We start from the raw sequence: 56,517 nt of genomic DNA on the forward strand, positions 1-56,517 counted from the left end.
TCAATGAAGCTTTGTGATAAGGTTTTTAAGATTACAAAAGAGTTTCCAAAAGAAGAAGTATATTCTTTAACATCTCAGATAAATAGATCAGTAATTTCTATCCCGTCGAATATTGCAGAAGGGTCAAGTAGAAGTTCAAATAAAGAGTTTAAAAGATTTTTAGAAATTGCACTTGGCTCGCTTTTTGAATTGCAAACACAAATAGTTCTTTCTTATTATAAAGAATATATCAATAAAGTAACGTTAATAGGTTTAGAAGACGAAATAGAAGAGCTTCAAAAAATGATTTCGGGATTTAAGAATTCATTAAACTAGTCTTTTTTCTTTTGGTCTTAGATCTAAAAGTCTAAAATATGAGTAAAATATTAATAATAGAAGATGAAGCTGCAATTCGCAGAGTATTAAAAAAAATTATTTCTGAAGAAAACGATTCCTATGAAGTAGAAGAAGCTGAAGATGGTTTACAAGGAATTGAAATGATAAAGAAAACGGATTACGATTTAGTTTTATGCGATATTAAGATGCCTAAAATGGATGGTGTTGAGGTGTTAGAAAAAGCCAGAAAGTTGAAACCAGAAACACCAATGGTAATGATTTCTGGTCATGGAGACCTAGATACTGCAGTAAATACAATGCGTTTAGGAGCTTTTGATTATATTTCTAAACCGCCAGATTTAAATCGTTTACTTAATACCGTAAGAAATGCTTTAGATAAAAAGGAGTTGGTAGTAGAAAACAAGCGTTTGAAAAAGAAGGTGAGTAAGAATTATGAAATGATTGGAGAAAGTGATGCCATTACTCATATAAAAGAAATTATAGAAAAAGTATCAGCAACCGATGCTAGAGTATTAATTACAGGTCCTAATGGAACAGGAAAAGAATTAGTAGCACATTGGTTGCATGAAAAGTCTGATCGTTCTAAAGCTTCAATGGTTGAGGTGAATTGTGCAGCTATTCCTTCTGAGTTAATAGAAAGTGAGCTTTTTGGACATGTAAAAGGAAGTTTTACAGGGGCTAATAAAGATAGAGCAGGGAAGTTTGAAGCAGCAAATGGAGGAACTATTTTCTTAGATGAAATAGGAGATATGAGTTTGTCGGCACAAGCAAAAGTATTACGAGCATTACAAGAAAACCGTATTCAAAGAGTAGGGTCTGATAAAGATATAAAAGTAAATGTACGTGTAGTTGCTGCAACAAATAAAGATTTAAAGAAGGAGATTGAAGAAGGACGCTTCCGTGAAGATTTATATCACCGTTTAGCAGTGATTTTAATTAAAGTTCCTGCTTTAAACGATAGAAGAGAAGATATCCCGTTATTAGTAGATTTCTTCGCAAATAAAATTTCTGAAGAACAAGGAATGTCAAAGAAAGGCTTCTCAGAAGATGCTATTAAGTTATTACAAGAATATGATTGGACAGGGAATATTCGTGAGTTACGAAATGTAGTTGAGCGATTACTTATTTTAGGAGAAAAAGAAGTTTCTAAAAATGACGTGAAACTATTTGCGAGTAAATAACATTACTAGGTAATAAATAAAAAAGAAGAGCATTTTGCTCTTCTTTTTTTATGATTTAGTTTTTAAATTATGCTAAATCATATCTGTCAGCATTCATTACTTTAGTCCAAGCAGCTACAAAATCTTTTACAAATTTTTCTTTATTATCATCTTGTGCATATACTTCTGCATACGAACGTAAAATTGAATTTGAACCAAATATTAAATCAGCTCTTGTAGCCGTCCATTTAGTACTTCCAGTTTTACGGTCAACAATATTGTATAAGTTTTCCCCAGCAGGCTTCCATGAGTATTTCATATCAGTAAGGTTAACAAAGAAGTCATTACTCAATACACCTTCATTATCTGTAAATACACCATGTTTGGTGCCTCCATGGTTGGTTCCTAGTACACGCATTCCTCCAACTAAAACAGTCATTTCAGGAGCGGTTAAGCCCATAAGCTGTGTTCTATCTAATAATAACTCTTCAGGTTTTACTACATAATCTTTCTTTTGCCAGTTTCTGTATCCGTCATGTAAAGGCTCTAAAACATCAAAAGATTCAGCATCTGTCATTTCAGTGGTTGCATCACCTCTTCCAGGAGTAAAAGGAACTTTAATGTTGACACCACCTTCTTGAGCAGCTTTTTCAACAGCAGCACTACCTCCTAACACAATTAAGTCAGCAATACTTACTTTTTTACTTAGTCCTGATTGAATCTCAGTAAGCTTATTTAGTACCTTCTTTAATCTTGTTGGTTCGTTTCCTTCCCAGTCTTTTTGAGGAGCTAAACGAATACGAGCTCCATTAGCACCACCTCTAAAGTCAGATCCTCTATAAGTTCTAGCACTATCCCAAGCAGTATTTATAAGTTCAGTACGAGAAAGTCCACTATTTAATAGTTTTTCTTTCAATTCTTCAATTTCACTGTCATTTAAAGTATAGTCAACAGTAGGAACAGGATCTTGCCAGATAAGTGTTTCTGCTGGAGCATCAGCACCTAAATAACGTGTATTAGGTCCTAAATCACGATGTGTTAATTTAAACCAAGCACGAGCAAATGTATCAGCAAAATACTCAGGGTCTTTATAGAATTTTTCAGATATTTTTCTGTATTCAGGATCCATTTTCATCGCCATATCCGCATCAGTCATGATAGGGTTTCTTTTGATGTTCGGGTTGTGAGCATCTACAGGCTTGTCAGCTTCATCCATACTAACAGGCTCCCATTGCCATGCTCCTGCAGGACTCTTTTTTGATTCCCATTCATGATTCAGTAATAAATGGAAGTATGTGTTATTCCATCTATCAGGTGTTGTTGTCCATGCACCTTCTAAACCACTAGTTACTGTATGTTCAGCATTTCCACTTCCTTTAGGATTCATCCAACCAAAACCTTGGTTGTGAATTTCTGCCCCTTCAGGACTTTGACCTAAAGCATCAGCATCACCGTTACCGTGAGCCTTTCCTACGGTATGTCCACCAGCAGTTAAAGCAACAGTTTCTTCGTCGTTCATTGCCATTCGCTTAAAAGTCTCTCTAACATCTTGTGCAGTTCTTAACGGATCAGGTTTTCCGTCTACACCTTCAGGGTTTACATAAATTAATCCCATTTGAACGGCAGCAAGAGGGTTCTCAAGTGATTCACGGTCATTGTCACTTCCGTATCTATTTTTGGTAGGAGCCAACCATTCTTTTTCAGTACCCCAATAAATATCTTTTTCTGGGTGCCAAATATCTTCGCGTCCTCCTGCAAAACCAAATGTTTTGAATCCCATAGACTCATAAGCCATGTTACCTGCTAAAATAATAAGGTCTGCCCAAGATAGTTTATTTCCGTATTTTTTCTTGATAGGCCATAATAGTCGTCTAGCTTTGTCTAAGTTACCATTATCTGGCCAGCTATTTAATGGAGCGAAACGTTGGTTTCCTGTATTACTACCACCTCTACCGTCTGCAACTCTATAAGTACCTGCAGCATGCCATGCCATACGAATCATTAAACCACCATAATGTCCCCAGTCGGCAGGCCACCAATCTTGGCTATCAGTCATTAAGTCTTTTAGGTCGTTTTTAACAGCTTCTAAATCTAATTTTTTAAATTCTTCAGCATAATTAAAACTTTCTCCTAAAGGGTTGGTTTTAGTGTCATGTTGATGTAGGATGTCTAAATTCAATGATTTAGGCCACCACTCCATAACGTTGTCATGTATTTCAGTATTAGCGCCTTGAGAAAAAGGACACTTTCCATTTTTACTAGAAGAGTGTGAGTGTAAATCTTTCATATTTATATTTTTTTTCAGGTTAGAATACGTTCAAATTTACAATAAAAGAGTGAATAATTTTTATCTATATTTTTTATTTTGGTATAATATTTTCTTATTATTTGTTTTTTTTACCCTGTAAGTTATTGGTTTTTAAAAAGGTATTTGTTTTATTGATTTTGTTGGTTTTGTAGTATTGATAATTCTTATAATGTAATAAAAAAATATTTTTAGATTCACTCTTTTAATGATAAGAAACGAAATACATTTGTGCTTGTAAAAAATTATTAATCAATAAAAAATTATAAAATGGCTACAGCAGTAGGAAAAAAATTCCCAAGTTTAAACGTGGATGCAATGAATGAAATGGGTGATACGTTTAAATTAAATGTATTAGAAGAAGCAGTTAAAAACAAGAAAAAAGTGTTGTTATTTTGGTATCCGAAAGACTTTACTTTCGTTTGTCCAACTGAGTTACACGCTTTTCAAGCTGCATTACCAGAATTTGAAAAAAGAAATACTATTGTAATTGGAGCTTCTTGTGATACTCCTGAAGTACACTTTGCTTGGTTAAGCCAATCAAAAGATAATGGAGGAATTGAAGGTATTACTTATCCATTATTAGCTGATAGTAACCGTAATTTGTCATCTATTTTAGGTATCTTAGACATCTCTAACGAAACTTACGATGAAGCTACAGGAACTGTACAAGTTGAAGGTGATAACGTAACGTATAGAGCTACATATTTAATTGATGAAGAAGGAACTGTATTCCATGAAGGAATCAACCACATGCCAGTTGGTCGTAACGTAAACGAATATTTACGTTTAGTTGATGCTTACACTCACGTACAAGAAAAAGGTGAGGTTTGTCCAGCAAACTGGGAAGAAGGTAAAGAAGCAATGCAAGCAAATGCTAAAGCTACTGCAGAGTACTTAGCAGCAATCTAAAATATAATTTAAGAAAGGAAACAAGTTCGTGTGAGATAAGTGAAGGGGTCGAGCACGAGCTCCTTTCGAAATTGATAATATAAGAAACTATGGTACAAGAATTGAGTCAAGACAATTTATCAGAGGTTGTTGCAGGTAATAAAAAAGTAGTAGTACAGTTTTCAGCTACTTGGTGTGGTAACTGTCGTATTATGAAACCTAAATTTAAAAAATTATCTTCTGAAAATGAAGATATGGTTTTTGTAATAGCTGACGCAGAGAAGTTTCCAGAAAGTAGAAAACTTGCAGATGTAAGTAACTTACCTACTTTTGCTACTTTTATTGATGGTAAATTTGTAAATCAAACTCAAACTAACAAGTTTGATGTGTTGAAGGATTTAGTAAACGAAGTAGCTTAATTATGAAATTACCAGTAATTAAACACTTAACTTCATTTATTGAAGATAATGATCAAGACTACGTACTAGAAACTATTGAAACTCTTGAAGCTTTAACGGAAGTTCCATCGTTAAAAGACGAAGAATTAGACGTAATAGGAGAGTTAATCTCTAATATGTACGGAGCAATTGAAGTTGATAAAATGATAAAAGACGGAACACCTAAAAAAGAAGCGTTAAATAACTTTATGAAACGCGTTTTAGGTTCAATTGACCAATAGTTTTTAGAAAGACATTTTATAGAATCCCAGTTAACTGTTAACTGGGATTTTTTATTTTTAAGAGTGATTAAATTTTGTTGGAAAATTTGAGGCTAAAATACTTTTTAGTTTTTCTGAAGTTAAAGGTTTTGATTGAAACTCATTTATTTGATTAATAGATTTAGCTTTTTCTCTATCATTAGGATCTAAAGATGTAGTAAGCATAATAACAATCTTTTTAGCTTGTCGATTTTTATCAAACTTTTTATACTCTTCTAAGAAATCCCATCCATTCATTTTAGGCATATTAATATCTAAAAAAATAAGCTCAGGATGAGGAGATTTGTCATCAACTTTAGATTTTAAATAAACAAGAGCATCTTCAGCACTTTGTTTACATACAACATGTTCAGTACAGTTTTCTTTTTCTATAATTAACTTATGAAGAAAATTAGTTGCAGGATCGTCATCGATTAATAAAATAGTGTGTAGTTTTTTCATAATTATTGGTTTGGTATTGTAAAGAAAAAGGTACTACCTTTTCCTGGTTTTGACTTAACTCCGATTTCTCCTCCATGCATTCCTACTATCTTGTGACAATGTGCAAGACCAATTCCGGTACCTTCATATTCATTTTCTGAATGTAGGCGTTGAAAGATTGAAAAAATCTTTTTTTGAAATTGCTCAGGTATTCCAATACCATTGTCTTTTACATAGAATTTCCATGCATGATTTTTCTTTTTTGCTTTAATTGAAACTTGAGGAGGAACATCTTTTTTAGAAAATTTTATGGCATTACTAATAAGGTTCTGAAATAATAACCTAAGCTCTGTAGGATAGGCGTCAATAATAGGTAAATCATTATATTCTACAGTTGCTTTATTTTGTTTAATACTACTGTTTAAGTCTTCTATAATATCACTTACTAGAAGATTACAGTTTACTTTTGATATTTCTCTTTGACGACCTAACCTAGAGTAATCTAATAGGTTTTTAATTAAACTACTCATTCTACTAGTAGCTTTCTTTATAAAAAGAAAAAGTTGTTTAGCATTGTCGTCTAATTGATCGTTATATTCTTCATAAAGTATGTCAGAGAAAGCAGCAATAGTTCTTAAAGGTTCCTGTAAATCGTGAGAAGTAATATAACTAAACTGTTCTAGTTCTTGATTTTTTTGTTCTAAGGTTTTTACATATTTAGATGCAAGTAATTCTTCAGCTTCTTTACGCTTTGTAATATCTAATTGAATAGCCATGTATTCTCTAATATAGTCGGTTCTTTTCTTTAGAGGAACAATTGCAGTTTCTGTCCAATATAAAGAGCCGTCTTTAGCTCTATTTTTTACTTCACCAAACCATGGTTTTCCTGAAGATACTGTTAGCCAAGCTTCTGTGAAAAATGAATCAGGATGGTAATCTGAACGAACAATTTCGTTTGTGTGTCCTAGAATTTCTTCTCTAGAATATTTTGAAATTTCACAAAACTTATCGTTTACATATTTAATAAATGTATTTTCATCAGTAATGGCAACAATAGCTATTTTATCTAAAGCTTCTTTAAACTGTAGTAGCTCTGAATTTTTATTAATTAGGTTTTTTTCTAATACTCTTCTCAGAAAATCAGATTTATTTAACCCTATAGAGATAATGTATGTGTATAAAAAACCAGAGAGAATCAGTACTAGGGTATATACAATAATACCAGATTGAGCTCCAATAATATTTTCATTTATTAAGGTTAACATGAAAAAGCTCAAGAAAAAAGGAATTAGGATAATAAAAGGTAATAGTCTTTGAAGAGACCTGCTACCATCACTATTACCTAAAATTGTTTCTTTAAAGCCTATGTTGTATGATTTAAACACCAATAAAAAAGAAATAAAAATAAAAGATACTGCCGTTTGAATAGACATGGTTTTAAAGAAACCAATTTTTGATTCCATTGGAATTCCTAAAATAAAATAAAGGATACTAATTAATGAAATAACTGAAGTTACAAGAGCAACATGTTGGGTAGTGGCTATATAAGCTCTGTTGGTTGATTTTAGACCTGTAAGCCCAATAGAAAAGAAAATAAAACATACGGCTGTAGCTTCTGACATTCTACCAGGATTAACTGCTGAAAAGGTGTCCTTTACAAATAGATTGTCTATATGTAAGTTAACCCTAAAAATATATTCTACAAGAGTTAGTGTGCTGATAAGTAGTATGGTATATGTTAGAATAAAGAAAGGTTTCCTGTATTCTCTTTGTTTTATTCTACAAATAATTAAACTTATTATAGATAATAAAAATAATAAGGCAGTATTGAATTTAGTTGTAGCCCCATCTTTGTTAGTTGTAAATATGAGTTGTTTATGAAAAGCCCATTCAAACATAGTTAAAAGGCTAAAGAGCAAAACTAAATATGTGAACAAGTAACTTATGTATTTAAGTTTTTGTGATTTCATGTAGCGAGGGACTCTGTAAGTAGGTTAATTATTGTTTTTTGAAAAGCAAGAGAGCATTCTCTCGTATTCAATAATGCTTTCGTGATAATTATCTATAACTAAATTTATAAGCAATTTTATTCTTTTAATATCTTTTGATTGGGAACTCAGTTCTTCAATTTCAATAAGTAAATCTTTAGATTTTAGCCCCATAATGGTAAAGGAAGACTTTAAAAAATGAGCTACTTCTTTAATTAAAGTAAAATCTTCTTCATCACTAGCTTTTTTTAGAGTAGCAATTTTCTTTTTACTTTCTGTTAAGAAGACAGAAATCATCTCAACATATAAATCAATATCATCAGAAAGATTCCTGTTTAGAAAATCTAAATCAACAATTTCACTATGAAAACAATTGTTTTTTAACATGGGGGGACAGTTTTTTAAACACGGTTTTAATACAGATAATTAAGTAGTTAAACTAGCATATTTTTGTTATATTTGAGTATTAAGTGTAATTTTTCTATAAAATTAGTAAAAAAAGTATGTAAATAATAATTTAATGGGTAAGGAAAAGAAAATTGTTATAGCTGAGGATAACTCAGTGTTTTTATTATTAATTAAATTGAAATTAGAAAAGGAAGGTTATGAGTTGTTTGTTGCTGAAGATGGAAAAAAGGCAATTGAACTCATAGAAGCTCATCAACCTGATTTGATTTTAACAGATATAATGATGGATTACCTTTCTGGTTTGGAAGTTATAAGTCATGTTAGAAATGTATTAAAAATGGATGTCCCTATTCTTGTTTTTTCGGCTTCAGGTCAAGAAGAAATGGTAACACAAGCGTTTAATTTAGGTGCTAATGATTTTATGGTAAAACCATTAATGCCTAATGAGTTGGTGATAAGGGTAAAACGAATGCTTATGTAAAATAAATTTATCCCTCAACTTTATGGTCCCCCCTCAATTTATCGATTCTTTTTTAAAAGATCTTCCGTCTATTGCCAAAATAATCTGGATACTTGCTACAGTCTTCTTTTTTGTTTTACTAAGTCTTGTCCTTTTTTTAAAAGTGGTGAGGTTTCGTTTAAGAAAAAAAGAAGAATTTATTAAAAACCAGAGTGAGCAATATGAAATTTACATTGTAGACTACCTCTATGCATGCGAAGACTGTATAGAATTAAATACTACTCAAGAGAAACTCATCTCACAAATAAAACTTAGTTTAACAACTAGTATAAACAGAAAAACATTTGTTAATACACTTTTAAAATTAAAAGGAGAGGTTTCTGGTAATATGATTGATGTTATTAATCAATTGTATAAGAAACTAGAATTAGACACACGAGCTCTATCTAAATTAAAAAGTAGTAAATGGCATATAATTGCAATAGGAATTAGAGATTTAAGAAGGTTTAAAGTATTAGAAGCTCAAAGTGAAGTAGAAAAGTATATCAATCATTCTAAAATGGAAGTTCGTAGACAAGCCTACTTATACTTTATAAACTTGTTTGGTTTTAAAGGACTTGACTTTTTAGATAATTTAAAGTCATCAATTTCCGTTTGGGATCGAATAGGAATTCTAGGTGCTTTGCAAGGAGTAAAATCCCAAGAAACCCTTGATACTAGAAAATGGTTAAGTTCTAAAAATGATTATGTTGTGTTGTTAGTCCTTGAATTAGTAAGAGTTTATAATTTAAGAGGAACAAAAGAAGAGTTATTACAACTAATACAGCATAAAAATAGTGAGATTCGTCTTAAAGCAATTAATGTTTTAAACTACCTATATATAACAGAAGCAAAAGAATTGCTAATTAATGCTTATGAAACTTTAACGGTAAAAGAACAAATAGCAGTATTTAAGTTGTTGGAAAATATGGGAGCAAAAGAAGAGGAATCTTTTGTTTTAAAACATGTTGCTAGTAAGGTTTTTGAAATAAAAGTTTTAGCCTTAAAAATTTTAAAACAAATAGACTCTCCTAAATTAATAGGTATTAAAAAAGAAATAAGTAGGCTAGGAAATTTTAAGGTTATTGATTTTTTAGAAAATACCCAGTAATTAAAAAAGAAAACTATGGATACTTCAAGTGTTGCATATTACATATTGTTAATCATTCACTTTTTATTTTTAGGATACTCATTTTTGGTTTTAATATCTTATGGAATACTGGCTGTTTATTCTAGAAAAGAAACAATTTCATATCTGCGAAAAAATAGCTTTGTTAATTATAAAGATATCTTATCATCAAGGTTAGCACCAGGCATTTCAATAATAGCTCCAGCCTATAATGAAAGTTTAAACATCGTAGAAAATGTAAGGTCATTACTTTCTACACACTATGCAGATTATGATGTGATCATAATTAATGATGGAAGTACAGACGATAGTTTAGAAAAGTTAATTAAAGCTTACAATTTAGAGAAAGTAGAATACTTAATTAATGAGCGTATTAAAACAAAACCAATAAGAGCAGGAGTTTTTAAATCAAAAAACCCAGCCTTTGAAAGGCTTATTGTAGTTGATAAAGAAAACGGAGGAAAAGCAGACGCACTTAATGTAGGGTTAAACATCAGTAAGAATGATTATGTGGCTTGTATTGATGTAGATTGTTTGCTGATGGAAGACTCACTACAAAAAATGATTAAACCCTTTTTAGAATATACAGATAGAAAAGTAATTGCTTCTGGAGGAGTCATAAGAATAGCTAACTCATGTATTATAAAAAACGGGAAATTAATAGATATAAACTACCCAAAAGCAACCTTAGTTAGATTACAAATACTAGAATACTTACGATCTTTTTTATTGGGTAGAATGGCATGGAGTAAATTAAATGGATTGTTGGTGATTTCAGGAGCGTTTGGAATGTTTGATAAAAACATAGCCATTAAAGTAGGCGGATATAGTACAGAAACAGTTGGAGAAGATATGGAAATTGTTGTTCGAATGCGTAGGTATATGGAAGAGCAAAACAAAAAATATAAAGTAGCATATATTCCAGACCCTTTATGTTGGACGGAAGCTCCAGAAAGTTATAGAACATTTATATCACAACGAAATAGATGGACAAGAGGAACAATTGAAACATTAAAAACACACAGAGTAATAGGATTCAATCCTAAATATAGAGTTTTAGGAATGTTAAGTTTTCCTTATTGGTTTCTTTTTGAGCGACTAGCGCCTATAATTGAAGTATTAGGAATTATATACTTTACAGTATTACTTTTTATAGGAAGTGTTCATTGGAATTATGTACTTGGATTTTTCTTAGCAGCCTATTTTTCTTCAGTAATTTACACCTTATTAGCAATTTTTTCAGAAGAATTTAGCTTTCATCAATATAAAAAAAAGGGAGTAGGCTTTCAGTTAATAAAGTCAGCATTTATAGAACCATTTTTATTACATCCGGTAGTCTTGTATGCAGCGTTAAAAGGAAATAAAGACTACTATTTTAATAAAAAGCTTAAGTGGGGAAAAATGACTAGAAAAGGATTGAGTAACAAGTAATGAATTATGAAAAAAAGCCTATCAATATATTTAAAAGTACTTGCAGCATTATTAGTAATGTTTTGGTTGTTGGGTGTAGTAGAGGTTTTTGCTAGTTTTAAAGAAACACATACAATTTTTTACGTTACAAAACTTGTTACGTATAAGCTATTACACGCTTTTATAACAGTTGTAATAATAGGAGTGTTATTTTTGCCGATATATTATTTAGTAGGGCTAGGAAATAAAAAAATAGCGGAAATAACAGCCATAGCCCTAGGAGTACTTCTTGTTATAGGAGAGTTTTCTTTGGTAAAATATAGTACAACTACTCTGTTAAATTTAGGAGCAGATCTTTTAGGGTATTCGTATGACGATATTTATAAAACTATTGAATCTTCAGAATCGTTTTCTGTTGTCAACTATCTACTTTTCCTAGTAATTCCGTTATTATTTTTAGTAGTTGTATACCTATTCAAAAAGAAAATACCAGAAAAGCTTTTTCTAAAAACAGCTCTAGGATTGCTAATAGTGGCAGCACTATTAAGGCTCTTTAGTTTAGAATTTAATGAAGCTAAATATCAAAATAAAATAAGTTTTTTAGCAACAGATATTTTAAAATTTAAATTAGACGAAGCACAAACATACAGCTATCAACCAGGAGAAATAAAAGAGTATCCCTTTTTAAAACTATCAGAAGAAACAAAAGATGTGTTAGGAGCTTTTTTTAATAAAAAGTTGCAAAAACCTAATATAGTTATAATTATAATGGAAGGATTAGGGAGTGAGTTTGTAGATGGCAATTCATATAGCGGATTTACTCCATATTTAGACAACCTAATAACACAATCGTTATATTGGGAGAATTTTGTTAGTAACACCGGTCGAACCTTTGGGGTACTACCTTCACTACTTGGATCGTTACCTTTTGGAGATACAGGTTTTTTAGAAATACCCAAAACACCATCACATCTATCGCTATTTAATATATTAAAAGCAAACGGATATACAACATCGTATTATACAGGAACCCAATCTAGCTTTGATAAAATCATTAACTTTTTAGAATATAATAACGTTGATTTTATAGTCGATGAAAATAAATATGGACCATCATATGTAAAAACAGGTGGAGTAGATGGTTTTTCTTGGGGCTACTCAGATGCAGAAATGTTTAAAAAAGTACTAAGCACTATAAAAAATAAAAAGCAACCTAGATTAGATGTAATAGCAACACTTAGTAATCACGAACCTTTTGTGTTTCCAGAGAAAGAGACCTATAAAAAGAAAGTAGACAGTATATTAAATACATCACGAGTTTTTGGGGTGTCTAAAAGAGAAATAGAAAATAAAAAAGATATTTATGCAACACTACTTTACAGTGACAACTCTCTAAAAAACTTTATGGAGAGTTATAAAGAAAGAGCAGATTTTGATAATACAATTTTTGTGATTACGGGTGACCACAGATTAATTCCGGTAGAACAAAAAGATAAACTGTGTAGATTTCATGTACCGTTGCTAATATATAGTTCCATGTTAAAAAAAGCGGAACGCTTTAAATCTGTTTCTTCTCATTTAGATGTAGTTCCGAGTCTCTATTCCTTTTTAACGAATAACTATATGCTAGAACCATTAAAAGAAACTGCATGGGTAGGAATAGGTTTAGATACTACAAAAAGGTTTAGAAATATTCATCAAATAGGCTTAATGCGTTACAAAGGAGGTTTGAAAGATTTTATTGATGGAGAATATTTACTTTCTGATGGAGATTTGTATAAAATAGATGAAGCTTTCGATACCCATAAAATTAATGATGGAAAAATACTTACCGAGGTAAAAAAGTCTTTTGAAGAGTTTAAAGCAATCAATAAATATGTAACTCAGCAAGATAAAATTTATCCAGATGTTATTTATGAAAAGAAGCAAACCAAAATTCAATTTACACAAGAAGAACAAAAAAGTATAAGAGAAATAACCGAAGGAAAAACGTTTGATGAGGTGTTTTTAATAGCAAGATCAAAGGCTTTTGATGGAGATAGGGCGGGAGCGAGACTATTATGCGATTTCATCTTAAATAATATGCCAAATCATGCAGATGCAAGAATTTTAAAGGCTAGAACTTTGTCTTGGGATGGAGAATATAAAGAAGCAGAAAAACTCTTGTTAAATGCCGTTGAAAGGCATCCGTTTTATGATGATACGTATGTTGCTTTGTTAGATTTATACTGGTGGTCTGGTCAAGAAAGTAAAAGTATAGCTGTAGCTAAAGAAGCTTATGTAAATGAAGTCAAAAATCCAGACATAAGTTTTAAGCTAGCAAAAGCACACCAACGATTGAAACAAAAAAATCAGGCATTAAAAATTATGGATAGTCTCTTAACAATATATCCAGACAATAAAGAGTATGTAGAATTAGAAAAAGCATTAAAAGAATGATCCTAAAAAGTATAAAGTATCACCTTTGTATACTGTTAACTTTGTTTGTATGCTCTGTTTTTTCACAACAGAAAGTATTTCAAGGTGATCCTGATGTAGCTTTTGAAAAAGCGAGAAAAATGGCTTTTAATAAACAACGAAAGGAAGCTCAAGATACCTTACGATTTATTTTAACAAAATATCCAAATTATTTAGATGTGCGTTCCTTTTTGGCAAGTACTTATTCTTGGGATGGAAACTATAAAGAGGCTAGAAAAGAGTTTGAATATGTGTTGAAAAAAGATCCAAAAAGGAAAAATGATTGGATAGCAACAATTAAAAACGAGTTGTACGCTTTACTGCCATATAAAGCAAATGACTTGGTGAAAAAAGCATTATCATATTTTCCAGACGATACAGATTTATTATACCTAAAAGCAAAGTCAGAAGAAAAACTGCAAAACCCAGAAGAAGCTTTAATAACTCTAGATAAAATAATTAGTATTGATGCTAACAATTCTAATGCAATTTCTTACAAAGAAAGCTTAATCAATACATTGCGTTTTAATAGCGTTGGATTGAGTTATTCAACAGTTTTATATAATAAAAATGAAAGAGATGCATCTCACTACAGCACACTTAATTATACAAGACAAACAAAATATGGTAGTATTATAGCTAAAATAAACTACTCAAGACGTTTTGATACAGATAATTTACAATATGAAGTAGACTTATACCCAAGAATAACAGATGGTTTATATGCGTACGTGAGTGCAGGTTTTTCAAATTCTAGTTTATTTCCTAAAGTGCGTTATGGAGTAGAATTATATAAGTCGTTACCACTTGGCTTAGAAGTTTCTTTAGGTTTTAGAGGATTAAAATTTTCTGAAACAACAACTATTTATACAGGATCTGTAGGTTGGTATACAGGAAATAGTTACTGGTCATTAAGACCTTATTTTACACCTAATGATAATGGTACAAGTAAATCCGTTACACTAACCTATCGTAGATATTATAGTGACGCTGATAACTATTTTGGCGTTGCAGTAGGGGCAGGATTCTCTCCAGAAATTGACAGATTTCCTGTAAATACAGAGCAAACGGTTGTTTTTGATTTAAAAACACAAAAAATTAGTGGTGAATATGCATTTACATCTAAAAGTAAAAAGCATGCTTGGAAAGTATCAGTAAATATTTTACGAGAAGAAAAAAGTTTTGATCGCGGCGAATATTTTTTACTATACACCTTAGGAATATCTTATGATTTAAGATTTAGATAGAGTTTTGGTTAAAACTCTTATTGGATATAACTTCTGTGTTAAAAATAAAGGCCTCGAATTATAATTCGAGGCCTTTATTTTATGAGAATTTTATTAGTCCATAATAAACTTAAACCCTGCCGTAATTAAACTTGAGTTAAAAGTTGTATTTCTGTCGTATTTATAAAACTTCACATCAATGCTTTTTAGTCCAAACTTCCATATATGTGCTTTTGAAAATATATCAGTATAAGAAACACCAAAACCAAATTGATTAGAAGAATATTTTGAAAGATCATAGTCTGAGGTATAAAAATTGTTTGTAGACAAATGTTTTTCGTAAGCTGCAAAATAATCTGCCGCAGTTTGGTTATAAAATCGGTATGAAGGGTATAATGTAAACTTATCTGTAATCTTTACAGGAATTTCAATACTTGCTGTATGAGAGTTAATTCCCCAATCGTCAAAATAGTAACGATAAAAAGTTCGAATTGTAAGTAACTCGTTCAAGTACCAATTTAGTCTACCACCTAAGGCAATTTTAAGCCTATTGTTTGGTAGTTTTTCGTTAGCATCTGCTAATTGAAAGTTGTCAATAAACGAATCGTCTATATCACTAAAATACACTCTTTGGAAAGGAGTAGAAAGTAAGCCACTTTGCTTAGTAAGATCAAAAGCTAATGAACCCTGTACGTTTTTATGTAAAATTTGAGAAAAACCTAGCCCAAAGGAATAAGAGTTCCTGCCTTTATCAGAAAAATCATTAAAAATAGGATTGTAATTAGGGTTTCCTGTAACTGTATTTTGGATAAATAACGCATCATTTATACCATCACCTCCATCAAAAAAAGGTCTTAATTCATAAGGGTAAATAGTTTTCCAAGTATCTAAGTATATGTTAGCACTAATACTAAGTTCAGTGTTTTTTTCATTAAAAAGTCTCGTGTAACTTCCACCGAAACCTATTGAGGAGTAATCAAACTCTGAAGAAACCGAGGCTTTTGCTGCCCAAATTTGGTTTCTGTCATCAGAACTATGGCTATAATTTCCTGTAAAATTAAACCATAAATCTGAACTTGAGGCTCCTGTAGATGCTTGAAAAGGGTCAGCAGTACCTTTATCAAAAGGATTTACATTACTTGAAGAAGCTGAGGTATAGGCAGAAATACCTGTGTCTAAAGTTAGTACATCATCATCATTTAAAGGAATAGAAACAATAATGTTAGCAGTTATGTCGGTTAATTCCTCCGTACCAACACCTCCACTTACTGCAGCATTATCACCATCTTGGCTATAATAGCTTGTTAAAAAATCTACTTCGGTAGTTTCTAAAACACGTTTTTTGTACACCTTAACTGAGTCTTTAGCTTGTTGAGAGAAGCTAAAGAATGATGTAAACAAAAAAGTTATTGATAAAAAATATTTCAAATTATAATTATTAAAAAATTTAACAAATTAATTGCAGCCGCAACCGCCTCCTGTTTTACCTCCATTAGCTCCAGAAGCTGCTTCTCTATATGAATGCATAGTGGTTACATAGCGATCACATTTTTTTTCCGTAAGTGCCATGTCAGGATCGTTGATATTTATTTTTTCGTATTCTTTTACAGCCACACAGCTTGTGCAGAAGAAAATACTTATACTAGCAACTATTAATTTTTTCATATTTTGTCTATCGTTATATTTTTTGAGGTTGAAATTTCACCTTTATCATCAATAATAATGCATTCAACTTTTGGTAATTGATTAACTCTGTTTATACCAACATTTTTCCCCATTACAAAGATTGATGTAGCTAAGGCGTCTGCTAGTTCTGCTTTAGGAGCAAAAACAGTAACACTAATAATTCCGCTAGAAGGATACCCTGTTCTGGGATCAATAATATGGGTATATCTTTTTCCGTTTAAATTTACGAATTTCTCATAATTTCCAGAAGTAACTACAGCACTATTAATTAAAGGGAAAAGAGCAAATACTTTGTTCTTGTTTAAAGGGTTGGTAATAGCAACTTTCCAAGGTTTACCATCAGGTTTACTTCCCCAAGTATTCATATCGCCTGAAGCATTGATAATACCAGCAGAAACACCTTTAGAAATAAGCAATGTTTTGGCTTTATCTGCAGCGTATCCTTTTCCAATAGCACCAAAGCCAATTTTCATTCCCTTTTCTTTTAAAAAGACAGTATTTTTACTTTTGTCTAGTATAATATTTTGGAACCCAACTTTAGCTACAGAAGCACTTATCTTATTAAGAGGAGGCATTTTTGTCATACTACCATCAAACTTCCATATTCGGTCCATTGAAGCATAACTAATATCAAAAGCACCATCGGTTAATTTTGAGATAGAGATTGCTCTTTTAATAAGTTTAAATAGTTCTGAATCAACGACAACAGGTTTAATACCTGCATTCTTGTTAATTTTTGATGTTTGTGAGTTAATATCCCAAGAAGAAATTAGTTTTTCAATTCTTGTAATTTCAGATACGGCAATATCAATATTTTTGTTTGCTAATGCCGAATCATTTGCAACTACTGTAATGTCAAAACGACTACCCATTAGTTTGAGAGTACGTTGATATGTTTGTTGACCGTAATTATAACTAGTAATTACTAAAAACAGTAGAAGAAAAGAGACTGTTTTATTTAATGAAAGCATTTAATTCGTCAATATATGATACTGGAGTTGTTTTTTTATATCCTGTTTCACCCAATACTTTTCCATCTTTATCTAATACTACAACTAAAGGGAAGAAACCTTTCTTGTTATAAGTTTCAAACAGTTTTGCATTGGTGTTCTGTTGTTCTTTAGATAATTTATTTTTCTTTTTTCTAGGAAAATCTGCTTGTAACATTACATAATGTTCTTTTGCATACTCTTTAAAAGTGTTTGTGTTCCAAACTTCTTTATTCAGCTTCATACATGGAATGCACCAATCTGACCCTTGAAAAACAAGGATGATAGGTTTATTTTCTTGCGAAGCTATTTCTTTTGCTTTTAAAAAATCTGTTTGCCAATCTTGGGCATAAGTAGTGCTTAAGCCTATTAGAAAAAAGATGACAATTGTTATTTTATTCATCGGATTGTTATTTTATTGTATTAATAACGAATTATATTTCCCTTTCTTACAATTTATATTAAAAAAAGTTATTTAAAAATAAACACTCAATATAAATGTGGTTTAACAATTTTAAGTTGGTTGATTCTATATGAATTTCTGGTTATAGTTTTTACCTAGTTTTACCGAATAGTCAATAACGTTTTTAATAATCTTTCTATTGTCATTTTTACGCCAATTAATGTATAGTTCGGTACTTTCTGGTAGTGTGATAAAACGAAGATTGGTATTTAAAGAAAACTGATACGAGTAAGGTAAAATAGAAATACCCAAACCTCTACCAATTAAATTTAAAATCATGCTACCAAAATCAGATTCAATATGAGTTTGGGGTTCAAAACCGTAAGTATTAAAAATATTGCGTAACAACGAAGAAAAATAAGTTGTATGATGTAAACCTGAAAGAATAAACTTTTCATCTTTTACATCTCTTAAATCTATAAAAGAATCTTCCGTTATCCAATGATCTTTTGGAACTACAAGACAAACAGGTTCAGCATATAGTCTTTCAGATAAAATAGAAGCATTTAAAACTTCATTTCTGCTAAAAGCAAAATCTATTTGATAACTAGAAAGTAGTTTTTCAAGAGTAATATCAGTAGGCTCCATAAGTTCTACTTTTAAATCAGGTTTCTCTTCTGAAAATATTTTGAGTAACTCAGGTAAATAGTTATAAGAGATAGAACCGGGGTAGGCAATACTAACAAGCCCAGAAGAACCTTCGTCAATTTTTTTAGCATGCTGATGTGTACGATCAAACTCGTCTAATAAAACGTCCCATTTTTTCTTAAGGAATACACCAGCTTCTGTAAGTTTTACATTTCTTTTATCTCGCTCAAATAAAGTAACACCTAATTCTTCTTCTAAAGACTGAATTTGCCTACTCAATGACGATTGAGAGGTGTAAACTTTCTCTGCTGTTTTCCAAAAATGTAACTCTTCTGCTAACGTTAAAAAATATCGAATCTGTTGAAATGTCATTTTAATGCGTTTTTTGCATTAATCAGTCAAAAATAAGTATTTTTTAATAAAGAGAACCGCAGTTGCTTTGCATAAAAAAACTTTGTAATCATTTTTAAAAAGTAAAGAAATGGGAATTGAGAATTTTATCGCATTTTTAGTAGCAACTGTTCTTTTTGTGTTAACACCAGGAATAGAAACTGTTTTTTTAATTAATAAGTCAATTAGCCAAGGACGAAGGTCTGGTGTATATACTAGTTTTGGTCTAAATACTGGGGCTTTAGTGCATACTTTGTTTGGAGCATTAGGCTTGTCTATTATGGTAGCGAAGTCAGCGATATTTTTTGCATTGATTAAGTATTTAGGAGCTGCTTATTTAATTTATTTAGGAGTAGCAAAAGTGATGTCTAAAAAAGGATTGATAGCTGATACAAATGAAGAACAAAAGAAAGATTCAGCAAAAAGTAGTTTTACATCAGGATTTGTTACAAATATATTAAACCCGAAAGTTGCATTATTCTTTATAGCTTTTTTTCCGCAGTTTATAAGTCCAACAGAAATAGAAAATCCAGTTCCTTTTATTGTTTTGGGAGTAATTTATGCAACGATGACTACTGTTTGGTATTTAGTTTTAACATCATTTGCAGGATCATTTTCAACTAAAATTAAAGAGAACGAAAAAATAGGAGTTAGACTAAACAAAGTATCAGGTGCAATATTTGTATTGATGGGCTTACAGATAGCGTTTATGTAAGTATCAGAAAGGTTATAAATATCTAACAACATAAAACCTGAGTCAAAAACTCAGGTTTTATGTTAAATAATTTTAGAAGCGTACAGTTCTATTAGTTATGTTTTCATCGTATTTTTTTGCAAACTTTTTTAAGTTCTTAGAATTAATGTTGCCTTCATTGTCTAAGACATTATTTTCAAGCAAAAGCTTTACCATGTATTTCCAGCCTCTAGCTCTTACTCTACTTGATTCAACCCATATTTCATCTTTGGCGAAAAACATTTTTTTATAATCATCGTCAAGATAGTTATGAGTACCGTTGTCTTCTTGAAACATATTAGCTACTTCATCATTATTATCAAGAGAGTAAAAAGTTATTTCGGTACCAAAACCTCTTTTTTCATATTTTAAAATTTCTTTTCCGTCTACTAATATTTTTCCTTTTTTTAATTTTATTTTTTGGGAAAAGATTAAAGAAGATGTTAGAATAGTAAAAGCAATTGATAATAAAAATTTCTTATTCATAATAGTAATTTGATTTGTTAAATAAAGGAGATAAAAATAGTTTTTCTTTTAGAAAGTAAGTATTAAAAGTGAGTTAATTTTATTATGGTTTCTTTATGTTGTGGAAACAATTGTATGAGTTCTTCTCTTCTAGGTAATACAAAATCCTTAAAGTCAAACCCAGGAGCAACGGTACAACCTGTAAAAGCGTATGAGTTTTCTTTACTAACTTCAGCAGCAAACCAATAACCAGCAGGGACCACAAACTGTGGTTGTTCATCATTTTCTATATTATTTCCAATCAAAACAAAAGAGTAGCTTCCTTCAGGAGAAATCATATGTAGTTTTAAGGTACTTCCTTTATAAAAATGCCAAATTTCATCTTGATTGATTTTATGAAAAGCAGAGAATTTTTCAGAAGTCAATAAAAAATAAATGCAAGTACTGTAATTTCTATCACCGATAAAATTAGAACTTAATTGCTCATTTTTAATTATTCCGTTGCTTCTGTATGTTTCTTTGTAAAAACCACCTTCGGGATGCTCTGTTAAATTGAATTTTTTAACTATCTGTTGTGCTGTCATTTTCTTTTTGTTCGTTAACTTTTTTAATAATGGCTTTTAAACGTTCTTTAGTACGTTGTTTTTCCAAACGAAGTTTGTTTTCTTTTTGTTTCATTAAGCGAGTATGTTTCGCTTTGTTTACCGTGTTTTTTGCTTTTCCTTTTTTAGGCATTATGCTTGCTTTTAAATCTAGAGATAATAATACTAAGCCAAGTAAATCCTAAAATTAGGAATAGTATAGCTCTCCAGTCTTCAAATCCATTTAATATAGCTCTTAGAAAACCAAGAAGAGACATAATTATAGGGAGAATAGCTGATTTACTTTGTTTATTATTACTTATCAAAAGTAATCCCAAGAAAGTTAAGAACCCGTTTAATATCAATACAAAGAATCCAAAATCAAACCCAAACTTTTCCTTGCTGTAAAAACTAATAACATAAGTTAAAACTGGAGCAATCAAACAAATTATAGGAACTAACTTATCTTTTATATTTAGCTTGGTAAATAATCCGAAGGCGTACAAACCTAATAAAGGCCCGTAAGTATAACCAGCAAACTGAAATATTTTAGCAATTACACTCTCGTTAGCAATAAAATACTTAAAAATTAAGATGGTAGCGACTAAAATAAAAGAGAATAGTACATGGATTTTCTTTCGTGTCTTTTCCCTTTCTTCTTCATTATCTTTTTTGTCAATTTCTAAAATATCAATACTAAAGGACGTAGTTAACGAAGTTAAAGCACTATCTGCACTAGAATAAGCAGCTGCAATTAAACCAAGTAAAAAGAATAGAGAAGTAGCCAGTCCTAAATCACCACTCATTGCTATAGTAGGGAATAAGTTGTCTTTATGAGCGTTTAGTTCATTTGCTGTAGCGTAATCAGTTAACAAGATTCCTAAAGCTAAGAAGAAGAAGTTAACAATGACTAGCACAATGGTAAACCAAAACATGTTTTTTTGAGCATCTTTTAAATTGCGGCAAGTCAAGTTTTTTTGCATCATGTCTTGATCTAAACCTGTCATTACAATTGAAATAAAAGCACCTGAAAAGAATTGTTTCCAGAAATAATTACCAGCTTTTACATCGTCAAAAAAGAAAGTTTTAGATAAGCTATTGTCTGTTACATACGAAAACAAATTGTCAATTTGCATTTCATCTTTTATCATTACAATACAAACTCCAACAGCAATTAACATGAATAACGTTTGTAAAGTGTCTGTCCATACAATAGTTTTTATACCTCCTTTAAAAGTATATAGCCATATAAGTAAAATGGTAATTGTTACCGTTACCCAAAACGGAATTCCATAAGCATCAAACAAAATTAACTGTAATACATTTGCCACTAAAAATAAGCGAAAGGCAGCACCAATAGTTCTTGAAAGTAAGAAAAAAGAAGCCCCAGTTTTATACGAATACCTACCAAAGCGTCCTTCTAAATAGGTGTAAATTGAAGTTAAATTTAATCGATAATAGAGTGGAAGTAGTACCAATCCAATAACGGCATAACCTAATACATACCCTAGAACCATTTGCATGTAACTCATTTTGTCACCTTCAACCCAGCCAGGAACCGAAATAAAGGTAACTCCAGATAGTGATGCTCCAATCATGCCAAAGGCAACTAAATACCAAGGTGATGAGTTGTTTGCTTTAAAAAATGTTTGATTATTTGCCGATTTACCTGTGATGTATGAGATAAGAATTAATACACCAAAATAGGCTAAAATAAGGAGTAGTATATGTAATGGTTGCATATAGTTAAATTATGAATTACGAATGTACTAAAATTATCATTCGTAATTCATAATTAGCATTGTCTAAGAAAGCTCAATAACTACTTCTTCGGTTTTTCTACGAACTTTTTTTAAGTCTTTCATGTAGTCATCTTCTGCTCTAAAACCAACAGGTAATACTAAAACTGATTGTAAGTTGTATTTATCTAACTCTAAAATTTCATCATATTTTTCAGGAACAAAACCTTCCATAGGGCAACTGTCAATTTTTTCATTAGCAGCAACTGTCATTAGATTTCCTAAAGCAATATATGCTTGGTTTTTCATCCAATGGAATAATACTTCAGGAGATTTACTTTCTATATCGTTAGTTAAAAACTCTTTGAACGGATTTAAAATTTCATCGGGTGTGTTTCTAATGTCTTTTACTAATTTAAAATAGCTCTCAACATCTTTAGTAGTAAGTTCTTTAGGGGTACATAATACCAATAAATGAGAAGCCTGTGCAACTTGGTGTTGATTCCAAGAATGTGCTACCAATTGTTGTTGTAAATCTTTGTTTTTAACCACAACCATTTTTACAGGTTGTAATCCATAAGAAGTAGCAGTTAAATTAAAAGCTTCTTTTAAAATATTGATTTGTTCTTCAGAAAGAAATTTATGTTCGTCAAATTTTTTAACAGCGTATCGCCATTGTAAATTTTCTATACTATTCATGTGGTTTTAATTTTTGTTCTCAAATACTTGAGAGTTATAATACTTCAAGATTTGTCTTGAAATTAATATATTCCTTCACTTAATTACTTTGTAGATTTCCCTACAGTAACTTTTTTAGCAAAAATAGAGGAATAAAAAGTTGCCCAAAAATACTTCGAATAATTAATATTGATAGTGTCATAGAAATATTTTGTACATTGAGAATGAAAAAGAAAGCATATGAAAGAAGAATTTTTACACTTTTTGTGGCAATACAAATTATTTAACAGTACAAATTTAATATCAGTAAAAAGAGAAGTCGTTGAGGTTATAGATTCTGGAAGTTATAATACAAATTCAGGACCTGATTTTCTAAATGCAAAATTAAAAATTGATGAGCAGTTATGGGTTGGAAATGTTGAAATTCATATAAAATCATCAGATTGGTATGCACATCATCATGAAAAAGATGTGAATTACGATGCGGTTATTTTACATGTTGTATGGGAGCATGATTCTGATGTGTTTATGAAAAATAATCATCCGATTCCGACAGTAGAATTACAAAGTTTTGTTCAAAAAGAAGTATTGGCAAACTATAAAAAACTGTTTTTAAAAGAGCAGCGATGGATTCCATGTGAAAAGCAAATAGCTGAAACTAGTTCTTTTATATTGAATAACTGGTTAGAACGTTTATACTTTGAACGACTGGAAAACAAATCGGTTGTAATAAAAGAATTATTGCAAAAATCCAATAACAACTTTGAGGCTGTATTGTTTCAGCTATTAGCTAAAAACTTCGGATTAAAAGTAAATAGAGAAGCATTTCTGCAGCTAGCACAATCATTTGATTTTTCTGTGTTGCGTAAAGTTCGATTCAATGAAGAACAATTATCAGCTTTATTGTTTGGGCAAGCTGGATTCTTAGAGCAAGAACTAGAGGAGGCTTATTATCTACAACTACAAAAAGAATATGCTTACATAAGGCATAAATATAGGTTAGAACCAGTAGCTAAGCATAGATTTCAGTTTTTTAGAATGCGGCCGAATAACTTTCCTACGATTAGAATAGCTCAATTAATAGCTTTATATAACAAGTATCAAAACTTATTTTCAAGATTAATAGATGTAAACAAAGTAGAGAGCTTTTATGACTTATTTACAGGTGAAGTAAATGACTTTTGGAAAACACATTATACATTTGAAACAGCATCTAAAAAAACGGATAAAAGACTTTCGAAGTCATTTATTGACTTGTTAATTATTAATACGATTATTCCTTTAAAGTTTGTTTATGAACAGGCTAGAGGAGAGGTTGATCAAGAAGGTTTGTTACAATTAATAAAAGAGTTGAAACCAGAAAATAATTCGATTATAAGTAAGTTTTTGGAGTTAAAAATTAAAGTAAATAATGCATTTGAATCTCAAGCTTTATTAGAGCTTAAAAATAATTATTGCGCAAAGAAATGTTGTTTACAATGCGCTATAGGAAGTAAGTTATTAAAAAAATAAACAATATGATATTTGTAGTTATAACTAGCGTTTTGTCTCTTGTAGTATTTGTTTATACATTACGTAATTACCTTCTTTTTAAGTTTGGAGAAGTAGTTAAGGGAAAGGTTGTTGATGTAAAGTATGAAGTTATAGGAATAAAAACTAGAGTACCAACTGCAAAAATAACATATAATTATACTGTAAGAGGTGAATTGTATGAACGAACGGAGAATAGCGATGCTAAAAAGCACATGTTTAAAATGCATTGCATGGAAGGAGAAACGATAAAGGTTTATGTACATAAAAAGGATATGAGTAAAGCTACTATTGTTGATCTGAAGCATTATTTTTTTCCAGTCGCTTTAACAGCCTTTTTGTTTTTAATTTCAGTTATAGCTGTAGTAGTGTCAATATAAAAAACATATCAAATTAATTAATAAAATGATATATTTGCGACAAAAATTTATAAAAATGAAAAAAGTATTAATTGCTATTACATTAGTATCTACTATCTGTGTAGGTTGTAAAGACAACAAAAATTCAAAAAACAATGGAGGAACTTCAACAATTGAAGAATCTATTAGTGAAAAAGAAGAAAAATCAGCTTCAGCAATTTGTTTATTAGATAAACTATCTATTAGAGAAAGTGCTTCTGCCAAAGGGAAATGGATTACCTCTATTAGTTTAGGTGAAAAAGTAACCTTAACAGGAGAAGAAACTATAGATTCTGTTTCGAAGAAGGAGTATTACAAGGTAAAGTTGATTGACGGAAAAGAAGGATGGACTAGATCTACCTTTTTAGCTGTTAATGGTAAAGTGGGGGCTATGTTAGAAGAAGCAGTAGTTTATAAAAGACCAGATTTACTTACTAAGACCGAAAAAAAATACAGCATTATGGATATCATTGCTGTAATTGAAACTCAAGGAGATTGGATTAAGGTTAAAGGAAAAAGATCTGAAGGAAAGTATATTGAAGAAGGTTGGGTAAAAACTTCTAACATTACAAATGATCAAGTTGATATAGCAACGGCTAAATTTGCAGGAATAGCAAATACTCAACCAACAATGACAGAAAGAATAAAGGCATTGAAAGATGTTATAAATAATTCAGATTTATCTTCTTCTAAATTTATTACAGTTATAGAGAATAAAATAGAAGATTACGAGTCAAAAAATCAACCTTTAGATGCCCAGGAAGCAGCAACAGCAACAGAGGAGGCTGTTGAGAAGGTGGCAGAATAAATTTATAAATAACTAAATAAAAAAACGATTTTAGAATATTCTAAAATCGTTTTTTTATTTTAATCTATTTTGAAAAATAGTTATTAATACAAACTCTTAAATTTAGCAGGGTTTGCTTCGTTCATAATTTCGTATACTTTTTCAAAAACATCTTCTGCAGATGGTTTAGAGAAATAATCTCCATCGGTACCATAAGCAGGTCTATGTGCTTTAGCAGTTAAGGTTTGTGGTTTGCTATCTAAATGTTTGTAACCATTTTGATTCTCAACAATTTCTTGTAATAAATATGCTGAAGCTCCACCAGGAACATCTTCGTCAACAACTAATAAACGATTTGTTTTTGCAACCGATTTTACAGTATCATGATTCAAGTCAAAAGGTAATAAACTTTGCGCATCTACAATTTCTACATCTATACCTACTTGCGCTAAATCTTTAGCAGCATCTTCAACAATTCTTAAGGTAGAACCGTAAGAAACAATTGTAATGTCAGTTCCTTCTTTGATTGTTTCAACAACACCAATTGGAGTTTTAAAGTCTCCTAAGTTTGTTGGTAACTCTTCTTTTAAACGATATCCGTTTAAGCACTCTACTACTAAAGCAGGATCGTCACCTTCTAATAAAGTGTTATAGAAACCAGCAGCTTTCGTCATGTTACGAGGAACTAATACATGAATTCCTCTTACGTTGTTTATTATTCCACCCATTGGTGAACCTGAATGCCAAATTCCTTCTAAACGATGTCCACGGGTACGGATAATTAATGGAGCTTTTTGCTTTCCAAAAGTACGATAACGTAGCGTTGCTAAATCGTCACTCATAATTTGTAAAGCATATAATAAATAATCTAAATATTGAATTTCAGCGATAGGACGTAATCCACGCATTGCCATTCCAATACCTTGACCTAAAATGGTAGCTTCTCGAATTCCTGTGTCAGAAACACGTAACTCACCAAATTTTTCTTGCAAGCCTTCCAATCCTTGGTTTACATCACCAATATATCCAGCATCTTCACCAAAAATTAATACTTCTGGGTGTTTAGCTAAAATAGCATCAAAATTATCACGCATAATAATACGTGCATCTACAATATTTTTTTCTGCAGCATAAGTTGGAGCTTCTGCAGCAATATTTTCAGTTGCTAATTCAGTTTCACTTAATAAATGTGCAGAATATTTTACAGCAGCTTTGTCAATTGAAGCTTTGATGAAGTTTTTAAGTGCTGTTTTTTCAGTAAATTCTTCATCTCTTAAATAACGTAAAGTTTTACGAGCAGCTACTAAAATATCTTTTCTGATTGGTTCAGAAATAGCGGCTAAATCATTTTTATATTTCGTAATGAAAGAACCATTATTGCTTTTTTGAGAAATGGTTTCTAATAAAGAAACAGCTTCAGCTACTTCTGCTTTTATTTCATTTGTATAAGCACTCCAAGCATCACGCTTTGCCTTGCTTACTTCTTTTTTTGCTTCTTTTTCAATATTGATTAAATCTTCTTCAGAATCAATAAACTTTAAAGTTTCTCCATCTTCATTTTCTAATTCAAATTCTAAAATCCACTTACGCATTTGGGCAATACAATCAAACTCTTGCTCCCATTGTAAGCGTTCTTTTGATTTGTAACGTTCATGTGAACCTGAAGTTGAATGCCCTTGAGGTTGTGTTAATTCTTTTACGTGAATTAATACAGGGATATGTTGTTCTCTTGCGATTTGAGAAGCTTTATTGTAAGTGTCAATTAACTGAACATAATCCCAACCATTCACTACGAAAATCTCATATCCGTTACTTTCATTTTCACGTTGGAATCCTTTTAAGATTTCAGAAATACTTTCTTTAGTTGTTTGGTGACGTGCATGTACTGAAATTCCGTACTCATCATCCCAAACATTCATTATCATTGGAACTTGTAGAACACCAGCAGCATTAATTGTTTCAAAGAACAATCCTTCACTAGTACTAGCATTACCAATAGTACCCCAAGCAACTTCGTTACCATTGATTGAAAAATTAGTGTGTTTTTCTAAACCTTCAACATTTCTGTAAATTTTAGATGCTTGTGCTAATCCTAACAAACGAGGCATTTGACCTGCTGTAGGAGAAATATCTGCTGATGAATTTTTTTGAGCTGTTAAGTTTTTCCAGTTTCCGTTTTTATCTATAGAATGCGTTGCAAAATGTCCTCCCATTTGACGACCAGCAGACATAGGCTCAACATTAATATCAGTATGAGCATATAAACCTGCAAAAAATTGTTGTGGAGTTAATTCTCCAATAGCCATCATAAATGTTTGATCACGATAATAACCTGATCTGAAGTCTCCATTTTGAAAAGCTTTAGCCATAGCTAACTGTGGTACTTCTTTACCATCTCCAAAAATTCCAAATTTAGCTTTACCTGTTAAAACTTCTCTTCTCCCTAATAAACTACATTCTCGACTAATACGAGCAATTCTATAGTCCTTTAAAACTTCATTTTTAAAATCTTGAAAAGAAAGCTGTTGAGTATTAGCTATTTCGGTATTTTGCGTCATAATCATCTAATTTAGGTATGGTTACAAAGATAGGTTTTTTAGTTGAAATTTAAAAATTTCTATTTTCATTGAATATTTTTCAAAAAAATGAGAAAAAATCAAATATTATTGAAGTATCTATAATATACCTCTTCTAATAAAGTTATAAATTCTATCAATATCTGTTGTAATGATGAATCTAATTTTTGAAGGATAAGCTCTTTTGTTAATCTCAAAACCTTCGTTGGTGTAAATGGGAAGATAAAATTCAAATATTTCAGGAAGGAAGTTTAATCGAATACCATTTTCATAGAAAAACTTAGGAGAAGTGTTTTTGTTTTTCAGCATAGCAACGTCATTATAAATTTCAGCCCACTTCCATACGCTTACGCTAGTGTTAATAGATGTTATAAGCTGATTAGCAAAGTAAGGTTCTTTAAATTTAGATTTGAAGCCTCCTTGCCCTACTACGAATTGCTGACTGAAGAAGCCTTCATTTTCTGAGCGTCCAAATAAGTTTTGTTCAAATAAATAATCGTTACCACGGTTTAATCCAAAGCTAAAGTAATTTCCTTCTGTTTTATTAAATAAAAAGAGTCCACCAAAAAAACGAACTTCAAAACTTTCATTAGCGGTAAAAAACTTTCTATAACGAAAATCAGTAGATATTTTACTAAAATTAGAGTTTATCTCAAGGTTAGCAGCATATCTAATTCTGTGTATAGCATCAAATTTGTTGTTGATATAGCGTAGGTTAAAAATATTATACTTGTCTTGGTCACTTTGAGTGTTGTTAGGAGCAACTTCTTTATCAACACTAACCATACGGGCTATTAAGAATTTAGAACCAATATCACGGAGCGTATTTCTTCTGAATTGAAAATTAATAAATGGGCTTAAAGTATTGTATCCTAATTCAGGTGCGTAATGAAAGTTACTTCCTGAAATTCCATATCGTATTTTATAAACCTTAGAATCTCTTAAAAAATGATTGTACCCTACAGAAAAAGATCCGGTTAAATTTCTACTTTTAAGACCATAGTTAGGGGTTAAGCTAATTTGAAAATTATGACTAACTAGTGACCTGTTATTTATGTTTACTCCAAGTATTAAACCATCATATAAATTATATTTTATATCTGGGTAATAGAACAATTGATTGTAATAGGGATTTTCAAAATCTTTAAAAAAACGAAATTGAATAGGTTTGCTAATAATGCTATTATTTACATTTCTAAAATTGTTAAGGGAATTAAATTCAGGGTAGTTGTTTTCGTAATTTAAAGCTAGTTTATTAAAGTTGCCTCTTTTAATTTTGATTGTTTTGATAGAATCTACATTGGTAACCCAAGTTTTAAGTTTTATTTTTTTCTTTTGAATACCATAAAGTGCTACGGGAGCTGTAAAATCTCTTTTGTTTTTGATGGTTACAAACAGAGAGTCTTTATTTTTGGAGTATGACACCTTTTTTATTTTGTAGTCAATTTTTTTATCGGTAGTAAGATAATCACCAAAAAACCATTGCAAATCTTTTGAAGTTTTCTTTTGAATAATCTCAGCAAAGGATTTACTGCTTGAGGGCGTTAATTGATTTTTAATGTAAAATTCTTTTACAGTTTCTTTTAAGATGCTATCTCCAACAAAGTCATGTAAATACTTAATTCCTAAACCTGCTTTATACTTACTTACTACTTTTCTGTTAAAGTTAGAAAGAGAGTCACTAGAGGTTGTTAAAGGTTGATCATAAAACTTACGAGAGCTAAATTGATAAACAAGAGGATATTTATCGTTCTGTTTTAATTTGGCAATGTTATAGGTTTTTATGGGCCAATACTTGGAGTATTTACCTAGAAAAGTAACTTCTGGATAGTATTTTTTTACATACTCCATCATTAAATAAGTTTGTAATCCATCCGTTAACCAATAATCTTTTCTCGGTTTTTGAATAATTACATCATCGAAATACTTTTGAGTAAGTGCTTTAAAAAATCCTGTTTCCCATCTAAAGTTTTTAGGAAAAGGTTTTAACCAACTAGGAAGACCATAAATTTCATGTAGAGAGTTTTTGTTTATGGTACGTGAATCTACAAGGATTTCAGGGTGTGGGTGTTTACCAATAAAGTCTTCTATAAATTGTATTTGTCTATTTATAATTTTGGTGGTCTCGTTATTAGATATTTTTCTTAGATAAGCATCTGTTTTTATCTCTTTATCTTTTAATTTAAAAGATTTAAAAGTTCTTACTGTATCAATATGAAGTATAATATCCTTTTTTTTTGCTCCAACTAAATAGTAGTTGGTATGATTATCATTTTCAGTTTTATACTGATATAAGTTACTTTCTATATGATAATTCTTAGGTATATCTATAGAAATTGAGTAATTAGAGAGTTCTTCGTATAAATCATCTAAATTTAAGTTACTCATTAACTGCCACTTTTTATCATATACAGCTGGAGTTATATACCAAAAACGTAAATGATACCCTGTTTTTGTTTTTCCATATCCTGTATATTTTGCATTTGGCACCTTTACAGAATATGAGGTACGGAGTATTAAACTATCTTTTGGTTTTAAAGGCTTATTAAGAGATACTTTAATAATGTCTTGTTTATTCTTTAGCTCTTTGAATGAAACTAGTTTAAAGTTAACTGTTAAGTTTCTTATTTTACTATAGCCTCGATCTTTATCTTTTGAAAAATGAAAAGTTTTTCTATAGTCTTCAATAAAGCGTTTAGCTAGGGGAGTATCATCGTCTTTATAACTATTTGCCCAATTATGCAAAAAAATATAATCTAAATTAGAAGAAGTATGATTGTAGAAGGTTGTTTTTTGTAGAATATGAATTACATCTTTATCTATATCTAATTTAGCTTTTATTTCAACAGAGTTTTCTTGTGCTACTATTTTAAAGCAATACAAGATAATAGCACATAATAAGAGTAGCGTTTTCTGTTTCAATATTATTTTAAGGTTTGTTTTAAGTAGGGTTATAAAAATATTTAAAAAACCTTGTGAAAATAAAAAAGCTCATTGGAATTCCAATGAGCTTTAAAGATAAATATTTTTAGAAGTTTGGCTTTAGCTGATATTTAGCATAGAATTTATTAAAGTGTTCAACAGCTTCATCAGCAGTATCAACAACTCTAAATAAGTTTAAATCTTTTTCACTAATGTTACCTTTCTCAATTAAGGTATTCTTAATCCAGTCTAATAAACCAGCCCAAAACTTTCTACCAATTAGGACAATAGGAAAGCGACCAATTTTGTTAGTTTGAATTAAAGTAATTGCTTCAAAAAGCTCATCCATTGTACCAAAACCACCAGGCATTACAACAAACCCTTGAGAGTATTTTACAAACATTACTTTACGAACAAAGAAATAATCAAAGTTCAAGTTTTTATCTCTATCAATCCATGGATTGTCGTGTTGTTCAAAAGGGAGGTCTATATTTAAACCTACTGAGGTACCTTTTCCTCTGTGAGCTCCTTTATTACCAGCTTCCATAATACCAGGACCACCGCCAGTAATTACTCCAAAACCACTTTGTGTTAATTTAAAAGCTACTTCTTCTGCTAATTTATAGTGAGGATCATCGGTTTTTGTACGTGCTGATCCAAAAATAGATACACAAGGACCTATTTTACTTAGTTTTTCATAACCTTCTACAAACTCAGACATAATTTTAAATATTGCCCAAGAGTCATTTGTTTTTATCTCGTTCCAAGTTTTTTGCTGTAGTTTTTCTCTAATTTTTCTGTCATCATTCGGACTCATAATTCTTCTACTTTTATATTAAATAACAAATTAAACTGCCAAAATTTGTTTTTTAGCAAGCCTGCTAATTTAGTGTTTTTTTTAAAACAAAAAGCCTCCTATAGGAGGCTTTGTAGAAGTTAATTAATATAATAACAAATGTTGTTTCTGCATAGACCAATGGAATCAGGATAAAGATTACAATGCTCATCAGCTAAGCATTCAAAAAGTTTGGGTTTACCTCCATTAACTTTTTTTTGTTCCGTTTTGTCTAAATTTTTTCCTAAGTTTAAAATTGATTTTTTCATTTTCAAATAATATTTTATTAATTGTTTTTTAGTAACAAACAACTAGAGGGTTAAGTCTAGTTGTTTATTTTTTGTATTCAGTTTTAGTTAAAAGCTTATAAGCAACCGCTTTGCCATCTGTAACAATGACGCTCGATTGGATTCCAATCTAGACAACATCTTGGTATACTACCACCGTTTACTTGTTTTTGGTTAGTTTTATTTAAAACTTTCCCTAAGTTTAAAATTGACTTTTTCATTTTAAAAAAATTAAAATTTGATAAACTCCTTGAACCGTTTAAAGACACTCAAGGTTTGTGTCTATTCTTCGCGAAAGGTTTTGTTTTTAATTTGTTTCTCTTTGACATTGCTCTTCAGTTAAACATAGCCATTCATGTGTTCTTTTTATATAACAAAGAACATAATCGCATTGAGTTCCTTCTTTACTGAAGCCTCCATTAATTTGTTTTTGAATAGTTTTGTTTAAAATTGTTCCTAAGTTTAAGATTGAATTTTTCATAATTTAGGGTTTAGATATAATTGTTGAGTTAGTACCACATACAACGAAATCCGTCACATCTTCCAGCATCACATAAAGTGAAACCTCCAGAAGTAGTTTGACAACATTTATACCCGTCTTGATAGCAACTACGTGCTATACCACCATTAATTTGTTTTTGGTCAGTTTTATTTAAAATTTTACCTAACTTCAAGATTGATTTTTTCATTTTATTTTTTTTAGATTAAATATTTATAGAATGGTTCATAGTTTTCTTATTATTAAGAAAAACAATCATAATTAACGAGTGTCATATTTTGGCACTCCTGTGTTAAGTTATGATAATCTTGACAGGTGCCACAAAGGGTAGCAGGTGTGTTGAGTGGTTCGTCAGAGTAATAGCATCCTCTTGGTGGACATGATTGATTACCTCCGTTAATAACTTTCTGTTGACGCTTATTAAGAGGTTTTCCTAGATTTAAGATTGATTTTTTCATTTTAAAAAGTTTAAAATTTGACAAAATCCTTGAACCGTTTAAAGACACTCAAGGTTTGTGTCTATTCTTCGCGAAAGGTTTTTTACTTTAATTTGTTTCTCTTTGACATTGCTCTTCAGTTAAACATAGCCATATTGATGTGTTCTTTTTATGTAACAAAGAACATAATCACATTGAGTACCTACTTTACTGAAGCCTCTATTAATTTGTTTTTTGAATAGTTTTATTTAAAACTGTTCCTAAGTTTAAAATTTGCTTCTTCATATTAAAATATTTTACAGTTAAGAAGGGGTGTTTTCTTCACAATCAGCGTGAACAAGAACACATTTTTTATGCTCTAAAGGAAGTGCTTGATATTGTGAACATGTACCACAAACCCCATTGTTTACACCATAACATGGAGGACCAGAGTAAGTGTCACAACTAGAAGCTCCTCCGTTAATTTGTTTTTGATCAGCTTTATTTAAGGCTTTTCCTAGGCTTAAGATTGATTTTTTCATAATTCTAAATTTTAATATTAATACCAAATGCACCCAAATCTATCACATCTTCCTGGAGCACATAAGTTACCCCATGAAGTAGATTCACAACACATTACGCCATTTTGGGTACAGCCACGAGCGATACCTCCATTAATTTGCTTTTGGTCAGTTTTATTTAAAGCCTTACCAAGGCTTAAGATTGATTTTTTCATAATTTATTTTTTAGATATTAATACCAAATACAACCATATTGTGTACATCTTCCTGCATCACAGAATTGTCCCCATTGAGTTTGTATACAACATCTGCTTCCGCTTCCAGTACAAGAACCAGATCCGATTCCTCCATTAATTTCTTTTTGATCTGCTTTGTTTAAAGCTTTTCCTAAATTTAAAATTGATTTTTTCATGATTAAAAAATTAAAATATTTAATAATCCTTGAATTATTTAAAGACACTCAAGGTTTGTGTCTATTCTTCGCGAGAGAATTTTTATTTAATAATATTTTTAAGTTGATAGAAAAAACGTTCTATCAAGCGTAAGTCCTCAGTTACTATATCTGCAGCTCCTTTCATTTCTTGCCTAAAGGGGATTTTTTTATTGTATGTAGTTTCTAAATCTTGGGGTAATTCTACATTAACTAAATAATTACCTCCTTCATTAGGGGTTAATGAAATTGATTTGACTTTTCCATTTAATTCTCCGAATTCATCAGAAGGATAGTTTAATAGCTTAATCTGAACTTTTTGACCTTTTTTTATCTTTCCAGAGTTAGCAGCAGGTGCTTCTATTTTGCCGATAAATGAATTTCCTTTGTTAGGAATAATAGTGAATATTAAATCACCCGTATTAACAGTTTGATTTTTATTCCAAAATGATAAGAAGGATACTTTACCATTTATTGAAGAAGTTAAAGCATATTGCTTTTCCCAATCTTTAATAGCTTTTTTTAAGTACAAGAAAGATTGTATGGCTTTCTTTTTAAGGCGTGTATCTTGTTGTGTTTTTTTTATGGAGGTTCCTTCTAAGTTTTTTGTAGAGTTATTGATTAATTCTCTTATTTGTGAAATTGAAGACTCTAAAGTTTTGTATGATCGTTTTGCTTGTAAATACTCTATTTCTTTTTGATCTTTTTCTTTGGCGGAAATAACTCCTTGGCCGAACATTTTTCTACTACGCTCTAAGTCTTTTTCTTTAAACTCTAGCTCTTTTAAGTTTAGTTCTTTTTGTGATAATAAAATTTGTAGTCTACCTCTAGCTTCTATAACAGACATTTGGTTTGCGAAGTTCTCAGATTTAAACGGAGTTAGTTTTTCGTTTAAAACATATTCAGAATAGTCGTTTTCAAACTGAGAGTAGCTAGAAGTTATGTCTCCTAAAATTAAAGGTGGAACTTTATCAACAGGGAAAAAGAATTTTTGTTGATTTACTTCGATTGTATCGACAATACTCTTTAATAGTAAAACATCTTTGTAAGAAGCACTGTTTTCAATTACGGCTAAAACATCACCTTCAGAGACATTTTTACCTTCGCTAGTTAAAAAAGTTTCAAATTGACCTGTTGATTTAGCATAAATTTTTTCAGGAGGAATTGAGGTGGTAACCATTACTTCCGCAGATATAACATCAGGGTATTTTACAAACCATGAAATGAATAACAGCATTATTATTAGTCCAAGTAGTAAAGTATTTCCCCAACGAATCATCCAATTAGGAACATGGGTTAAAATTTCTTGAACTTCTTCACTTCTAATTTCTATATCTTGAGTGTTATTTGGCATTTAAATGGATATAAGTTTCGAATTAGTTTTATAAAATTTAATGAGAATAAATGAATAGTTACGAGTAAATTAACATGCGTCGTAACTATTTTAGTTAGTAGAAAGCTATTGACTTATGTTAATAATTGCTCCTAATAGTAGCACGTCCTCCATTTGCTTGACACTCTCTAATCAAATCATTTGCTTCCGATACAGAATTTACATCACCTCCTCCACTAACAGTACATGTAACAGTGTAGTGAGAAACAGGGGCTATGAACCCTCCATAAACTTCTTTTTGTTCTGAATTTTTTAAAGTTTTTCCTAAGTTCAAAATTTGCTTTTTCATGATTTAAAAGTTTTAAAATAATTTAGTACTTGAACAGCTTAAAGACACTCAAGGTTTGTGTCTGTTCTTCGCGAAATATTTTTTATTCTATATTGTTTTAAGCTTTAAAACTAATTTTTAGAAAGGAGAAGATAATTAAAATCCTCCTGCGCAAGGGTTAAAATGGGGTTCACGAGACCAATAACATTGATTAACACAGGAATACCATATACCATCATTATTTTCACAATCTCTTGAGTTATTATATGGAAGAATTTTACCTCCACTTACTTGTTTTTGCTCAGTTTTATTTAAAGGTGTTCCTAAGTTTAAAATTGATTTTTTCATAATTAAAATATTATTTTGAATTTAAAGTGAGTTTATTTTTTTGATAAAAAAACTACGAATTAGTTTGATTGCAAATTTGTGTGTAATCAGGAACACAGGTGTCTCCTTGTAGTTTACAACAACCTGAACATAAAACACCATAAGGTCCTCCATCTACTATATAGCAACCATTATTGGTAGATCCACCATTTATATTCTGTTGTTCTATTTTACTTAAATTTTTACCTAAGTTTAAAATTGATTTTTTCATAATTAATTATTTATAAGGTTAAGCAGGGCAACATTGTCCGTTTTTGATGATGCCTCTATTGGCTCCCCCCGTACCATTTGGTACAGCACAAATATCTCCTTCTTCACAATCTAAAGCACAAAAAAAGTAGTTTGAACAAGGAAAAACAATTAACTTTCCTCCACTAATTTGTTGTTGCTTAGTTTTATTAAGAGCTCTTCCTAAATTTAATATTGATTTTTTCATATTATTTTGTTTTTAGATGGCACATTCGCAGTAACCTTGGTTATTACATATAGCATCCATATCGCAATCACTGTTATTACTATTATAACACCTAACTCTAGATTGTGATTCTTGATCGCATTCCCCATCTGAATCGCCTACAGGTATACCATATCCTCCAAGTATCTTTTGTTGGCTAGTTTTATTTAAAGCTTCACCTAGGTTAGAAATTGATTTTTTCATTTTAAAATAATTTAAAACTTGATAAAATCCTTGAACATTTAAAGACACTCAAGGTTTGTGTCTATTCTTCGCGAGAGAATATTTTTATTTGCCTAAATCTAGTTGGTTTTTAACTAGATGGTAATAACTTCCTTTTAATTTGATTAGTTCTTCGTGACTTCCTTTCTCTATGATTTTTCCTTTTTCAAGCACTACTATTTGATGCGCATTTTTAACAGTACTTAATCGGTGTGCAATTACCACAGCTGTCTTGTCAGCAAAAAATTCATTAAGCTTACCCATAATAACCTTTTCATTATTGGCGTCTAATGCACTAGTAGCTTCATCAAAGAATAAAAATTTAGGGTTTTTATAGACAGATCTAGCAATCAGTAATCGTTGTTTTTGACCTGTACTCAATCCGTTACCTTCACTACCAATTTTTGTGTTGTAGCCTAAAGGCAAGCCTTCAATATAATCTCCAATGTTTGCTACATCGATTGCATGAGCTAATTTTTCTTTATCGACATAATCTTCTCCTACAGCTATGTTTTTAGCTATGGAATCATTAAAGATGTAACCTTCTTGCATTACAACTCCGCAATTCCTTCTCCATTCCTTTTGTGAAACATTTTTTAAGCTAAAGTTGTTGATCATTATATCACCTTGATCAACTTGATAGAAGCCAAGTAGTAATTTCATTAAAGTGGTTTTACCACTACCACTGACACCTACTATTGCCGTTGTTTTATTAGCAGGGATTTCAAGTGATAAATCTTTTAAAACAGGTTCTAAACCACCAGTGTATCTAAATGAAATATTATTTAATTTTATAGATGCATTTTCAGGGATGGCAGTTACTTTTTCATCACTAGGCTTTTCTTCATCTTCCATGTTATGTATTTCACCTAGTCTATCTAAAGAGATTTGTGCATCTTGTATGTCTCTCATAAAATTTATTAACTGTGTAATAGGTCCATTTAATTGACCAACTATATAGCTAATAGCCATCATCATACCTAAAGTAATTTGTCCATCTATAACTAGCTTTGCCGAAAGTATAGTAATGAACATGTTTTTAAGCTCATTAATAAAATTTGACCCCACACTTTGAGTCTGTTCTAAAGCAAGGCTTTTGGTCGCTACTTTAAATAAACGAGCTTGAACGTACTCCCAATTCCAACGCATGCGTCTCTCAGCATTGTGGAGTTTAATTTCTTGCATTCCATTAATAAGCTCAATAACCTTACTTTGTTCTTGACTTACTTGAGAAAAACGCTTGTAATCAAGCTCTTTTCGTTTTTTAAAGAAGAACAATACCCATCCAAAATATAGTACGCTTCCTAATACAAAAACTCCAAATATCTGTAAACTATAATAACCTAAAACTAAGCTGAAAATTATAAGATTAAAAAAAGAAAATAACACAGTTAAAGAGGAGGTGGTCAAAATTCTTTCGATACGCTTATGGTCATTTATTCTTTGTAATAAATCTCCAGTCATTCTTACATCAAAGTAAGAGATAGGTAGTTTCATTAGCTTGATAAAAAAGTCAGAAATTAAAGAAATATTAATACGTGTACTAAGGTGTAGTAAAATCCAACTTCGAATAATTTCTAGAGAAGCTTTTCCTATAAAAAGGAATAGCTGAGCAAATAAGATAAGGTATACAAAATTTAAATCTTGATTTTTGATACCTACATCAACCACACTTTGAGTTAAGAAAGGTAGTATTAACTGTAGCAAACTCCCTGCTAGAAGCCCTATTATTAATTGGGCTATAAACTTCTTGTATTTGTATAGGTATTTGAAAATAAATGAGAATCCAAACTTCTCATCTTCTTCAAACTCTTCTTGATAAAATTTAGGAGTAGGTTCAACTAATAAGGCAATTCCTTCCTCTGTATTTTCGTCAGCATTGTTACCAATCCAGTGTTGGATAAACTCTTCTTTAGTAAAAGTAATGAGTCCATGAGCAGGATCAGAGATATAAACAACATCTTTTTTTATTTTGTAGAGAACCACGTAATGGTTTTTGTTCCAGTGAACAATACAAGGAAAAGGGGCTTCTTTTAGTTTGTTGAAAGCTAATTTTATACCTAAAGACTTAAAGCCTATAGATTCAACAGCTTCACTTAAACCCAGTAAACTACTACCTTCTCGAGTAGTTTCACTAAGCTTTCTTAATTGTTGTGTGTTAATAGTTTTACCATAGTGTTTAGCTATGATTTTTATACAAGTAGGCCCACAATCTTTAGCCTCAGTTTGTTTGTAATTTGGGAATTTTTTCAAGTTTAATTTTGGTATAAGATATAACTAGGCTAAAAATATACAGTTTCTAACCTAGTTATTAAAAAATTTCTAAGAATAATATAGATAAAAAACACTTGTGTTATATATGTTTCACTGAAATAATAATTACCTTTTTTTTATCCTCAAGAAGGGTAGTATGATAAAATATAGCTCAGTAATTTAATATTATTCTTTTTTATCCTTGCCTTAATTTAAAGTTTTGAGTTTATTAATTATTAAGTTATAGGTAAGGAGCAGGGCATTCAGGAGTGCCATAGCAACAATTATATTGGTCTGTCCAACAGCATCTTTCAATAGGATTCCAGTAATAGTCTTTGTCTGTTCTACATCCTCCTGGTATTTCTTTACCTCCGTTTATCTGTTTTTGGTTGTTTTTGTTTAGAGCTTTTCCCAAGCTCAGAATTTGTTTTTTCATAATTGTTTGTTTTATGAGAAATTAATTTTTATTGGTAATTCTGTTTTATAGAGTTTAAAGTCTATTGACTACGACACCAGCCGTTATTGAAATAGTCATCTGTTCTACATAACATTTGAGAGTAGCAACAACCAAATCCACCAGGGCAACCTTGATGGTTTTCACAAAGTATTGCACCACCATTAATTAATTTTTGCTCTATTTTATTTAGAGATTTCCCTAAACTTAATATCGTTTTTTTCATAATTAGTTTAGTTAAATTATACTTCCATCACATAAATACCCTGTGTTTCCTTGATCACCAAATAACTGGCACCAACCAGCAGTATTACAGCAATATCCACTTCCACATTGGTAATGACTGTCGCATTGCTCTTTACCTCCGTTAATTTGAGCTTGTTCCGCTTTTTTTAAAGCTATACCTAAATTTAGAATTTGTTTTTTCATTTTGATGTTTTTTATCTATAAAGATCCGAAGGCACAATATAATTCAGCACAGTGATCACCATAATCCTCACATACTCGGTCTTTGTTTGTATCACACATCTTCCTACCTCCATTAATTTGGATTTGTTGTGCTTTATTTAAAGTTTTTCCTAAGTTTAAAATTGATTTTTTCATAATTTAATACTTTTTGTTAATAAAGAAGTTAGTTGATTATTCTGGGAAATTTGGACACTCCATTGCAGGACAATTACCTGTAGGGTAATTAGGGGCTGATACAAGGAAACACATATTGCTACAGCAATGAGAGTTAAACCCACAATCTGAATCACATTGACAAAATCTTGGAGCTCCTCCTTTAACTTGCTTTTGTTCAGTCTTGTTTAAAAGCTTACCTATGTTTAAAATTTGCTTTTTCATAACTATTCAAGTATTAGTCTGCAGTAAGTTTCAGCACATTGCCAACCATAGTATTCACATACACGATCTCTGTTAGAGTCACATTGCATTCTACCTCCGTTAATTTGAGCTTGTTCCGCTTTTTTTAAAGCTTTACCTAAATTTAGAATTTGTTTTTTCATAATTAAAATATTAAGGTTACTTTTGCGGCGAACATTTAAAGACACTCACCAATGTGTCTATTCTTCGCGAGAGAATTTTGTTCAAAACGCAAAGCCCTTTTTAGGGCTTTGTTTTTTTAAGCTGTTTTTAATGAAACATTAGAAGTTTGAGAGTTTTCTTCTAAATCTTCAATAAATAATATTAAATCAGTTCTGTTATATTCTTTAGGGAATGATCTCCCGTTTACTAAAATTTCTGGAGTAAAATTGATAGCATTTTTTGTACACCAATCTTTTTCTTTTTCGAGTTCTGAAATATAAGCTTCTTTGTTAGTACACTCACCCCATTTTTTTAACCAAGCAGCAGGCTTTTGTCCCTCATAAATGGCATCCATAGCTAAGAGGCATTCCTTATCTCCTTTAGTATTATAAATCTCTATGAGTCTACTAGTAATTTTAACAACATCACTATCCTTATTTTCTACACTTATATTAAACCTTACTTTAATTTTTACATTGTTATGATACCTTTTTATAATTTCATCAACATGAGCATGAACAGGTTTACAGTGTCCACAAAAAGGATTAGTAACTATTGTTATTTCAAGATTAGAGTTTGGGTTACCAAAAACGATTTCTTTGCTACCGGTTAACTGAGTATCAAGTTGAGGCGACTTTTGTAAAAGGCTATCAAATAGCGCGTAGTTTCTTTTAAATTTAACACTTGCTATTTTTTCTTTTTTAAGCTCTTGTACTTCAGTAAACAAAGGTTTTATATAGCTCCAAGTTAACCAAGTAAAAGAAGCAACAAGGCCTAAAGTAACAAAATCACTAAGTATAAAAGTATTAATGTAATTACTTGTTAATATAGGAGCTAATGCTTGTAGCCAAAGTACTCCAACTATGCTTAAACATAAAAGGCACCATTTTTTTACTACTACATATTGATAATATAATGAGTAGAGAGTAACAGGTATAGCTAGTAAACTAATAGTATATGAAATTGTAGGGTTAGAGATTTGAGTAAAAGTTAAAAGAGATAATCCAATAAAATAAAGCATACTAAAGTCGCTTAATTTATACCCTTTTAAAATTTCCGCTCCTTTTGAAGTTAATACAGCGTCACAATCTTTTTTATCATCGGCTCCAGAACAAAAGGCATCACCAATTGATGTTTTCAATCCAAGCTCTTGTTTTATAATTGCAACACTAATAACAGCTCCAGTAATTGATAGTAGGAAATAAAAAGTGTTATACCACGAAGTTGAATTGTTAAAAACAAAAAATAAAGCAAAAACAGCAAGTAGAGAGAAACCAATAGTTTTTACTAGTTTGGAGTTGTTTTTAGAAGCTTGATAATCCTCAGTTTCTTCAACAGCAACAATAATTCCTGTAAATTTATTTAGAAATTCACCTTCTGTTAGTTTTGATTTTTTGTTTTCAGAATCATAAATTATGTAATCTAAATTTTTCCTTTCTACCACAATTAAATCTTGACCATGGTCTCCATTTATTTGAGCTATAAAGCAGTCGGGTAGTTGAGAAAGAGTTTCTGAGTTAACAGGAACATCAGCAGCAACATTTTCAATATTAAAATGATCTAACACTCCTGTAATTGCATGTAAACTAGGGTAAGAAGGATGGCTTTGAATTTGAAAAGCTAATTCTTCTTTGTCAAAAGAAATACTATTTTTCTTAAGTAATTTTTGTACTAAATTGATTAATGTGTCTTTCAAAAGTAAATAAGTTTTTTAAGGATAGCTATTTTTAATCTTCCCAAAGCTATATGTTGATAATTGTTTTTTTGTAAAAAAAACCATAAAAAAAGTATGGAAAAACCGTAGTTTTTTATTTTTTTAAATGAATCCTTTTTCTTTGGCTACTAATATTAACTCTCTGTCTCCTTTAGCTTTAACATTGAATATTTTCTTTAAATGTCGTTTTCGTTTTTCAATACTAGCTGCAGAAAGTGGTATGTAATTAGGCATGTCTTTCATTTTAGAACCTAATGAAAGTTCATATAGAATTTGTCGGTCTATTGAATCAATAGAGAAGTTATTAGAAACTTCTTTTCTCAAAAGGCTTAAAACAGTTTTACTATAATAAGGAATATTGTTTGTCACATTCTTTATAGCGTTTTTTAACTCTTTTGAAGTTAAATCACTTTTAACAAGAAAACCTTCAGGATTTAAGCTTTTAAATATATTGTGAATTCTATAGTTGTCATTACAATCAGTTGAAACAATAAGCTTTGTACTTGGTAGTAATTTCCTGATTAAAAGGCCTAAATCTTCACCGGATAAAATTTTTCTGTTCTTAGCAGGTGAAAGTTTTAAATCTAAAACAACAAAGTTTAGAGAGGTTTCTTTTTCAATTGTCTTTTTTATAATATCGTAAGCTCCATTACAATTGTATGTAATGTCCGTGTTAAAATTAAAATTTGGGTTTAATCTAGCTATTTTAGATATTATATTCTTATACGTTTCGCAAATAAGCGGGCAATTATCTGCTAATAAGGCAGATTGTTTTTCTTTTCTCATGTTTAAATAATTTCGGGGGGAATACTATTTAATTGATTCTTTTATTCAAAAAATCAGCTCATAAATTTATATAAACTAATTTAAAATCAAAAAAAATATGTATAAAATAAATTATCTATTAATGAGAAATGTTGTAATTTTATTTTTTTAACTCTTTTTTTAGGAATTTCGCAGTGTAGCTTTTTTTGTGTTCAGAAACCTCTTCAGGAGTCCCAAAAGTCAGTACTTTACCGCCTTTTTTACCACCTTCCATACCTATATCTATAATATAATCGGCTAGTTTGATAACATCTAAATTATGCTCAATTATTAAGACAGTATTTCCTTTATCTGCTAGTTTATTTAAAACATCCATTAATACACGAATGTCTTCAAAATGAAGACCAGTAGTTGGTTCATCTAAAATATAAAAAGTATTTCCAGTATCTCTTTTTGAAAGCTCTGAAGCTAATTTAATACGTTGTGCTTCACCACCAGAGAGAGTAGTAGATTGTTGTCCGAGTGTAATATAACCTAAGCCAACATCTTTAATTGTTTTTAGTTTTCTGTATATCTTAGGGATATGCTCAAAAAATGCTGTAGCTTCATTAATTGTCATTTCTAAAATATCAGAAATAGATTTTCCTTTATAGCGAATTTCTAATGTTTCTCGATTAAAACGTTTTCCTTGACAGGTTTCGCATTCTACATGAACATCTGGTAAGAAATTCATTTCAATAACACGAACACCACCTCCTTGACAAGTTTCACAGCGTCCTCCTTTTACATTAAAACTAAAACGGCCTGGTTTATAACCTCGAATTGAAGCTTCTGGAGTTTTTGCAAATAAACTTCGTATTTCGCTAAACACTCCAGTATAAGTAGCGGGGTTTGAACGAGGAGTTCTACCAATAGGAGATTGATCAATATCAATTACTTTATCAATATGCTCTAAACCTTCAATTTTTTTATAAGGCATTGGTTTTTTTACTGCTCGATAAATATGAGTATTTAAAATAGGGTAGAGGGTTTCATTAATTAAAGTAGATTTACCACTACCTGAAACACCAGTAACACAAATCATTTTACCTAAAGGAAACTCAATAGAAACATTTTTTAAGTTGTTTCCAGAAGCACCTTTTAAAGAAATTGTTTTTCCGTTTCCTTCACGACGTTTTTTAGGAACTTCAATTACTTTTCTTCCAGATAAATAATCAGCAGTAAGGGTATCATGACTTTTTAAATCGTCAAAATTACCTTCACTAACAATTTCTCCACCATGTCGGCCAGCGCCCGGGCCAATATCTAGGACAAAGTCAGCGTTTTTAATCATGTCTTCATCGTGTTCAACCACTAAAACAGAATTACCAACATCACGAAGTTTGATTAGAGAATCAATTAATTTTTGGTTATCGCGTTGATGTAAGCCAATACTAGGTTCATCTAAAATATATAAAACACCAACTAGCTGTGAACCTATTTGTGTTGCAAGTCGGATACGTTGTGCTTCTCCACCAGATAGTGATTTTGATGTACGGTCTAATGTTAAATAATCTAGTCCTACATCTAACAAAAACTGAATTCGAGTGCGTATTTCTTTTAAAATTTCAGCGGCAATAGTTAATTGTTTTTCTGATAGTTTTTTATCTACATTCTTGAACCAATTAGCTAATTCTAGCACATCCATTTGCGCTAAGTCACTAATATTTTTATCGGTAATTTTAAAATGAAGTGCTTCTTTTTTTAAGCGCTTTCCATCACAGGAAGAACAAGAAACTTCATCCATAAAACCTTTAGCCCAACGTTTTATGGAAGTGCTTTCTGAGTTTTTGTATTGATTTTCAATAAAGGCAATGATTCCTTCAAAATCAATTTCATAATTTCTGGTAACACCAGCAGTTTTTGATTGTATTTCAAACTTTTCTTTTCCACCATGAAGAATAATTTCTATAGCTTCTTTTGGAATACTTTTAATAGGGTCGGTTAACTTAAAACTATAGCGTTCAGCAATAGTTTGAAGTTGTTTGAAAATCCAACTATTTTTTTGTTCGCCTAGTGGAGCAATTCCTCCATTTTTAATAGAAATACTACTGTCTGGAATTACTTTTTGATGATTTATTTCATTTGTAATTCCTAGTCCATTACACTGAGAGCAAGCCCCTTTTGGTGAATTGAAAGAGAAAGTATTTGGTTCTGGATTAGGGTAGGCAATCCCTGTTGTAGGACACATTAATTCACGGCTAAAATAACGTGGTTTTTCATCATCAACATCAATCACCATTAAGATATTGTCGCCAGTGTATAAAGCAGTTTTTATAGTTTCTTCTAAACGTTTTTCTGCGGTGTTATTTACAACTAAACGATCAATAACCATTTCTATATCGTGTGTTTTATAACGATCGAGTTTCATGCCTTTTTCAATCTCACGAATTTCACCATCCACACGAACACGAACAAAACCTTGTTTAGAAATCTGTTCGAATAATTCACGATAATGTCCTTTTCTCGATTTAATTAAAGGTGCAAGAATAGCAATGCGCTTTCCGTCAAAATCCTTTAAGATTAAATTTCTGATTTGTTCGTCAGAATAGCTAACCATTTTCTCGCCTGTGTTGTATGAGTAAGCATCTGCTGCTCGAGAAAATAATAAACGGAGAAAATCATAAATTTCAGTAATAGTACCTACTGTAGAACGTGGACTTTTATTGGTGGTTTTTTGTTCAATAGAAATTACAGGAGAAAGTCCGTCGATTTTATCAACATCAGGACGCTCCAATCCACCTAAAAATTGACGAGCATAAGCAGAAAACGTTTCAATATAACGACGTTGTCCCTCAGCATAAATGGTGTCAAAAGCCAAAGAAGATTTTCCACTTCCACTTAAACCAGTAATAACAACTAGTTTTTCACGAGGAATTTTAACATCAATGTTTTTTAAATTATGAGCGCGTGCTCCGTAAACTTCTATGTATTCTTGTTCTTTCAAAGTGAGGATTTTACCAAAAACAGCAAAGTTACCAAAACCAAATTTATTTTGAAGTAACCATTGTTAACAAATAAGTTGAAAATAGTATCTTGCGTATTAATGAGTGGTTTAGGAATAGAAATACATGAAACAGCGTTTGTTACATCAACATTTAGGTCTTTAAATGCTGAGCTAAGTAGAGATGTATATGCGAGACTTTGGAGTAACTCTCGGACAGACGAGTTAGTGAAAAAATATCTTAATAACGTTTGTGAAGAAGAAGTTTCAGCTCATTGTTTAAGAAATAGGTTTTTTCTAGAGGAGATAGAAAGGTTAAAACCAGCCGTAGTTATTAATTTTGGATCTGGTTTTAGCATGTATCCGTTTTTGTTGGATAAAAGTATAATTAATATTGAAATTGATAAGGAAGAAATTATTAGTTATAAGGAAGAGAGAGTAAATGAATTTCAAAAGAATGGAGAATTACCTAATAGAACAATTCATTTTATAGGGGTTGATTTTAGCAAGGATTATGTAGGGACTTTGCTAGAAAAAATAAAACGAATCAAGAAAAATAAAACCTCATTTGTTTTAATAGAAGGAGTATTGTTCTTTTTATCAAGAAAAGATACCGATAAGCTTTTTGATTTCTTCTCGATGTTACAAAGAAAAGGAGATTATATAGGAAGTGCTTCATTTCAAAAAGATTTAAAAAAATCTAAAGGGTTTAAAAAATTACTCGATTTTTGTAATAAAGAAATGGTGAAAACTGAAGCATCAGATTGGCAGACAATAGAAGATGATTTTTATAGAACGAATAAGAACTATGAATTATTAAATCATCAAGATTATTTTAGTCTTTCAGAAAAATATAATAATGAAGTGAAGTTAGAAAAAGATTTAATTTTAAATGAGAATTTTTATATCTTGAAAAAAATAGTGTAATGAAATTTATACATTCTGTACGACATTTTTTTGAACGACATGGTTTTAACGTGTCTTCTAGGTTTGCAGACCGTTTAGGTATGCGAGCTACCAATGTGCGTTTGTTTTTTATATACATATCGTTTGTAACAGTAGGTTTATCTTTTGGTTTGTATTTAACTATGGCATTTTTACTGAGATTAAAAGATATGATTTACACTAAAAGAACTTCTGTTTTCGATTTATGATAAACACCGTATTTAAGTCAAGGTTATATAAAGCCATAATTTATTCTGTATTGATTGTTTCGATAGGAATGTTAGGTTATATAGTGTTTTTTGGGTATTCTTTAATAGATGCCTTATATATGACAATTATAACCATTAGTACTATTGGTTTCGGAGAGGTACATCCTTTTGGTACAGGAGAGAAAATATTTACTATAGGACTGATAATATCTAGTTTGTTTATTTTTGGTTATGCGGTTTCTTCATTTTCAGAATATTTAATTAGCGGACAATTTTTCCATCAACTAAAAGTAAAAAAAGTGCAAAAAAAAATAGAACAGTTACAAGGACATACCATTGTGTGTGGTTATGGAAGAAATGGTAAACAAGCTATTTCAAAATTAAAAAACTACAAGAAGCAAGTAGTAATAGTTGAAAAGTTTGATGGAATAGTGAGGCAATTAGATGAAAAAGGAGCTTTAACTATTCAAGGAGATGCAACGCTTGACGAAACATTATTGAGAGCAGGTATTATGAATGCTAAGAATTTAATAACTGCTTTACCTTCTGATGCAGATAACTTGTTTGTAGTGTTAACAGCAAAACAATTAAATAAAGATTGTAAAGTAATTAGTAGAGCATCAAAAGAAACTTCATATAGTAAACTAAAAATTGCAGGAGCAGATAATGTGATAATGCCTGATAAGCTAGGAGGTTCACATATGGCGTCTTTAGTAGTAACTCCAGATGTTATTGAGTTTGTTGATAGGTTAACTATAGAAGGAGAAACTACTGCAAATTTAGAAGAAGTAGCTATTAATGGCCTACCTGAAAAATATATTGACAAGACAATTTTAGACTTAGATTTAAGAAAAAAGACAGGATGTACAGTAATTGGATATCGTACTCCAAATAAAGACTATATCATCAATCCAGAAGCATCTGTAAAATTAGAAGCAGGTGGAAATTTAATCGTTTTAGGACGACCAGAGCAAATAGAAACGCTTAGAAGAATTTTTTAATGAAGAAAGTTGTTGTAACTGGAAGTAATGGTTTGCTTGGGCAAACTTTAGTAAACCTTTTATTAGAAGAGAAAGAAAAATACCAAGTAATAGGTTTTTCTAGAGGAGAAAATAGAAGTGGAAGAAGTGATTTTGAATATATATCAATTGATATTACAAATGAAGATTTGATTTATAAAAAACTTTCTGAGTATAAGCCAGATGTAATAGTTAATACAGCTGCAATGACAAATGTTGATGCTTGTGAAACAAATCAAGAGGCTTGTGATGAATTGAATATAGGTGTCGTTCAGTACCTAAAAAATTATGCAGAAGAAAATAATAGTCATTTAATTCATATTTCTACAGATTTTATTTTTGATGGTAAAAACGGTCCATATAAAGAGACTGATGTCCCAAACCCGTTAAGTCATTACGGGATATCAAAACTAAAATCAGAAGAGGTTTTAACAAAATCTACAATAGATTACACTATTTTACGCACCATATTAGTATATGGAAAAGTATACGATATGTCTCGTAGTAATATAGTATTGTGGGTAAAAAAAATGTTGGAAGAGGGAAAAGAAATAACGATTGTAAATGATCAATTTCGTATGCCAACTTATGTCGAAGATTTGGCGTTAGCATGCAAGCTTTCAATTGATAAAAGAGCATTAGGAGTCTTTAATGTGTCGTCGAATACTTTGTTGAGTATTTATGAAATAGCACAACAAATAGCAGAAGTTTTTAAGTTAAATAAAAGCCTAATAAAGCCAATTACTACAGCTACTCTAAGTCAAAGAGCTAAACGCCCAGTAATAACTGGCTTTGATTTAACAAGAACAAAGAAGTATCTAGACTTAAATCCAAAATCATTTCAAGAAGATTTACAAAGATTTAAAGAAAAACTAACGTAAAAACTATATTTAACAACGAAAACTTGTTGTAAGTACATTTTTTTATGATATTGCGGGCTACTAATTCAAAAATCTAATCATACAAATCATGAATAAAAGAATACTGACGTTGCTTTTTACTTTAGCACCAATGTTCACTTTCGCATCCGAAAGTACAACAGAAAAAATAGATTCAATCTTTAAAGATTATACAGGATGGTTTGTTGATGCGATATTTTATGAGATTCCTTTTTCAGAAAACTTTAAAATACCTTGGGTGTTAATCGTTTTAGTAGGTGGTGCGGTGTATTTTACGTTGTATTTTAAGTTTATCAATTTTGTAGGTTTTAAGACTGCAATTCAAGTTGTAAGAGGGAAATATGAAGATATTGAAAAGCATGGGGTAGATACTCTATATGGAGATCAAACTCCTGGAGGAGATATTTTTGAAACCATTCGAGATGATTCAGCAGAAGGTGAGGTATCTCACTTTCAGGCCTTAACAGCAGCACTATCTGCCACAGTAGGTTTAGGAAATATTGCAGGAGTGGCAGTAGCCTTATCAATAGGAGGTCCGGGGGCTACATTTTGGATGATATTAGCAGGGTTGTTAGGGATGGCCTCTAAGTTTGCCGAATGTACTTTAGGGGTTAAGTATAGAGATGTAGATGAAGATGGAGTAGTATATGGAGGTCCAATGTATTATTTAACAAAAGGTCTTAAAGAAAAGGGAGCTGGCAAGTTAGGTAAGGTTTTAGCAGTCTTATTTGCTGTTTTTGTTATAGGAGGCTCTTTCGGGGGAGGAAATATGTTTCAAGCTAATCAAGCTGCAGCTCAATTTACTAAGCTTTTTGATTTGACAGGTTCTAATGCAGGGTTATATTTTGGATTAGTAATGGCTGTTTTAGTAGCAGTAGTAATTATTGGAGGTATTAAAAGAATTGCTTCGGTAACTGAAAAAGTAGTCCCTTTTATGGCTGGTATTTATGTTTTAGCAGCTATGATCATTTTATTTGCAAACTTTACATTGATAGATGATGCTTTTGGGTTAATTTTTGAAGGAGCGTTTTCTGGATTAGGAATCGCGGGAGGTTTAATTGGGGTTATGATTCAAGGTATTCGAAGAGGAGCGTTCTCTAATGAAGCAGGTGTAGGTTCAGCAGCAATTGCACACTCAGCAGTTCGTACCAAGTATCCTGCGAGTGAAGGTATTGTTGCTTTGTTAGAGCCTTTTGTAGATACTGTTGTTATTTGTACCATGACAGCATTGGTAATTATTATTACCAATTTCGATGGTCAGTTTATGCAATACGGAGTTGAAATTAAGGAAGGGGTAGAGATAACCGCAGTAGCTTTCGATTCGGTAATTCCTCATTTTTCAGTTATTTTAACAATTGCAGTAATCCTTTTTGCTTTTTCAACTATGATATCATGGTCTTATTATGGTATGCAAGGTTGGAAGTTTTTATTTGGTAAAGGAAAAATTACAGATTTAGTATATAAAATTTTATTTTTATTCTTTGTAGTTGTTGGAGCGTCTATTAGTTTAGGAGCTGTAATTAATTTTTCAGATGCAATGATTTTTGCAATGGTAGTTCCAAATATTATTGGTGTGGTAATGTTGTCACCAGTAATTAAAAAAGAACTGTCTAAATACATGAATGCAATCAATAAGAAAGAAGAAGCAATAGAAGATGGTGCAGTTGATGTTACAGAACATATGTAAAACACTGAGTCAATGAAAATATTTAAACCCCATTTCTGGTATAACAAACGCCAACGAAATGGGGTTTTCTTTTTACTGTTAACAATAGTTGTTTTACAGGTTGTATATGTTTGTGTAGATTTTTCTTCAGAACGAATATATGATCTAAATAAAAAAGAGTTGATAGCTTTTCAGAACAGTATTGATAGTTTGAAAAGAATTGAACAGGATAATAGGAAACCAAAACTATATCCATTCAATCCAAATTATATAACAGACTTTAAAGGTTATCAATTAGGGATGTCGGTAGAAGAGATTGATAGATTACATAATTATAGAAAACAGGGCAAGTGGATAAACTCAGCTAAAGATTTTAAACAAGTAACAAAAGTATCGGATAGTTTATTAGGTAAAATAGCTCCGTATTTTAAGTTTCCAGATTGGGTTGTAAAAAAAGAAAATCAAAAGAAGAAAAGTGTAATCAAATCAAGTTCAGTTGAAATACATTCGTATAATAAAGAGTATAAAACTTCTACAAACGATATTAATAAAGCTACTCAACAAGATTTAGAGACTATTAGTGGAGTAGGAGAAGTGTTATCCTCTCGAATAGTAAAATATAGAAATAAATTACAAGGATACTCATACTCTAAACAATTATATGAAGTTTGGGGTTTAGATAAAGTTATAGCAGATAGAGTTATGCAAACCTTTGCTGTAATAGAAAAACCAACTATTAAAAAAGTTAATGTAAATACAGCTAAATTTAAAGAGGTGTTGAAAAATCCATATATTAATTATGAGTTATGTAAAAAGATTTTTGAATACCGAGATGAAGTAGCAGAATTACAAGACATATCAGAATTAAGAAATATTAAAGATTTTCCGTTAAATAAATACGATAGAATAATCTTATATTTGGAAGCAAAATAAACAAGCAACAAAATTTAATAAACAAACCACTATGAATAGTATGTACTTTACCGAAGAGCATGAAGCCTTTCGTCAGAGTTTTAGAGATTTTTTACAAAAAGAGGTAGTTCCTCATATAGATAAATGGGAGAAAGAAGGTACGGTAGAGCGTTTTATCTGGAAGAAGTTCGGTGAAATGGGGTACTTTGGTTTAAATCAGCCAGAAGAATATGGAGGATTAGGTTTAGACCTTTTTTATACTGTTATCTTTTTAGAAGAGTTGCAGAAAATAAATTCAGGAGGTTTTGCAGCGAACATGTGGGCACACGCATATTTAGCAATGACTCATGTTAATAAAGAAGGAGACGATCGAATTAAAAGAGAATACCTAACACCAAGTATTGAAGGAGATAAGATAGGGTGTTTATGTATCACAGAACCTTTTGGAGGAAGTGATGTAGCAGGAATGCGTACTACAGCAATAAAAAAAGGAGACACTTATGTAGTTAACGGATCAAAAACCTTTATTACAAACGGAGTGTATTCTGATTATCTAGTAGTGGCAGCCAAAACAAATCCAGAAGATAAACATAAAGGAATGAGTATTTTTATTGTTGATAGAGATACTCCAGGGATATCATCGACCAAGTTAGATAAATTAGGTTGGAGAGCTTCAGATACTGCTGAAATAGCATTTGATAATGTAGTGATACCTGCTGAAAACTTAATGGGAGAAGAAGGGAAAGGATTTCCCTATATTATGCAACACTTTGCATTAGAGCGTTTGGTTATGGGAATTAATGCTCATGCACGTGCTGAATATGCTGTAGATTATGTAGTACAATATATGAGTGAACGTGAAGCTTTTGGGAAAACATTAGATAAATTTCAAGCCTTACGCCATAAAGTAGCGGAAATGGCAAGTAGAGTAGATATGTGTAGAGAATACAACTATTCTATAGCAAAACGTTTAAACGATGGTATTTATGTAGTAAAAGAAGCTAGTATGAGTAAATTACTATCAACTAAAATGGCAGATGAGGTTATATATGATGCTTTACAACTGTTAGGAGGGTATGGGTATATGGAAGAATATCCAATGGCACGTTTATTAAGAGATAGCCGATTAGGTCCAATTGGAGGAGGAACCTCTGAAATATTAAAAGAGATTATTGCAAAAATGGTGATTGATAAGAAGGAGTATAGACCAGCTACATAATATTTCCATATTTGCAAAAATGATTATTGATAAAAAAAGAGTAAATACAGCAACATAGTCTGTTGATGAAAGAAAAATCCTGCAAATGCAGGATTTTTTATTTCAACTGTTTTTTAACTAAAAAGAGGAAAAATAATTTTATTTTAAAGAATACTTTGTATCTTTGCCGTCCAAAATCAAATAAAATAATATAAATAGCTGATATACTGTTTGTTGTCAGTTTTTAAAAAGATATAGATTCTACGATGAAAGGAGGTGCAAAAATATGTTAATCATTCCAGTTAAAGAAGGAGAGAATATCGATAGAGCGTTAAAACGTTATAAGCGTAAATTTGATCGTACAAAAACGATGAAGCAATTACGTAACAGAAAGCAATTTACTAAGCCATCTGTAGCAAAACGTGCTCAAATGATTAAAGCATCTTACGTTCAGAGATTAAGAACTCAAGAAGAAGTAGGATAGTAATAATCCTAAAAAAAGTATAAAAACCTGTATTGATATCAATACAGGTTTTTTTTGTATCTTCAATTAATAAATAAAGTTAATAATGCTGATAGAAGCTTTCTTGGAATATTTAGAATTTGAGAAAAAATATTCAAAAAATACAATTCAAGCATATAAAACAGACTTAATCGCATTTAAAGATTTTTGTGAGGTTGAGTTTGATCAAGTGGATTTAGAGAATGTTCATTACAATCAAATTAGAACATGGATAGTTAGTTTGGTTAATAATAATATATCAAATAGAAGTGTTAACAGGAAGATAAGTTCTTTAAAAACCTTCTATAAGTTTTTACAAAAAATAGGTGAAATAGAAACGAATCCACTATCAAGTCATAAAGCGTTAAAAGTTCAAAAGAAAATCCAAACACCTTTTGATCAAAACGAAGTAAAAGAAGTTTTAGAATTAATAAGAGAAGGTTCCGATTTTGAATCAGTAAGAGATCGATTGATTGTCGAAATGTTGTATTCAACAGGGATGAGAAGGGTTGAGTTAATAAATGTTAAAGAAAAAGATATAGATCACACTAGTAAAACAATAAAAGTATTAGGTAAAAGAAATAAAGAAAGGTATGTAACAATCTTGCCATCGGTATATAAAACTTTACAGGAATATTTAAGGCAAAAAAGAGAGGTTAAAGAGGCGGATATGGAGGTGCTTTTTATAACTAAAAAAGGAGTTAAAATTTATGAAACCCTTGTTTACCGAATAATAAATTTGTACTTTAGTAGGGTGTCAACAAAAGCAAAAAAAAGCCCTCATATATTAAGGCATGCTTTTGCGACACATTTACTTAATAACGGTGCGTCGTTAAATTCGGTTAAAGAATTGCTAGGACATTCAAGTTTAGCCTCTACCCAAGTGTATACGCACAATAGCTTGGAGCAAATAAAAAAAGTGTATAACAAGGCTCATCCTAGAGAGTCAACTTAAAAGATCGAAGAATTATGAAGGTATTCACGCAATCAGTAAATTTCTCAGCAGACAAAAAATTAATAGACTTCATTGAGAAAAAAGTAGGGGGATTAGAAAAGTTTCATGATAAGATCGTTGATGCAGAAGTTTTTTTGAAAGTGCAAAAAACGAGTGAAAAAGAAAATAAAATAACTGAAGTAAAAATTAACATACCTGGAAATGAATTAATCGTAAAAAAGCAAACTAAAACCTTTGAAGAAGGGATTAGTGTATCTGTTGAATCTTTAAAACGACAGTTACAAAAATCAAAAGAAAAATCAAAGGATGCCTTAGTGTCATAAAAACAATAAAAAATAATTAAAAAAGTTTTAAAAATTAAAAATTACTTTTTACATTTGCAGTCCGTTAGAAATAGCGGATTGTTTTTTTATAGCAAAAGCCGATGTAGCTCAGCTGGCTAGAGCAGCTGATTTGTAATCAGCAGGTCGTGGGTTCGAGTCCCTCCATCGGCTCTAAAAAAAATAAAAGTTCATTAAAATACTATTTAAGGTTTAGGGGAGATTCCAGAGCGGCCAAATGGGACGGACTGTAACTCCGTTGTCTTACGACTTCGCAGGTTCGAATCCTGCTCTCCCCACTATCTTAATAAAATTTTATTGCGGGAGTAGCTCAGTTGGTAGAGCGTCAGCCTTCCAAGCTGAATGTCGCCAGTTCGAACCTGGTCTCCCGCTCTAAATTCGTTGCCGACATAGCTCAGTTGGTAGAGCGCATCCTTGGTAGGGATGAGGTCACGGGTTCAAATCCCGTTGTTGGCTCTATTTTAGAGTTTATTTGACAAGAGTTTAAAAATAACACTAAATATATTTAACTAAGAATTAAAATTAATAATCATGGCAAAAGGAACTTATGATCGTTCGAAACCGCACTTAAACGTAGGTACTATTGGTCACGTAGATCACGGTAAAACTACTTTAACTGCTGCAATTACTAAAGTATTAGCAGATGCTGGATTTTCTGAGCAGAGAGCTTTTGATCAAATCGATAACGCTCCAGAAGAAAAAGAAAGAGGTATCACAATTAACTCTTCTCACGTAGAGTATGCAACAGCAAACCGTCACTACGCACACGTTGACTGTCCAGGTCACGCCGATTACGTAAAGAACATGGTAACTGGTGCTGCACAAATGGATGGAGCTATCTTAGTAGTAGCTGCTACAGATGGTCCTATGCCTCAAACTCGTGAGCACATCTTATTAGGTCGTCAGGTAGGTATTCCACGTATCGTTGTTTTCTTAAACAAAGTTGATATGGTTGATGACGAGGAGTTATTGGAATTAGTAGAAATGGAAGTAAGAGATTTATTATCTTTCTATGAGTATGATGGAGATAATGGTCCTGTAATTGCTGGTTCTGCTTTAGGTGCATTAAACGGAGAGCAAAAGTGGGTTGATACAGTTTTAGAATTAATGGAAGCTGTTGATAACTGGATCGAAGAGCCACCAAGAGATACTGAAAAAGATTTCTTAATGCCTATCGAAGATGTATTCTCTATTACTGGTCGTGGTACAGTTGCAACTGGACGTATCGAAACTGGTATCGTAAATACTGGAGATCCTGTAGAGATTATCGGTATGGGAGATGAAAAGTTAACATCTACTGTAACTGGTATCGAAATGTTCCGTCAAATCTTAGATAGAGGTGAGGCTGGAGATAACGCAGGTATCTTATTAAGAGGTATTGAAAAGACTCAAATTAAGAGAGGAATGGTAATCTGTAAGCCAGGTTCTATTACTCCACACGCTAAGTTTAAAGCTGAGGTGTATATCTTAAAGAAAGAAGAAGGTGGACGTC

General features: G+C 31.0%; 66 protein-coding genes and 4 tRNA genes (2 of these 70 running past the window's edge). 29 read left to right on the forward strand and 41 right to left on the reverse strand.

Features of this window, described 5'->3' with window-relative positions:
* Positions 1 to 315 carry the 3' portion of a four helix bundle protein gene (locus VBY68_RS08885; RefSeq protein ID WP_462218634.1) on the forward strand. The gene continues 42 nt to the left of window position 1, outside the view, so 315 of the gene's 357 nt are visible here — the last part of the coding sequence; its start codon lies beyond the left edge, outside the window; it ends in the stop codon at positions 313 to 315.
* Between the two features lie 38 nt (positions 316 to 353).
* Entirely contained in the window at positions 354 to 1,517 is a 1,164-nt protein-coding gene (locus VBY68_RS08890; RefSeq protein WP_415269513.1) for a sigma-54-dependent transcriptional regulator, read from the forward strand.
* Between the two features lie 67 nt (positions 1,518 to 1,584).
* Here the strand turns inward: VBY68_RS08890 and katG are convergent, their stop codons facing one another.
* Positions 1,585 to 3,783 (reverse strand): catalase/peroxidase HPI, encoded by a 2,199-nt coding sequence (gene katG, locus VBY68_RS08895; RefSeq protein ID WP_415269514.1) that lies wholly within the window; start codon positions 3,781 to 3,783, stop codon positions 1,585 to 1,587.
* A 288-nt stretch (positions 3,784 to 4,071) separates the two neighbouring features.
* Here katG and VBY68_RS08900 point away from each other — a divergent pair, with 288 nt between their 5' ends.
* The 3 genes from VBY68_RS08900 (at position 4,072) to VBY68_RS08910 (ending at position 5,371) form a co-directional block, all read left to right on the forward strand.
* Entirely contained in the window at positions 4,072 to 4,713 is a 642-nt protein-coding gene (locus VBY68_RS08900; protein ID WP_121148250.1) for a peroxiredoxin, read from the forward strand.
* An 89-nt stretch (positions 4,714 to 4,802) separates the two neighbouring features.
* Positions 4,803 to 5,111, forward strand: coding sequence for a thioredoxin family protein (locus VBY68_RS08905; RefSeq protein ID WP_099214027.1), 309 nt, complete (start codon positions 4,803 to 4,805; stop codon positions 5,109 to 5,111).
* Between the two features lie 2 nt (positions 5,112 to 5,113).
* On the forward strand, positions 5,114 to 5,371 hold the full coding sequence (locus tag VBY68_RS08910) for a DUF6952 family protein (protein ID WP_415269515.1): 258 nt from the start codon (positions 5,114 to 5,116) through the stop codon (positions 5,369 to 5,371).
* 57 nt (positions 5,372 to 5,428) lie between these two features.
* Here the strand turns inward: VBY68_RS08910 and VBY68_RS08915 are convergent, their stop codons facing one another.
* The 3 genes from VBY68_RS08915 to VBY68_RS08925 all read right to left on the reverse strand — a co-directional run bounded on the left by VBY68_RS08915 (position 5,429) and on the right by VBY68_RS08925 (position 8,205).
* Positions 5,429 to 5,851 carry a response regulator gene (locus VBY68_RS08915; RefSeq protein ID WP_273694930.1) on the reverse strand — a complete coding sequence of 141 codons (423 nt, stop codon included), beginning with the start codon at positions 5,849 to 5,851 and terminating at the stop codon, positions 5,429 to 5,431.
* A 2-nt stretch (positions 5,852 to 5,853) separates the two neighbouring features.
* Entirely contained in the window at positions 5,854 to 7,728 is a 1,875-nt protein-coding gene (locus tag VBY68_RS08920; protein WP_273694929.1) for a sensor histidine kinase, read from the reverse strand.
* Positions 7,729 to 7,824: 96 nt separating this feature from the next.
* Complete coding sequence (locus VBY68_RS08925; RefSeq protein ID WP_415269516.1) at positions 7,825 to 8,205, reverse strand: Hpt domain-containing protein; 381 nt, start codon at positions 8,203 to 8,205, stop codon at positions 7,825 to 7,827.
* Between the two features lie 133 nt (positions 8,206 to 8,338).
* Between VBY68_RS08925 and VBY68_RS08930 the strand changes: the two genes are divergently transcribed.
* From VBY68_RS08930 to VBY68_RS08950, 5 genes are all read left to right on the forward strand, one after another.
* Positions 8,339 to 8,707: a response regulator gene (locus VBY68_RS08930; protein ID WP_099214031.1), complete on the forward strand. Its 369-nt coding sequence runs from the start codon at positions 8,339 to 8,341 to the stop codon at positions 8,705 to 8,707.
* A gap of 22 nt (positions 8,708 to 8,729) precedes the next feature.
* Positions 8,730 to 9,836 (forward strand): HEAT repeat domain-containing protein, encoded by a 1,107-nt coding sequence (locus VBY68_RS08935; protein WP_273694925.1) that lies wholly within the window; start codon positions 8,730 to 8,732, stop codon positions 9,834 to 9,836.
* A 15-nt stretch (positions 9,837 to 9,851) separates the two neighbouring features.
* A complete protein-coding gene (locus VBY68_RS08940) occupies positions 9,852 to 11,285 on the forward strand; it encodes a glycosyltransferase family 2 protein (RefSeq protein WP_415269517.1) in 1,434 nt (477 codons plus the stop codon).
* A 6-nt stretch (positions 11,286 to 11,291) separates the two neighbouring features.
* Positions 11,292 to 13,703, forward strand: a complete 2,412-nt coding sequence (locus VBY68_RS08945; protein WP_415269518.1) for a sulfatase-like hydrolase/transferase — start codon at positions 11,292 to 11,294, stop codon at positions 13,701 to 13,703.
* A 119-nt stretch (positions 13,704 to 13,822) separates the two neighbouring features.
* A complete protein-coding gene (locus tag VBY68_RS08950) occupies positions 13,823 to 14,968 on the forward strand; it encodes a YaiO family outer membrane beta-barrel protein (protein ID WP_415269519.1) in 1,146 nt (381 codons plus the stop codon).
* Positions 14,969 to 15,061: 93 nt separating this feature from the next.
* Here VBY68_RS08950 and VBY68_RS08955 read toward each other — a convergent pair whose 3' ends face one another.
* The 5 genes from VBY68_RS08955 to VBY68_RS08975 all read right to left on the reverse strand — a co-directional run bounded on the left by VBY68_RS08955 (position 15,062) and on the right by VBY68_RS08975 (position 19,045).
* The gene (locus VBY68_RS08955; protein ID WP_415269520.1) at positions 15,062 to 16,375 is read right to left on the reverse strand and encodes a DUF3570 domain-containing protein; all 1,314 of its coding nucleotides are present in this window, start codon (positions 16,373 to 16,375) and stop codon (positions 15,062 to 15,064) included.
* A gap of 27 nt (positions 16,376 to 16,402) precedes the next feature.
* Complete coding sequence (locus tag VBY68_RS08960; protein WP_099214035.1) at positions 16,403 to 16,612, reverse strand: DUF4266 domain-containing protein; 210 nt, start codon at positions 16,610 to 16,612, stop codon at positions 16,403 to 16,405.
* Complete coding sequence (locus VBY68_RS08965) at positions 16,609 to 17,604, reverse strand: FAD:protein FMN transferase (protein ID WP_415269521.1); 996 nt, start codon at positions 17,602 to 17,604, stop codon at positions 16,609 to 16,611. The genes VBY68_RS08960 and VBY68_RS08965 overlap by 4 nt, the downstream gene beginning before the upstream one ends.
* Entirely contained in the window at positions 17,588 to 18,025 is a 438-nt protein-coding gene (locus tag VBY68_RS08970) for a thioredoxin family protein (RefSeq protein ID WP_099214037.1), read from the reverse strand. Before VBY68_RS08970 ends, VBY68_RS08965 begins: the two co-directional genes overlap by 17 nt.
* 126 nt (positions 18,026 to 18,151) lie before the next feature.
* A complete protein-coding gene (locus VBY68_RS08975; RefSeq protein ID WP_415269522.1) occupies positions 18,152 to 19,045 on the reverse strand; it encodes a LysR family transcriptional regulator in 894 nt (297 codons plus the stop codon).
* A gap of 109 nt (positions 19,046 to 19,154) precedes the next feature.
* Between VBY68_RS08975 and VBY68_RS08980 the strand changes: the two genes are divergently transcribed.
* Positions 19,155 to 19,778 carry a LysE family translocator gene (locus VBY68_RS08980; RefSeq protein ID WP_099214039.1) on the forward strand — a complete coding sequence of 208 codons (624 nt, stop codon included), beginning with the start codon at positions 19,155 to 19,157 and terminating at the stop codon, positions 19,776 to 19,778.
* Between the two features lie 72 nt (positions 19,779 to 19,850).
* On the opposite strand, the gene VBY68_RS08985 is transcribed toward VBY68_RS08980, so the two are convergent.
* The 5 genes from VBY68_RS08985 to VBY68_RS09005 form a co-directional block, all read right to left on the reverse strand.
* Complete coding sequence (locus VBY68_RS08985; protein ID WP_099214040.1) at positions 19,851 to 20,282, reverse strand: hypothetical protein; 432 nt, start codon at positions 20,280 to 20,282, stop codon at positions 19,851 to 19,853.
* Between the two features lie 62 nt (positions 20,283 to 20,344).
* Positions 20,345 to 20,845: a cupin domain-containing protein gene (locus VBY68_RS08990; RefSeq protein WP_415269523.1), complete on the reverse strand. Its 501-nt coding sequence runs from the start codon at positions 20,843 to 20,845 to the stop codon at positions 20,345 to 20,347.
* Positions 20,823 to 20,996 (reverse strand): hypothetical protein, encoded by a 174-nt coding sequence (locus tag VBY68_RS08995; RefSeq protein WP_164723466.1) that lies wholly within the window; start codon positions 20,994 to 20,996, stop codon positions 20,823 to 20,825. The genes VBY68_RS08990 and VBY68_RS08995 overlap by 23 nt, the downstream gene beginning before the upstream one ends.
* A complete protein-coding gene (locus VBY68_RS09000; RefSeq protein ID WP_415269524.1) occupies positions 20,989 to 22,584 on the reverse strand; it encodes a sodium:solute symporter in 1,596 nt (531 codons plus the stop codon). Before VBY68_RS09000 ends, VBY68_RS08995 begins: the two co-directional genes overlap by 8 nt.
* A gap of 63 nt (positions 22,585 to 22,647) precedes the next feature.
* The gene (locus VBY68_RS09005; protein WP_099214044.1) at positions 22,648 to 23,280 is read right to left on the reverse strand and encodes an NAD(P)H-dependent oxidoreductase; all 633 of its coding nucleotides are present in this window, start codon (positions 23,278 to 23,280) and stop codon (positions 22,648 to 22,650) included.
* A gap of 219 nt (positions 23,281 to 23,499) precedes the next feature.
* Between VBY68_RS09005 and VBY68_RS09010 the strand changes: the two genes are divergently transcribed.
* Genes VBY68_RS09010 through VBY68_RS09020 form a run of 3 tightly spaced genes read left to right on the forward strand, consistent with a single transcriptional unit; the run spans position 23,500 to position 25,995 of the window.
* The gene (locus VBY68_RS09010) at positions 23,500 to 24,771 is read left to right on the forward strand and encodes a DUF2851 family protein (RefSeq protein ID WP_415269525.1); all 1,272 of its coding nucleotides are present in this window, start codon (positions 23,500 to 23,502) and stop codon (positions 24,769 to 24,771) included.
* Between the two features lie 5 nt (positions 24,772 to 24,776).
* The gene (locus VBY68_RS09015) at positions 24,777 to 25,169 is read left to right on the forward strand and encodes a DUF3592 domain-containing protein (protein ID WP_121148286.1); all 393 of its coding nucleotides are present in this window, start codon (positions 24,777 to 24,779) and stop codon (positions 25,167 to 25,169) included.
* Positions 25,170 to 25,224: 55 nt separating this feature from the next.
* On the forward strand, positions 25,225 to 25,995 hold the full coding sequence (locus VBY68_RS09020) for an SH3 domain-containing protein (protein WP_164723464.1): 771 nt from the start codon (positions 25,225 to 25,227) through the stop codon (positions 25,993 to 25,995).
* 83 nt (positions 25,996 to 26,078) lie between these two features.
* Here the strand turns inward: VBY68_RS09020 and VBY68_RS09025 are convergent, their stop codons facing one another.
* The 27 genes from VBY68_RS09025 to uvrA all read right to left on the reverse strand — a co-directional run bounded on the left by VBY68_RS09025 (position 26,079) and on the right by uvrA (position 46,382).
* Positions 26,079 to 28,532, reverse strand: a complete 2,454-nt coding sequence (locus VBY68_RS09025; protein ID WP_415269526.1) for an alpha-ketoacid dehydrogenase subunit alpha/beta — start codon at positions 28,530 to 28,532, stop codon at positions 26,079 to 26,081.
* A 117-nt stretch (positions 28,533 to 28,649) separates the two neighbouring features.
* On the reverse strand, positions 28,650 to 31,472 hold the full coding sequence (locus VBY68_RS09030; RefSeq protein ID WP_415269527.1) for a gluzincin family metallopeptidase: 2,823 nt from the start codon (positions 31,470 to 31,472) through the stop codon (positions 28,650 to 28,652).
* 106 nt (positions 31,473 to 31,578) lie between these two features.
* A complete protein-coding gene (locus tag VBY68_RS09035; RefSeq protein ID WP_415269528.1) occupies positions 31,579 to 32,289 on the reverse strand; it encodes an LOG family protein in 711 nt (236 codons plus the stop codon).
* A 119-nt stretch (positions 32,290 to 32,408) separates the two neighbouring features.
* Complete coding sequence (locus VBY68_RS09040) at positions 32,409 to 32,576, reverse strand: hypothetical protein (protein WP_415269529.1); 168 nt, start codon at positions 32,574 to 32,576, stop codon at positions 32,409 to 32,411.
* 95 nt (positions 32,577 to 32,671) lie between these two features.
* Positions 32,672 to 32,815, reverse strand: coding sequence for a hypothetical protein (locus tag VBY68_RS09045; protein WP_415269530.1), 144 nt, complete (start codon positions 32,813 to 32,815; stop codon positions 32,672 to 32,674).
* An 86-nt stretch (positions 32,816 to 32,901) separates the two neighbouring features.
* The gene (locus VBY68_RS09050) at positions 32,902 to 33,075 is read right to left on the reverse strand and encodes a hypothetical protein (RefSeq protein ID WP_415269531.1); all 174 of its coding nucleotides are present in this window, start codon (positions 33,073 to 33,075) and stop codon (positions 32,902 to 32,904) included.
* 28 nt (positions 33,076 to 33,103) lie between these two features.
* Complete coding sequence (locus VBY68_RS09055; protein WP_415269532.1) at positions 33,104 to 33,283, reverse strand: hypothetical protein; 180 nt, start codon at positions 33,281 to 33,283, stop codon at positions 33,104 to 33,106.
* Positions 33,284 to 33,335: 52 nt separating this feature from the next.
* A complete protein-coding gene (locus VBY68_RS09060; protein ID WP_415269533.1) occupies positions 33,336 to 33,551 on the reverse strand; it encodes a hypothetical protein in 216 nt (71 codons plus the stop codon).
* A gap of 281 nt (positions 33,552 to 33,832) precedes the next feature.
* Positions 33,833 to 34,051 (reverse strand): hypothetical protein, encoded by a 219-nt coding sequence (locus VBY68_RS09065; RefSeq protein WP_415269534.1) that lies wholly within the window; start codon positions 34,049 to 34,051, stop codon positions 33,833 to 33,835.
* 17 nt (positions 34,052 to 34,068) lie between these two features.
* Positions 34,069 to 34,245 (reverse strand): hypothetical protein, encoded by a 177-nt coding sequence (locus VBY68_RS09070; RefSeq protein ID WP_415269535.1) that lies wholly within the window; start codon positions 34,243 to 34,245, stop codon positions 34,069 to 34,071.
* 17 nt (positions 34,246 to 34,262) lie between these two features.
* Positions 34,263 to 34,442, reverse strand: a complete 180-nt coding sequence (locus VBY68_RS09075; protein ID WP_415269536.1) for a hypothetical protein — start codon at positions 34,440 to 34,442, stop codon at positions 34,263 to 34,265.
* An 82-nt stretch (positions 34,443 to 34,524) separates the two neighbouring features.
* Positions 34,525 to 35,814: an HlyD family secretion protein gene (locus VBY68_RS09080; protein ID WP_415269537.1), complete on the reverse strand. Its 1,290-nt coding sequence runs from the start codon at positions 35,812 to 35,814 to the stop codon at positions 34,525 to 34,527.
* 118 nt (positions 35,815 to 35,932) lie between these two features.
* Positions 35,933 to 36,142 (reverse strand): hypothetical protein, encoded by a 210-nt coding sequence (locus tag VBY68_RS09085; protein ID WP_415269538.1) that lies wholly within the window; start codon positions 36,140 to 36,142, stop codon positions 35,933 to 35,935.
* A 135-nt stretch (positions 36,143 to 36,277) separates the two neighbouring features.
* Positions 36,278 to 36,469 carry a hypothetical protein gene (locus VBY68_RS09090; protein ID WP_415269539.1) on the reverse strand — a complete coding sequence of 64 codons (192 nt, stop codon included), beginning with the start codon at positions 36,467 to 36,469 and terminating at the stop codon, positions 36,278 to 36,280.
* Between the two features lie 52 nt (positions 36,470 to 36,521).
* A complete protein-coding gene (locus VBY68_RS09095) occupies positions 36,522 to 36,719 on the reverse strand; it encodes a hypothetical protein (protein ID WP_415269540.1) in 198 nt (65 codons plus the stop codon).
* A gap of 18 nt (positions 36,720 to 36,737) precedes the next feature.
* Entirely contained in the window at positions 36,738 to 36,944 is a 207-nt protein-coding gene (locus VBY68_RS09100; protein WP_415269541.1) for a hypothetical protein, read from the reverse strand.
* A gap of 12 nt (positions 36,945 to 36,956) precedes the next feature.
* Positions 36,957 to 37,166 (reverse strand): hypothetical protein, encoded by a 210-nt coding sequence (locus VBY68_RS09105; RefSeq protein ID WP_415269542.1) that lies wholly within the window; start codon positions 37,164 to 37,166, stop codon positions 36,957 to 36,959.
* Positions 37,167 to 37,250: 84 nt separating this feature from the next.
* Complete coding sequence (locus VBY68_RS09110) at positions 37,251 to 39,437, reverse strand: peptidase domain-containing ABC transporter (RefSeq protein WP_415269543.1); 2,187 nt, start codon at positions 39,435 to 39,437, stop codon at positions 37,251 to 37,253.
* 241 nt (positions 39,438 to 39,678) lie between these two features.
* Positions 39,679 to 39,873, reverse strand: a complete 195-nt coding sequence (locus VBY68_RS09115; protein WP_415269544.1) for a hypothetical protein — start codon at positions 39,871 to 39,873, stop codon at positions 39,679 to 39,681.
* A gap of 61 nt (positions 39,874 to 39,934) precedes the next feature.
* The gene (locus tag VBY68_RS09120; RefSeq protein ID WP_415269545.1) at positions 39,935 to 40,117 is read right to left on the reverse strand and encodes a hypothetical protein; all 183 of its coding nucleotides are present in this window, start codon (positions 40,115 to 40,117) and stop codon (positions 39,935 to 39,937) included.
* An 11-nt stretch (positions 40,118 to 40,128) separates the two neighbouring features.
* Positions 40,129 to 40,320, reverse strand: coding sequence for a hypothetical protein (locus VBY68_RS09125; protein WP_099214058.1), 192 nt, complete (start codon positions 40,318 to 40,320; stop codon positions 40,129 to 40,131).
* Between the two features lie 15 nt (positions 40,321 to 40,335).
* Positions 40,336 to 40,494 (reverse strand): hypothetical protein, encoded by a 159-nt coding sequence (locus VBY68_RS09130; RefSeq protein ID WP_415269546.1) that lies wholly within the window; start codon positions 40,492 to 40,494, stop codon positions 40,336 to 40,338.
* Between the two features lie 36 nt (positions 40,495 to 40,530).
* Positions 40,531 to 40,737, reverse strand: a complete 207-nt coding sequence (locus tag VBY68_RS09135; protein ID WP_099214059.1) for a hypothetical protein — start codon at positions 40,735 to 40,737, stop codon at positions 40,531 to 40,533.
* 2 nt (positions 40,738 to 40,739) lie between these two features.
* Positions 40,740 to 40,898, reverse strand: a complete 159-nt coding sequence (locus VBY68_RS09140; RefSeq protein ID WP_164723453.1) for a hypothetical protein — start codon at positions 40,896 to 40,898, stop codon at positions 40,740 to 40,742.
* 116 nt (positions 40,899 to 41,014) lie between these two features.
* Complete coding sequence (locus VBY68_RS09145; RefSeq protein ID WP_415269547.1) at positions 41,015 to 42,613, reverse strand: vitamin K epoxide reductase family protein; 1,599 nt, start codon at positions 42,611 to 42,613, stop codon at positions 41,015 to 41,017.
* 120 nt (positions 42,614 to 42,733) lie between these two features.
* Positions 42,734 to 43,417 (reverse strand): response regulator transcription factor, encoded by a 684-nt coding sequence (locus tag VBY68_RS09150; RefSeq protein ID WP_099214061.1) that lies wholly within the window; start codon positions 43,415 to 43,417, stop codon positions 42,734 to 42,736.
* 139 nt (positions 43,418 to 43,556) lie between these two features.
* A complete protein-coding gene (gene uvrA / locus VBY68_RS09155; protein ID WP_415269548.1) occupies positions 43,557 to 46,382 on the reverse strand; it encodes an excinuclease ABC subunit UvrA in 2,826 nt (941 codons plus the stop codon).
* A gap of 75 nt (positions 46,383 to 46,457) precedes the next feature.
* Between uvrA and VBY68_RS09160 the strand changes: the two genes are divergently transcribed.
* From VBY68_RS09160 to tuf, 15 genes are all read left to right on the forward strand, one after another.
* A complete protein-coding gene (locus VBY68_RS09160) occupies positions 46,458 to 47,306 on the forward strand; it encodes a class I SAM-dependent methyltransferase (protein ID WP_415269549.1) in 849 nt (282 codons plus the stop codon).
* The gene (locus tag VBY68_RS09165) at positions 47,306 to 47,533 is read left to right on the forward strand and encodes a PspC family transcriptional regulator (protein WP_099214064.1); all 228 of its coding nucleotides are present in this window, start codon (positions 47,306 to 47,308) and stop codon (positions 47,531 to 47,533) included. The genes VBY68_RS09160 and VBY68_RS09165 overlap by 1 nt, the downstream gene beginning before the upstream one ends.
* Positions 47,530 to 48,534, forward strand: a complete 1,005-nt coding sequence (locus VBY68_RS09170; RefSeq protein WP_415269550.1) for a potassium channel family protein — start codon at positions 47,530 to 47,532, stop codon at positions 48,532 to 48,534. The genes VBY68_RS09165 and VBY68_RS09170 overlap by 4 nt, the downstream gene beginning before the upstream one ends.
* Complete coding sequence (locus VBY68_RS09175) at positions 48,534 to 49,433, forward strand: SDR family oxidoreductase (RefSeq protein WP_415269551.1); 900 nt, start codon at positions 48,534 to 48,536, stop codon at positions 49,431 to 49,433. The genes VBY68_RS09170 and VBY68_RS09175 overlap by 1 nt, the downstream gene beginning before the upstream one ends.
* A gap of 88 nt (positions 49,434 to 49,521) precedes the next feature.
* Positions 49,522 to 51,138: an alanine/glycine:cation symporter family protein gene (locus VBY68_RS09180; protein WP_415269552.1), complete on the forward strand. Its 1,617-nt coding sequence runs from the start codon at positions 49,522 to 49,524 to the stop codon at positions 51,136 to 51,138.
* 12 nt (positions 51,139 to 51,150) lie between these two features.
* Positions 51,151 to 52,050, forward strand: coding sequence for a helix-hairpin-helix domain-containing protein (locus VBY68_RS09185; protein ID WP_124590948.1), 900 nt, complete (start codon positions 51,151 to 51,153; stop codon positions 52,048 to 52,050).
* A gap of 31 nt (positions 52,051 to 52,081) precedes the next feature.
* Positions 52,082 to 53,248, forward strand: a complete 1,167-nt coding sequence (locus VBY68_RS09190) for an acyl-CoA dehydrogenase family protein (RefSeq protein WP_099214069.1) — start codon at positions 52,082 to 52,084, stop codon at positions 53,246 to 53,248.
* Positions 53,249 to 53,513: 265 nt separating this feature from the next.
* Positions 53,514 to 53,711, forward strand: coding sequence for a 30S ribosomal protein S21 (gene rpsU, locus VBY68_RS09195; RefSeq protein WP_028892869.1), 198 nt, complete (start codon positions 53,514 to 53,516; stop codon positions 53,709 to 53,711).
* 85 nt (positions 53,712 to 53,796) lie between these two features.
* Positions 53,797 to 54,684, forward strand: a complete 888-nt coding sequence (locus VBY68_RS09200; RefSeq protein WP_124590947.1) for a tyrosine-type recombinase/integrase — start codon at positions 53,797 to 53,799, stop codon at positions 54,682 to 54,684.
* 14 nt (positions 54,685 to 54,698) lie between these two features.
* Complete coding sequence (hpf, locus tag VBY68_RS09205; protein WP_099214071.1) at positions 54,699 to 55,007, forward strand: ribosome hibernation-promoting factor, HPF/YfiA family; 309 nt, start codon at positions 54,699 to 54,701, stop codon at positions 55,005 to 55,007.
* 97 nt (positions 55,008 to 55,104) lie between these two features.
* Positions 55,105 to 55,178: transfer RNA gene (locus VBY68_RS09210), tRNA-Thr, on the forward strand.
* Between the two features lie 42 nt (positions 55,179 to 55,220).
* Positions 55,221 to 55,303 (forward strand) — tRNA-Tyr (locus VBY68_RS09215).
* Between the two features lie 21 nt (positions 55,304 to 55,324).
* Positions 55,325 to 55,397 (forward strand) — tRNA-Gly (locus VBY68_RS09220).
* A gap of 11 nt (positions 55,398 to 55,408) precedes the next feature.
* Positions 55,409 to 55,481 (forward strand) — tRNA-Thr (locus VBY68_RS09225).
* Positions 55,482 to 55,556: 75 nt separating this feature from the next.
* A protein-coding gene (gene tuf / locus VBY68_RS09230; protein ID WP_099214072.1) for an elongation factor Tu crosses the window boundary here: on the forward strand, positions 55,557 to 56,517 show its 5' portion. 227 nt of this gene lie beyond the right edge of the window; only the first 961 of its 1,188 coding nucleotides appear in the window; it begins with the start codon at positions 55,557 to 55,559; its stop codon lies beyond the right edge, outside the window.

This window comes from Tenacibaculum ascidiaceicola (genome assembly GCF_047470925.1).
In the GTDB taxonomy this organism is placed as follows: domain Bacteria; phylum Bacteroidota; class Bacteroidia; order Flavobacteriales; family Flavobacteriaceae; genus Polaribacter; species Polaribacter discolor.

Bases quoted from the DNA above. Each gene is read 5' to 3' on its own strand.
- VBY68_RS08890 (WP_415269513.1), top strand. From the start codon at position 354: ATGAGTAAAATATTAATAATAGAAGATGAAGCTGCAATTCGCAGAGTA.
- katG (WP_415269514.1), bottom strand. From the start codon at position 3,783: ATGAAAGATTTACACTCACACTCTTCTAGTAAAAATGGAAAGTGTCCT.
- VBY68_RS08900 (WP_121148250.1), top strand. From the start codon at position 4,072: ATGGCTACAGCAGTAGGAAAAAAATTCCCAAGTTTAAACGTGGATGCA.
- VBY68_RS08905 (WP_099214027.1), top strand. From the start codon at position 4,803: ATGGTACAAGAATTGAGTCAAGACAATTTATCAGAGGTTGTTGCAGGT.
- VBY68_RS08910 (WP_415269515.1), top strand. From the start codon at position 5,114: ATGAAATTACCAGTAATTAAACACTTAACTTCATTTATTGAAGATAAT.
- VBY68_RS08915 (WP_273694930.1), bottom strand. From the start codon at position 5,851: ATGAAAAAACTACACACTATTTTATTAATCGATGACGATCCTGCAACT.
- VBY68_RS08920 (WP_273694929.1), bottom strand. From the start codon at position 7,728: ATGTTTGAATGGGCTTTTCATAAACAACTCATATTTACAACTAACAAA.
- VBY68_RS08925 (WP_415269516.1), bottom strand. From the start codon at position 8,205: ATGTTAAAAAACAATTGTTTTCATAGTGAAATTGTTGATTTAGATTTT.
- VBY68_RS08930 (WP_099214031.1), top strand. From the start codon at position 8,339: ATGGGTAAGGAAAAGAAAATTGTTATAGCTGAGGATAACTCAGTGTTT.
- VBY68_RS08935 (WP_273694925.1), top strand. From the start codon at position 8,730: ATGGTCCCCCCTCAATTTATCGATTCTTTTTTAAAAGATCTTCCGTCT.
- VBY68_RS08940 (WP_415269517.1), top strand. From the start codon at position 9,852: ATGGATACTTCAAGTGTTGCATATTACATATTGTTAATCATTCACTTT.
- VBY68_RS08945 (WP_415269518.1), top strand. From the start codon at position 11,292: ATGAAAAAAAGCCTATCAATATATTTAAAAGTACTTGCAGCATTATTA.
- VBY68_RS08950 (WP_415269519.1), top strand. From the start codon at position 13,823: ATGGCTTTTAATAAACAACGAAAGGAAGCTCAAGATACCTTACGATTT.
- VBY68_RS08960 (WP_099214035.1), bottom strand. From the start codon at position 16,612: ATGAAAAAATTAATAGTTGCTAGTATAAGTATTTTCTTCTGCACAAGC.
- VBY68_RS08965 (WP_415269521.1), bottom strand. From the start codon at position 17,604: ATGCTTTCATTAAATAAAACAGTCTCTTTTCTTCTACTGTTTTTAGTA.
- VBY68_RS08970 (WP_099214037.1), bottom strand. From the start codon at position 18,025: ATGAATAAAATAACAATTGTCATCTTTTTTCTAATAGGCTTAAGCACT.
- VBY68_RS08975 (WP_415269522.1), bottom strand. From the start codon at position 19,045: ATGACATTTCAACAGATTCGATATTTTTTAACGTTAGCAGAAGAGTTA.
- VBY68_RS08980 (WP_099214039.1), top strand. From the start codon at position 19,155: ATGGGAATTGAGAATTTTATCGCATTTTTAGTAGCAACTGTTCTTTTT.
- VBY68_RS08985 (WP_099214040.1), bottom strand. From the start codon at position 20,282: ATGAATAAGAAATTTTTATTATCAATTGCTTTTACTATTCTAACATCT.
- VBY68_RS08990 (WP_415269523.1), bottom strand. From the start codon at position 20,845: ATGACAGCACAACAGATAGTTAAAAAATTCAATTTAACAGAGCATCCC.
- VBY68_RS08995 (WP_164723466.1), bottom strand. From the start codon at position 20,996: ATGCCTAAAAAAGGAAAAGCAAAAAACACGGTAAACAAAGCGAAACAT.
- VBY68_RS09000 (WP_415269524.1), bottom strand. From the start codon at position 22,584: ATGCAACCATTACATATACTACTCCTTATTTTAGCCTATTTTGGTGTA.
- VBY68_RS09005 (WP_099214044.1), bottom strand. From the start codon at position 23,280: ATGAATAGTATAGAAAATTTACAATGGCGATACGCTGTTAAAAAATTT.
- VBY68_RS09010 (WP_415269525.1), top strand. From the start codon at position 23,500: ATGAAAGAAGAATTTTTACACTTTTTGTGGCAATACAAATTATTTAAC.
- VBY68_RS09015 (WP_121148286.1), top strand. From the start codon at position 24,777: ATGATATTTGTAGTTATAACTAGCGTTTTGTCTCTTGTAGTATTTGTT.
- VBY68_RS09020 (WP_164723464.1), top strand. From the start codon at position 25,225: ATGAAAAAAGTATTAATTGCTATTACATTAGTATCTACTATCTGTGTA.
- VBY68_RS09025 (WP_415269526.1), bottom strand. From the start codon at position 28,532: ATGACGCAAAATACCGAAATAGCTAATACTCAACAGCTTTCTTTTCAA.
- VBY68_RS09035 (WP_415269528.1), bottom strand. From the start codon at position 32,289: ATGAGTCCGAATGATGACAGAAAAATTAGAGAAAAACTACAGCAAAAA.
- VBY68_RS09040 (WP_415269529.1), bottom strand. From the start codon at position 32,576: ATGAAAAAATCAATTTTAAACTTAGGAAAAAATTTAGACAAAACGGAA.
- VBY68_RS09045 (WP_415269530.1), bottom strand. From the start codon at position 32,815: ATGAAAAAGTCAATTTTAAACTTAGGGAAAGTTTTAAATAAAACTAAC.
- VBY68_RS09050 (WP_415269531.1), bottom strand. From the start codon at position 33,075: ATGAAAAATTCAATCTTAAACTTAGGAACAATTTTAAACAAAACTATT.
- VBY68_RS09055 (WP_415269532.1), bottom strand. From the start codon at position 33,283: ATGAAAAAATCAATCTTGAAGTTAGGTAAAATTTTAAATAAAACTGAC.
- VBY68_RS09060 (WP_415269533.1), bottom strand. From the start codon at position 33,551: ATGAAAAAATCAATCTTAAATCTAGGAAAACCTCTTAATAAGCGTCAA.
- VBY68_RS09065 (WP_415269534.1), bottom strand. From the start codon at position 34,051: ATGAAAAAATCAATCTTAAGCCTAGGAAAAGCCTTAAATAAAGCTGAT.
- VBY68_RS09070 (WP_415269535.1), bottom strand. From the start codon at position 34,245: ATGAAAAAATCAATCTTAAGCCTTGGTAAGGCTTTAAATAAAACTGAC.
- VBY68_RS09075 (WP_415269536.1), bottom strand. From the start codon at position 34,442: ATGAAAAAATCAATTTTAAATTTAGGAAAAGCTTTAAACAAAGCAGAT.
- VBY68_RS09080 (WP_415269537.1), bottom strand. From the start codon at position 35,814: ATGCCAAATAACACTCAAGATATAGAAATTAGAAGTGAAGAAGTTCAA.
- VBY68_RS09085 (WP_415269538.1), bottom strand. From the start codon at position 36,142: ATGAAAAAGCAAATTTTGAACTTAGGAAAAACTTTAAAAAATTCAGAA.
- VBY68_RS09090 (WP_415269539.1), bottom strand. From the start codon at position 36,469: ATGAAAAAATCAATTTTAAACTTAGGAACACCTTTAAATAAAACTGAG.
- VBY68_RS09095 (WP_415269540.1), bottom strand. From the start codon at position 36,719: ATGAAAAAATCAATTTTAAACTTAGGTAAAAATTTAAGTAAAATAGAA.
- VBY68_RS09100 (WP_415269541.1), bottom strand. From the start codon at position 36,944: ATGAAAAAATCAATATTAAATTTAGGAAGAGCTCTTAATAAAACTAAG.
- VBY68_RS09105 (WP_415269542.1), bottom strand. From the start codon at position 37,166: ATGAAAAAATCAATTTCTAACCTAGGTGAAGCTTTAAATAAAACTAGC.
- VBY68_RS09115 (WP_415269544.1), bottom strand. From the start codon at position 39,873: ATGAAAAAACAAATTCTGAGCTTGGGAAAAGCTCTAAACAAAAACAAC.
- VBY68_RS09120 (WP_415269545.1), bottom strand. From the start codon at position 40,117: ATGAAAAAAACGATATTAAGTTTAGGGAAATCTCTAAATAAAATAGAG.
- VBY68_RS09125 (WP_099214058.1), bottom strand. From the start codon at position 40,320: ATGAAAAAACAAATTCTAAATTTAGGTATAGCTTTAAAAAAAGCGGAA.
- VBY68_RS09130 (WP_415269546.1), bottom strand. From the start codon at position 40,494: ATGAAAAAATCAATTTTAAACTTAGGAAAAACTTTAAATAAAGCACAA.
- VBY68_RS09135 (WP_099214059.1), bottom strand. From the start codon at position 40,737: ATGAAAAAGCAAATTTTAAACATAGGTAAGCTTTTAAACAAGACTGAA.
- VBY68_RS09140 (WP_164723453.1), bottom strand. From the start codon at position 40,898: ATGAAAAAACAAATTCTAAATTTAGGTAAAGCTTTAAAAAAAGCGGAA.
- VBY68_RS09150 (WP_099214061.1), bottom strand. From the start codon at position 43,417: ATGAGAAAAGAAAAACAATCTGCCTTATTAGCAGATAATTGCCCGCTT.
- VBY68_RS09165 (WP_099214064.1), top strand. From the start codon at position 47,306: ATGAAATTTATACATTCTGTACGACATTTTTTTGAACGACATGGTTTT.
- VBY68_RS09170 (WP_415269550.1), top strand. From the start codon at position 47,530: ATGATAAACACCGTATTTAAGTCAAGGTTATATAAAGCCATAATTTAT.
- VBY68_RS09175 (WP_415269551.1), top strand. From the start codon at position 48,534: ATGAAGAAAGTTGTTGTAACTGGAAGTAATGGTTTGCTTGGGCAAACT.
- VBY68_RS09180 (WP_415269552.1), top strand. From the start codon at position 49,522: ATGAATAAAAGAATACTGACGTTGCTTTTTACTTTAGCACCAATGTTC.
- VBY68_RS09185 (WP_124590948.1), top strand. From the start codon at position 51,151: ATGAAAATATTTAAACCCCATTTCTGGTATAACAAACGCCAACGAAAT.
- VBY68_RS09190 (WP_099214069.1), top strand. From the start codon at position 52,082: ATGAATAGTATGTACTTTACCGAAGAGCATGAAGCCTTTCGTCAGAGT.
- rpsU (WP_028892869.1), top strand. From the start codon at position 53,514: ATGTTAATCATTCCAGTTAAAGAAGGAGAGAATATCGATAGAGCGTTA.
- VBY68_RS09200 (WP_124590947.1), top strand. From the start codon at position 53,797: ATGCTGATAGAAGCTTTCTTGGAATATTTAGAATTTGAGAAAAAATAT.
- hpf (WP_099214071.1), top strand. From the start codon at position 54,699: ATGAAGGTATTCACGCAATCAGTAAATTTCTCAGCAGACAAAAAATTA.